This is a genomic window from Mesorhizobium sp. M1365 (assembly GCF_040317865.1).
Taxonomy (GTDB): domain Bacteria; phylum Pseudomonadota; class Alphaproteobacteria; order Rhizobiales; family Rhizobiaceae; genus Mesorhizobium.
Window position 1 is genome coordinate 111,558 of the sequence record NZ_JAMYLG010000010.1, and the last position, 47,505, is coordinate 159,062.

47 protein-coding genes and 1 tRNA gene (1 of these 48 cut by a window edge) are annotated in these 47,505 nt (G+C 63.3%); 29 read left to right on the forward strand and 19 right to left on the reverse strand.

The genetic code is table 11. From position 1 onward, the window contains the following. The 3 genes in view from NKH04_RS14695 to NKH04_RS14705 are tightly spaced (each overlapping or abutting the next) and all read left to right on the forward strand, a layout consistent with a single transcriptional unit that may run on beyond the window. On the forward strand, positions 1 to 299 hold the end of the coding sequence (locus tag NKH04_RS14695) for an ABC transporter ATP-binding protein (RefSeq protein ID WP_502898597.1). Its footprint begins 1,192 nt before the window's first position; only the last 299 of its 1,491 coding nucleotides appear in the window; the start codon falls outside the window, past its left edge; its stop codon occupies positions 297 to 299. Then, entirely contained in the window at positions 299 to 1,354 is a 1,056-nt protein-coding gene (locus NKH04_RS14700) for an ABC transporter permease (RefSeq protein ID WP_352834684.1), read from the forward strand. Before NKH04_RS14695 ends, NKH04_RS14700 begins: the two co-directional genes overlap by 1 nt. Further along, positions 1,351 to 2,295, forward strand: a complete 945-nt coding sequence (locus NKH04_RS14705) for an ABC transporter permease (protein ID WP_352574549.1) — start codon at positions 1,351 to 1,353, stop codon at positions 2,293 to 2,295. The genes NKH04_RS14700 and NKH04_RS14705 overlap by 4 nt, the downstream gene beginning before the upstream one ends. Positions 2,296 to 2,309: 14 nt before the next feature. Here the strand turns inward: NKH04_RS14705 and NKH04_RS14710 are convergent, their stop codons facing one another. After that, positions 2,310 to 3,077 (reverse strand): SDR family NAD(P)-dependent oxidoreductase, encoded by a 768-nt coding sequence (locus NKH04_RS14710; RefSeq protein ID WP_352834681.1) that lies wholly within the window; start codon positions 3,075 to 3,077, stop codon positions 2,310 to 2,312. A gap of 264 nt (positions 3,078 to 3,341) precedes the next feature. On the opposite strand from NKH04_RS14710, the gene NKH04_RS14715 reads away from it, so the two are divergent. Together NKH04_RS14715 and NKH04_RS14720 are read left to right on the forward strand one after the other, a co-directional pair. Next, the gene (locus tag NKH04_RS14715) at positions 3,342 to 3,497 is read left to right on the forward strand and encodes a hypothetical protein (RefSeq protein ID WP_023678176.1); all 156 of its coding nucleotides are present in this window, start codon (positions 3,342 to 3,344) and stop codon (positions 3,495 to 3,497) included. A 130-nt stretch (positions 3,498 to 3,627) separates the two neighbouring features. After that, positions 3,628 to 4,575 (forward strand): LLM class flavin-dependent oxidoreductase, encoded by a 948-nt coding sequence (locus NKH04_RS14720; RefSeq protein ID WP_352834679.1) that lies wholly within the window; start codon positions 3,628 to 3,630, stop codon positions 4,573 to 4,575. 34 nt (positions 4,576 to 4,609) lie between these two features. On the opposite strand, the gene NKH04_RS14725 is transcribed toward NKH04_RS14720, so the two are convergent. From NKH04_RS14725 to NKH04_RS14735, 3 genes are read right to left on the reverse strand one after another with little or no spacing between them, the layout of a single operon-like run. Next, positions 4,610 to 5,560: a dihydrodipicolinate synthase family protein gene (locus NKH04_RS14725; protein ID WP_352834678.1), complete on the reverse strand. Its 951-nt coding sequence runs from the start codon at positions 5,558 to 5,560 to the stop codon at positions 4,610 to 4,612. Further along, positions 5,550 to 6,545 carry a Gfo/Idh/MocA family protein gene (locus tag NKH04_RS14730; protein ID WP_352834676.1) on the reverse strand — a complete coding sequence of 332 codons (996 nt, stop codon included), beginning with the start codon at positions 6,543 to 6,545 and terminating at the stop codon, positions 5,550 to 5,552. The genes NKH04_RS14725 and NKH04_RS14730 overlap by 11 nt, the downstream gene beginning before the upstream one ends. Then, positions 6,542 to 7,513: a Gfo/Idh/MocA family protein gene (locus NKH04_RS14735; RefSeq protein ID WP_352834673.1), complete on the reverse strand. Its 972-nt coding sequence runs from the start codon at positions 7,511 to 7,513 to the stop codon at positions 6,542 to 6,544. Before NKH04_RS14735 ends, NKH04_RS14730 begins: the two co-directional genes overlap by 4 nt. Positions 7,514 to 7,610: 97 nt before the next feature. Here NKH04_RS14735 and NKH04_RS14740 point away from each other — a divergent pair, with 97 nt between their 5' ends. The 7 genes from NKH04_RS14740 to NKH04_RS14770 all read left to right on the forward strand — a co-directional run bounded on the left by NKH04_RS14740 (position 7,611) and on the right by NKH04_RS14770 (position 14,776). Continuing rightward, positions 7,611 to 8,324, forward strand: coding sequence for a FadR/GntR family transcriptional regulator (locus tag NKH04_RS14740; protein WP_352834670.1), 714 nt, complete (start codon positions 7,611 to 7,613; stop codon positions 8,322 to 8,324). Positions 8,325 to 8,356: 32 nt separating this feature from the next. After that, positions 8,357 to 9,937, forward strand: a complete 1,581-nt coding sequence (locus NKH04_RS14745; RefSeq protein WP_352834668.1) for an ABC transporter substrate-binding protein — start codon at positions 8,357 to 8,359, stop codon at positions 9,935 to 9,937. Between the two features lie 66 nt (positions 9,938 to 10,003). Next, the gene (locus NKH04_RS14750; RefSeq protein WP_352681868.1) at positions 10,004 to 10,963 is read left to right on the forward strand and encodes an ABC transporter permease; all 960 of its coding nucleotides are present in this window, start codon (positions 10,004 to 10,006) and stop codon (positions 10,961 to 10,963) included. After that, positions 10,963 to 11,865, forward strand: coding sequence for an ABC transporter permease (locus NKH04_RS14755; RefSeq protein WP_352681866.1), 903 nt, complete (start codon positions 10,963 to 10,965; stop codon positions 11,863 to 11,865). Before NKH04_RS14750 ends, NKH04_RS14755 begins: the two co-directional genes overlap by 1 nt. An 18-nt stretch (positions 11,866 to 11,883) precedes the next feature. After that, positions 11,884 to 12,801 carry a dihydrodipicolinate synthase family protein gene (locus NKH04_RS14760; protein WP_352681864.1) on the forward strand — a complete coding sequence of 306 codons (918 nt, stop codon included), beginning with the start codon at positions 11,884 to 11,886 and terminating at the stop codon, positions 12,799 to 12,801. After that, complete coding sequence (locus tag NKH04_RS14765; protein ID WP_352681929.1) at positions 12,798 to 13,808, forward strand: ABC transporter ATP-binding protein; 1,011 nt, start codon at positions 12,798 to 12,800, stop codon at positions 13,806 to 13,808. Before NKH04_RS14760 ends, NKH04_RS14765 begins: the two co-directional genes overlap by 4 nt. Beyond that, positions 13,808 to 14,776 (forward strand): ABC transporter ATP-binding protein, encoded by a 969-nt coding sequence (locus NKH04_RS14770; RefSeq protein ID WP_352834664.1) that lies wholly within the window; start codon positions 13,808 to 13,810, stop codon positions 14,774 to 14,776. Before NKH04_RS14765 ends, NKH04_RS14770 begins: the two co-directional genes overlap by 1 nt. 16 nt (positions 14,777 to 14,792) lie before the next feature. Here NKH04_RS14770 and NKH04_RS14775 read toward each other — a convergent pair whose 3' ends face one another. From NKH04_RS14775 to NKH04_RS14785, 3 genes are all read right to left on the reverse strand, one after another. After that, positions 14,793 to 15,506 carry a haloacid dehalogenase type II gene (locus NKH04_RS14775; protein ID WP_353044481.1) on the reverse strand — a complete coding sequence of 238 codons (714 nt, stop codon included), beginning with the start codon at positions 15,504 to 15,506 and terminating at the stop codon, positions 14,793 to 14,795. Between the two features lie 172 nt (positions 15,507 to 15,678). Beyond that, positions 15,679 to 15,999, reverse strand: a complete 321-nt coding sequence (locus tag NKH04_RS14780; protein ID WP_352834659.1) for a DUF167 family protein — start codon at positions 15,997 to 15,999, stop codon at positions 15,679 to 15,681. 13 nt (positions 16,000 to 16,012) lie between these two features. Continuing rightward, positions 16,013 to 16,303 (reverse strand): YggT family protein, encoded by a 291-nt coding sequence (locus NKH04_RS14785; protein ID WP_023678162.1) that lies wholly within the window; start codon positions 16,301 to 16,303, stop codon positions 16,013 to 16,015. A gap of 165 nt (positions 16,304 to 16,468) precedes the next feature. Here NKH04_RS14785 and NKH04_RS14790 point away from each other — a divergent pair. The 4 genes from NKH04_RS14790 to NKH04_RS14805 all read left to right on the forward strand — a co-directional run bounded on the left by NKH04_RS14790 (position 16,469) and on the right by NKH04_RS14805 (position 22,141). Further along, a tRNA-Ala gene (locus NKH04_RS14790) sits at positions 16,469 to 16,544 on the forward strand. Positions 16,545 to 16,787: 243 nt separating this feature from the next. Beyond that, positions 16,788 to 17,246: a hypothetical protein gene (locus tag NKH04_RS14795; RefSeq protein ID WP_352683710.1), complete on the forward strand. Its 459-nt coding sequence runs from the start codon at positions 16,788 to 16,790 to the stop codon at positions 17,244 to 17,246. A gap of 120 nt (positions 17,247 to 17,366) precedes the next feature. Further along, positions 17,367 to 20,579, forward strand: a complete 3,213-nt coding sequence (locus tag NKH04_RS14800; protein ID WP_352873163.1) for an AfsR/SARP family transcriptional regulator — start codon at positions 17,367 to 17,369, stop codon at positions 20,577 to 20,579. 224 nt (positions 20,580 to 20,803) lie between these two features. Then, positions 20,804 to 22,141, forward strand: coding sequence for an LGFP repeat-containing protein (locus NKH04_RS14805; RefSeq protein ID WP_352451262.1), 1,338 nt, complete (start codon positions 20,804 to 20,806; stop codon positions 22,139 to 22,141). Between the two features lie 380 nt (positions 22,142 to 22,521). Here the strand turns inward: NKH04_RS14805 and NKH04_RS14810 are convergent, their stop codons facing one another. From NKH04_RS14810 to NKH04_RS14825, 4 genes are all read right to left on the reverse strand, one after another. After that, the gene (locus tag NKH04_RS14810) at positions 22,522 to 24,576 is read right to left on the reverse strand and encodes a M3 family metallopeptidase (protein WP_352817795.1); all 2,055 of its coding nucleotides are present in this window, start codon (positions 24,574 to 24,576) and stop codon (positions 22,522 to 22,524) included. A 90-nt stretch (positions 24,577 to 24,666) separates the two neighbouring features. Next, positions 24,667 to 25,077 carry a nuclear transport factor 2 family protein gene (locus tag NKH04_RS14815; RefSeq protein ID WP_352834649.1) on the reverse strand — a complete coding sequence of 137 codons (411 nt, stop codon included), beginning with the start codon at positions 25,075 to 25,077 and terminating at the stop codon, positions 24,667 to 24,669. Positions 25,078 to 25,087: 10 nt separating this feature from the next. After that, complete coding sequence (locus NKH04_RS14820; RefSeq protein WP_352681849.1) at positions 25,088 to 25,732, reverse strand: carbonic anhydrase; 645 nt, start codon at positions 25,730 to 25,732, stop codon at positions 25,088 to 25,090. 194 nt (positions 25,733 to 25,926) lie between these two features. Beyond that, on the reverse strand, positions 25,927 to 26,463 hold the full coding sequence (locus NKH04_RS14825) for a TetR/AcrR family transcriptional regulator (protein WP_352683701.1): 537 nt from the start codon (positions 26,461 to 26,463) through the stop codon (positions 25,927 to 25,929). 131 nt (positions 26,464 to 26,594) lie between these two features. On the opposite strand from NKH04_RS14825, the gene NKH04_RS14830 reads away from it, so the two are divergent. Then, complete coding sequence (locus NKH04_RS14830) at positions 26,595 to 27,890, forward strand: efflux RND transporter periplasmic adaptor subunit (protein WP_502913394.1); 1,296 nt, start codon at positions 26,595 to 26,597, stop codon at positions 27,888 to 27,890. Beyond that, on the forward strand, positions 27,887 to 30,973 hold the full coding sequence (locus NKH04_RS14835) for an efflux RND transporter permease subunit (protein ID WP_352613219.1): 3,087 nt from the start codon (positions 27,887 to 27,889) through the stop codon (positions 30,971 to 30,973). Before NKH04_RS14830 ends, NKH04_RS14835 begins: the two co-directional genes overlap by 4 nt. A 47-nt stretch (positions 30,974 to 31,020) precedes the next feature. On the opposite strand, the gene NKH04_RS14840 is transcribed toward NKH04_RS14835, so the two are convergent. After that, complete coding sequence (locus NKH04_RS14840; protein ID WP_352834647.1) at positions 31,021 to 31,485, reverse strand: L,D-transpeptidase; 465 nt, start codon at positions 31,483 to 31,485, stop codon at positions 31,021 to 31,023. A gap of 600 nt (positions 31,486 to 32,085) precedes the next feature. On the opposite strand from NKH04_RS14840, the gene NKH04_RS14845 reads away from it, so the two are divergent. Further along, positions 32,086 to 32,253: a hypothetical protein gene (locus NKH04_RS14845; protein WP_023721318.1), complete on the forward strand. Its 168-nt coding sequence runs from the start codon at positions 32,086 to 32,088 to the stop codon at positions 32,251 to 32,253. A gap of 76 nt (positions 32,254 to 32,329) precedes the next feature. On the opposite strand, the gene NKH04_RS14850 is transcribed toward NKH04_RS14845, so the two are convergent. Further along, on the reverse strand, positions 32,330 to 33,016 hold the full coding sequence (locus NKH04_RS14850) for a winged helix-turn-helix domain-containing protein (protein ID WP_352834644.1): 687 nt from the start codon (positions 33,014 to 33,016) through the stop codon (positions 32,330 to 32,332). A 46-nt stretch (positions 33,017 to 33,062) separates the two neighbouring features. Here NKH04_RS14850 and NKH04_RS14855 point away from each other — a divergent pair, with 46 nt between their 5' ends. Continuing rightward, positions 33,063 to 33,842 carry a response regulator gene (locus NKH04_RS14855; RefSeq protein WP_352492215.1) on the forward strand — a complete coding sequence of 260 codons (780 nt, stop codon included), beginning with the start codon at positions 33,063 to 33,065 and terminating at the stop codon, positions 33,840 to 33,842. 39 nt (positions 33,843 to 33,881) lie between these two features. Continuing rightward, positions 33,882 to 35,969 (forward strand): PAS domain S-box protein, encoded by a 2,088-nt coding sequence (locus tag NKH04_RS14860; RefSeq protein WP_352470718.1) that lies wholly within the window; start codon positions 33,882 to 33,884, stop codon positions 35,967 to 35,969. Positions 35,970 to 36,057: 88 nt separating this feature from the next. On the opposite strand, the gene NKH04_RS14865 is transcribed toward NKH04_RS14860, so the two are convergent. Further along, positions 36,058 to 36,462, reverse strand: a complete 405-nt coding sequence (locus tag NKH04_RS14865) for a hypothetical protein (protein ID WP_023678146.1) — start codon at positions 36,460 to 36,462, stop codon at positions 36,058 to 36,060. Positions 36,463 to 36,881: 419 nt separating this feature from the next. Here NKH04_RS14865 and NKH04_RS14870 point away from each other — a divergent pair, with 419 nt between their 5' ends. Further along, positions 36,882 to 38,084, forward strand: a complete 1,203-nt coding sequence (locus NKH04_RS14870) for an aromatic ring-hydroxylating oxygenase subunit alpha (protein WP_352852000.1) — start codon at positions 36,882 to 36,884, stop codon at positions 38,082 to 38,084. Positions 38,085 to 38,095: 11 nt separating this feature from the next. On the opposite strand, the gene NKH04_RS14875 is transcribed toward NKH04_RS14870, so the two are convergent. From NKH04_RS14875 to NKH04_RS14885, 3 genes are all read right to left on the reverse strand, one after another. After that, positions 38,096 to 38,863 (reverse strand): DUF429 domain-containing protein, encoded by a 768-nt coding sequence (locus tag NKH04_RS14875; protein WP_352683763.1) that lies wholly within the window; start codon positions 38,861 to 38,863, stop codon positions 38,096 to 38,098. Between the two features lie 77 nt (positions 38,864 to 38,940). Beyond that, on the reverse strand, positions 38,941 to 39,825 hold the full coding sequence (gene pdxY, locus NKH04_RS14880; RefSeq protein WP_352873158.1) for a pyridoxal kinase PdxY: 885 nt from the start codon (positions 39,823 to 39,825) through the stop codon (positions 38,941 to 38,943). Between the two features lie 9 nt (positions 39,826 to 39,834). Beyond that, the gene (locus tag NKH04_RS14885; protein ID WP_023678142.1) at positions 39,835 to 40,086 is read right to left on the reverse strand and encodes a hypothetical protein; all 252 of its coding nucleotides are present in this window, start codon (positions 40,084 to 40,086) and stop codon (positions 39,835 to 39,837) included. A gap of 162 nt (positions 40,087 to 40,248) precedes the next feature. On the opposite strand from NKH04_RS14885, the gene NKH04_RS14890 reads away from it, so the two are divergent. From NKH04_RS14890 to ppa, 6 genes are all read left to right on the forward strand, one after another. Then, positions 40,249 to 40,887 (forward strand): LemA family protein, encoded by a 639-nt coding sequence (locus NKH04_RS14890; protein ID WP_352834637.1) that lies wholly within the window; start codon positions 40,249 to 40,251, stop codon positions 40,885 to 40,887. A gap of 227 nt (positions 40,888 to 41,114) precedes the next feature. Beyond that, positions 41,115 to 41,909, forward strand: coding sequence for a TPM domain-containing protein (locus tag NKH04_RS14895; protein WP_352852001.1), 795 nt, complete (start codon positions 41,115 to 41,117; stop codon positions 41,907 to 41,909). A 52-nt stretch (positions 41,910 to 41,961) separates the two neighbouring features. Continuing rightward, the gene (locus NKH04_RS14900) at positions 41,962 to 42,804 is read left to right on the forward strand and encodes a TPM domain-containing protein (protein WP_352834701.1); all 843 of its coding nucleotides are present in this window, start codon (positions 41,962 to 41,964) and stop codon (positions 42,802 to 42,804) included. A 10-nt stretch (positions 42,805 to 42,814) separates the two neighbouring features. After that, positions 42,815 to 43,453, forward strand: a complete 639-nt coding sequence (locus NKH04_RS14905) for a TPM domain-containing protein (protein ID WP_352540896.1) — start codon at positions 42,815 to 42,817, stop codon at positions 43,451 to 43,453. Between the two features lie 117 nt (positions 43,454 to 43,570). Beyond that, positions 43,571 to 44,077, forward strand: a complete 507-nt coding sequence (locus NKH04_RS14910) for a GNAT family N-acetyltransferase (RefSeq protein WP_023678138.1) — start codon at positions 43,571 to 43,573, stop codon at positions 44,075 to 44,077. A 116-nt stretch (positions 44,078 to 44,193) separates the two neighbouring features. Further along, on the forward strand, positions 44,194 to 44,724 hold the full coding sequence (ppa, locus tag NKH04_RS14915; RefSeq protein WP_352451245.1) for an inorganic diphosphatase: 531 nt from the start codon (positions 44,194 to 44,196) through the stop codon (positions 44,722 to 44,724). A gap of 17 nt (positions 44,725 to 44,741) precedes the next feature. On the opposite strand, the gene NKH04_RS14920 is transcribed toward ppa, so the two are convergent. Both NKH04_RS14920 and NKH04_RS14925 read right to left on the reverse strand, forming a co-directional pair. Further along, complete coding sequence (locus tag NKH04_RS14920; protein WP_352767490.1) at positions 44,742 to 45,332, reverse strand: hypothetical protein; 591 nt, start codon at positions 45,330 to 45,332, stop codon at positions 44,742 to 44,744. A 98-nt stretch (positions 45,333 to 45,430) separates the two neighbouring features. Beyond that, positions 45,431 to 46,036 carry a TetR/AcrR family transcriptional regulator gene (locus NKH04_RS14925; protein WP_352540898.1) on the reverse strand — a complete coding sequence of 202 codons (606 nt, stop codon included), beginning with the start codon at positions 46,034 to 46,036 and terminating at the stop codon, positions 45,431 to 45,433. Between the two features lie 82 nt (positions 46,037 to 46,118). On the opposite strand from NKH04_RS14925, the gene NKH04_RS14930 reads away from it, so the two are divergent. Further along, entirely contained in the window at positions 46,119 to 47,402 is a 1,284-nt protein-coding gene (locus NKH04_RS14930; RefSeq protein WP_352817462.1) for an MFS transporter, read from the forward strand. The last annotated feature ends 103 nt before the right edge of the window (positions 47,403 to 47,505 follow it).

Below are 47,505 nucleotides of genomic sequence, written 5' to 3' on the forward strand. Positions count from 1 at the left end.
ATCTGCAGAAGGCGCTTTTGGCGCGCGAACTCGCCTTCGATCCGAAGGTGCTGATCGTTTCGCAGCCGACTCGCGGCCTCGACATCGGCGCCGCGCGCTTCATCCACGAAAAATTCCTCGACATGCGCGCCAAGCGCTGCGGCATCATTGTCATCGGCGAGGATCTGGAAGAGTTGCTGATGCTCTCGGATCGTATCGCGGTGATGTATGAAGGCCGCATCGTCGGCACGCTGAACAGCGCCGACGCCAGCATCGCCAGACTCGGGTTGATGATGACCGGAGCGGAGGGCCATGCCTGATGTTCCGTCTCGAGGCCCGCACCTCAACGCCCGCCTGGTTCAATCTGGCGCTGCCGCTGCTCGCTATCGGCGCGACGCTGATCCTGTGCAGCGGCCTCATCGCACTGGCCGGCGCCGGCGTCGTCGAGGCTTATGGCGTTATGTTTTCGGCGTCTTTGGGCGACAGCTACGCCATCACCGAAACGCTGGTGCGTGCCGCGCCGATGATCTTCACCGGACTGGCCGTGGCGGTCGCCTTCCGCGCCAAATTCTGGAACATCGGCGCCGAAGGGCAATTGCTGGCTGGTGCGGCGGCGAGCTGTGCCGTCGGTGCAATCCCGATGCCGGGGCCGCTCGCCATGCTGCTGATGGCGCTGGCGGGCGCTGCCGCCGGCGCGGCCGTCGCCCTGATCCCCGCCACGCTGAGGGTAAAATTCAGGGTCGATGACGTGGTCAGCTCACTGCTGCTCAACTCGGTCATTTTCTATGCACTGATGGCGCTGATCGAGGGGCCATGGAAGGACAGTTTCAGCGGCTACCCGATCTCGCCGCCGATCGAGGATACGGCCAATTTTCCGGTGCTGCTCGAAGGCACACGGCTGCATCTCGGCGTCGTCGCGGCGCTGGTCGCGGCACCGGTCATCTGGTTCGTGGTCGCGCGCACCACGCTCGGCTTCCGCATCAGGGTCACCGGCGAAAACCCCGAGGCGGCGCGCTATGGCGGCATCAATGTCGAGCGGGTGCTGATTTCGACGGCGCTGCTGTCTGGCGCATTGGCCGGCCTTGCCGGCGTCGGCGAGGTCGGCGGCGTGCATTTCCAGGTGATGAGCGACATCTCGCCGGGCTATGGCTATTCCGGCATCGTCGTCGCCATGCTGGCGAGGCTCAATCCGCTCGGCGTCGTGCCGGCGGCGATCTTCCTTGCCGCCGTCATGACCGGCGCCGAGGCGATGTCGCGGGCGACCGGCGTTCCGGCCTTCCTCAGCGATGTCATCCAGGGAACGGCGCTGCTCGCCATGCTGGTGGCGCTGCTGTTCACCGCCTATCGCATCCGTCGCGTGGGAATAGCCAAATGAGCGTGGTGCTGGAACAGATCTTCCAGGTCGGCTTCCTGGCCGCCATCATCCGCATCGCCACGCCGCTGGCCTTCGCGACGCTGGGCGAGATGTTCTCCGAGCGCGCGGGGGTGCTCAATCTCGGCATCGAAGGCATCATGCTTTTGTCGGCGATGACCGGCTTCACCGCGGCGAGCCTCAGCGGCAGCCTCTGGCTTGGCGTGCTAGCGGCGGTGCTGACCGGGGCGCTGATGGGCGCCGTGCACGCGCTGTTCACGGTTGCGCTCGGCCTCAGCCAGCATGTCTGCGGCATCGGCGTGACGCTGTTCTCGTCGGGCCTTGCCTATTTCCTCTACCGGCTGATCTTCGGCCAGCAATCGGTGCCACCGAACATCAAGGGGTTCGAGACGCTGCCGATCCCGATCCTGTCCGGCATTCCGGTGCTCGGGCCGGCGGTGTTCAACCAGTTTTCGCTGGTCTACATGGCGATGCTGGCCATTCCCCTGGCCGCCTTCGTGCTCTACCGCACGCCTTGGGGCCTGTCGGTCCGCATGGTCGGCGAAAACCCGCGCGCCGCCGATTCGGCCGGCGTCAGCGTCATTGCAACACGCTTCCAGGCGGTGATCCTCGGCGGTGCCTTGATGGGACTGGCCGGTGCCTTCCTGTCGATGGCGCAATTCAACGCCTTCACCTTCGGCGTGGTTTCGGGGCGTGGCTGGGTGGCAATCGCGCTCGTCGTTTTCGGCCGCTGGGATCCGTGGCGATCGGCAGGCGCGGCACTGCTGTTTGCCTTCGTCGATGCCCTGCAGTTGCGCATGCAGGCGAGCGGGCTTGGCCATATCCCCTACGAGGCCTTCCTGATGCTGCCGTTCATCTTCACCATCGTCGCTATGGCGGTGATGTCGCGCAATGCGGTGGCCCCGTCGGCGCTGCTCAAGCCGTTCCGGCGCGAAGAGCGGTAGCGGCGCTTCGCCTTTCACATCGCGGTGAAGCCGTTATCGACGAACAGATGGGCGCCGTTGACGAAGCTGGCCTCGTCGCTGGCCAGGAACAGGGCTGCCTTCGCGACCTCTTCCGGCTCGCCGATCCGCCCTTGTTGCGCCGCCATTGCCGCGTCGGAGACATCGACGCCGAGTTTGTCGAGATCGGCGACCTCGCGCAGGCCATGCGGTGTCCTGATGAAGCCTGGACAGACCGCATTGCAGCGGATGTTGCGGTCGCGGAACTCGACGGCGATGGCGCGCGCGAACATGTGGCAGGCGCCCTTGGTGGTGTCGTAAAGCACCTCCATCGGCGTCGCCGCCACCGCCGAGATCGACGAGGTGCAGACGATGGAACCACCGCCGGCGGCGATCATGCCGGGCAGCACGGCGCGCGCCATCAGGAACATCGAACGCACATTGACGGCATGCAGCCAGTCCCATTCCTGCAGCGTGGTCTCCAGGAAGGGTTTGATGACGAGGGTGCCGGCGTGGTTGAACAGAACCGTGACCGGGCCGAATTTTTCCGTCGCGCCCTTCACCGCCGCTTCGACCTGTGCCTCATCCGATACGTCGGCGACCCAGTGTTCGGCGACATGGCCGCGTTGCCTGATTGCCGCTGCGGTGGCCGCCGCCGCTTCGCCGTTGCGGTCGACGATCGCCACCTTGGCGCCCTCGGCCGCGAAAAGCTCCGAGGCCGCACCGCCCATTCCTGTCGCGCCACCCGAAATGATGGCGACCTTGCCGGCCAGTCTTGTCCCCATGGTTTGCTCCCTGCTGCCTTGCCGTGACGTCGCGGCTTTCCGCTGAAGCGATGCTATCCCTCATCCATTGGATGGCCAAGGAGCCACAGACACATGGACCTGACGTTTCCTGCCGTCACCCCGGCATGCCGCAAAAGGCAGCGCTAAGCAGTAAAAGCACTAACTTGTCCGCCGTTTGGAGAAAATTGTTCTAAGGATCGCGCGAAAATAGCACTCGACAAAGTCTACTGATTTTATAGATTAAGCGCCGAGACGGAGGTCGATATGTCCTATAGCCAGAACGCTCAGACTGCCCGCAAAGGCCAAAGGCTGGGTTCCGACCAGGTGTGGCGGCCGGCCTATGCCGGTGCTTTCGCCTATCTCGTCTTTGCCCTTGCGTTTGTATTCACCGGGGCAGTGGTACTGGGGCTGATCCCCTGATTGTCAAGGCTCTGATCATCGAGGCTTCCTCGGGATAGCGGCCTGCCGTTTGCAGAAATTCCGGAGTTGATGAACCGAATGCCGGTGTGCATTTGCGCGCCCTGATTCCAACGTGATGGAGGAGATGGCAATGCCGATCGAGTTCACGCATGTTCCCGGTAAGATCCACGCTGCCGACGCCAGCTTTTTCTATGACTTTGTCGAGACCGCGACGAAGCTGTCACTGATCGAGGATGCTGGATTCCAGAGGATCGTCATCGACGACCAGGCCGGGCTGCTGACCAATATGGACCTTGCCGCCCAGACGCTGGACCGGACCTCGTCCCTGGAGGTCGTGCTCACGCATTGGGCAGGCGTGATCGAACCAACCGTGGCGGCGCGGCAGCTCGCTGCCCTCGACGCGAGAAGCGGTGGCCGGCTGTCGCTCAGGATGCTCAGCGAGCCGCTGAGCGACGACGATGCCGAGGCACGTCCGGCCGGCCACACAGTGGTCTGGCAACGCATTGATGAATATCTGGTGCTGCTGAAGCGGTTGTGGTCGAACGACAGGCCGTTCGACCATGAAGGCACCTTTTACAGCATCAAAGGCGGCTATGTGCCGCGCAAGGGGCCGCATGGTGCCGATGTGACCATCCGCATGGGCGGGCAGTCGGGCACTGCGCTCAGGGTCGCGGGCAGGCATGCGGACGTGTTCGAGCTGGCGCCTGGCTCGCTTGCAGAAATTCACCAGTCAATGGAGCGCGTACGCGGCGCTGCTGCCGAACACGGCCGGGCCGGCAAGCTGCGTTTCGCGCTTCCCGTCCGAATCCGTTCGGAAGACAAATCGGCCGCTTCCTGCCAGAAGGCGCTCGAACTTGCCGGGCCGCCGGCGCAGGTCGCGCTGTCGCTGCTTTCCTACGCCGCTTTGGGGATCAAGGAGTTCATGATCGTCGGCGTCGACAGGCCACGCGAGATTGCGACCGCCGGCCGCGAGGCGATCGCGCTCTTGCGCAATTCACTGGCACGGCGCGAGGCCGATGTCCCTCAGCCGGGGGCGTTTGCGTCACGCGCGACACAGGGAGCACGCGCCGGCTGCTGAAGAGCCACCGTCGTCCCGCGCCTTGGTGACGGGTCTACCACCATTCCGGGAAAGCCGCGTAAGCGGCCTTGGCCAGCGTCGGGATCTCCTCGTCGGGAACCGAGTTGTAGGGCCAGAGCAATCGCGGACCGAGCGGCGCCCAGCCGCCGGCCGCCGCCATCGCCTTGTCGAGTGCTGCATCGCTGACATCGTAACGGGTGCGAAACGGTAGAACATGTGCGGCGAGGAACGCCCATATGCGGGCCTCGACCTCGGCAGCTGCGACCATGTCGGTGCGGATCATCTGCCACCACTGCACCGCGCCCTTCGGGTTGAGGCAGGCAACGTTGGAATAGCTGCCATGGGCACCTCCAGCATAGCCTGTTGCCAGCGTGTGGCCGGGGACGAAGACGGAAAATCCGTCCAGTTTGCGGCGCATGTCGGCATACCAGCCGGCGTCGCCGCCCGGCAGCTTGGCGCCGACCAGCGATGGCACGGCCGCACGCAGACTGGCGATGCCGTCGAGCGTCAGGTGGCGCTTGGCGTGCGGCGGATTGTAGAGCACCAGCGGTGTTTCAGGCGCGGCCTCGCACAGGCCGCCGGCAAAGCGCATGACCTCGTCGTCGCTGGGCGGCCACCAGTCGGGCAGCGTGAACTGCACCGCCGCCGGGCGAAGTCCGGCGACCCGCGTCAGTCGCTCGAGCGCGACGCGCGGATTGGACTGGCTGATGCCGATCTGGAAAGGAAGGCGCGCGCGGCCGGCTATGGTTGCGACCAACTCACAAAGCCGGTCGAATTCGGGCTCGGTCTGGCAATGGAATTCGCAGGCCGTGCCATTGGAATAGACGCCGTCGATGCCTGAGGCGCAGAGCCGGGCGATCGTCTCTTCCGTCGCCTGCCAGTCGATCGCTCCGCGATCGTCGATGGCCAGCATCACCGCGCCCCAGATGCCGCGCGGTGCGTGTGCGGGCAAGCGGGCCAGATGGTCGTCGAGGTCAGCGTCCACCGGCGATCTCGTGTTCGCGGCGGGTTTCGTTCGACGCGAAGGCAGCCTCGATAATGGCGACGATCTTGCGCGCATAGATGCCGTCGACCGGCACCGGCGTGTCATCGGCAATGGCATCGCGCATTGCGCTCCATTCGCGCACCAGCGCGTTATGCATCCAGTTCGGCTCAAAGGAACCGGGCAGCTCGGTCCAGACCGTCTCGCGGCCAAGCATGGTGCCGCGGTCCATGTCGATGCGCAGCGTTCCCCGCTCGCAGACCAGATCCATGGCATAGGTGGTGGCGCCGGTGCGATAGCCGACGCTCTGCACCTGGCCGATGCCGCCGCCGGCGAAGCGCAATCCGAGCAGAGCGCTGTCGTCTGCTTCCTGGTCATGGAACTTGGCGCCGAGCATGCCGCTCACCGACACGACATCGTCATCCATCAGCCAGACCAGGCGATCGACCGCGTGGATGCCGGCCGTCAACAGCATGCCGCCGCCGGTCGCCTTGCGCAGATGCCAGTCGCGGCGATTGTGCTCCATCCACAGCTTGATGATCCAGCTCGATCCGGCGAGCGGCCGGCCGAGCTCGCCTTCCTCCAGAATTTGCCTGGCCGCCATGCAGGGCAGGGCGAAATGCATCAGGTGGGCGACCATCAGCTTGACGCCATCCTTGGCCACGGCGGCGTTGATCGCATCGCAGGCAGCCACCGTCGGCGCCATAGGTTTTTCGAGCAGGATATGCTTGCCGGCCTTTGCCGCGCCGATGGCCATTTCGGCATGGAGATGGTGCGGGCTGGCAATGAGGACCGCATCGACCTCCTTGTCGTCCAGCAGCCTTCGCCAGTCCGCGTAGCCGCGGCCGCCATGTTCAGCGGTGAATTGCTGCAGTGCGTCGGCATTTCCTCGAGAGGCGGCGACGAGGCGAATGCCGCCAACCTCACGGATTGCCCGCGCATGGGCTGCGCCGAAATCGCCGGCGCCGATAATTCCTATTCCAATCATGGTCCTGCCTTTTGATAAGCGGCGTCGATCAGCGACATCGCCGCAACATAATCTTCGATGGACACCGGCGGAGGCGCCTTTCTGGCCAGCCGGTCAAGCGTATCGCGTATGAACAGACGGTAGCGCGTTGCCGGCAGTTCGACCGGCAAGTCGACGATTGCCGCGTCGTCGAGCGTTGCGCAGATAACATGGTCGCCATGATCGATGAGGGTGGCATTGGCACTGACGATGCGCCACTCGAAGTCACCGCCGGGGCGCATCGAAGCAAAGGAGTAACCGGCCTCGACGATGAACAGCGCGCCGGCCTCGTCTTCCAGCACCAGAAGTGCGTGATCCTCGACCGGGCCGGGATGGATGCGGTTCGCGATCGAAACGCTTTTCAGGCCGAGTTTGCCGGTTGCGAGGCTGAGTGCCGCGTCGACGCCGTGTATGCCGAGATTCCTCAACGCACCCCCGCCACCAACCGCCGGGTCGAGCACCCAGGCGACACCGTCGGCGATGTAGCGTTGCGGTGGGCCGTTGACCAGCCGGAACTGGCAATGCGCCACGGGGCCGGCGCGACCTTGCCGGCGCAGCCGTTCAAGGCCGGCAACGGCCGGCCCGAAACGGTTGGGCAGGGGAACAGCGACAAAAGCCTGGTACTGCCTGGCAAGGTCGCGCAGCGCCATCAGTTCCCTCGTATGGCTGGCCGCCGGCTTCTCCAGGATCAGCGGTATCCTTGCCGCGATGATCGCACGTGCCCGCGCCGGCACCATCGAAGGGTGCCCCATCAACAGGATCACATCCGGCGGGCTGGAGAGTATCTCCTTGAAATCTTCGATAAACGGCAGGTCGTGGTGCGCGGCGAACGCATGCGCTTGGCCAGGGTTCTCGTCCCAGATACCGGCGATCTCCGCACCGTGAAAGCGTGCGGCGTCGAGGTGCATTTCGGCGTGCCAGTGGCTCGAGCCGGCGAGGATAATCTTCATTCGGAGGCAGCACGTTTGCTATGGGCTTGCAGGATATCCTACAAGTGGCTATACGACAAGCGGCGGGCAAGCTTCAGCGGATGATGAAAGCAGTGGGATGGCGGAACTGAAGTCGATCGAACCGTTGAGCAGACCACCGCTGCTGCACGTCACCGTGCAGGAAAGCCTCAGGGCCTATATCGAAAGCAACCAGCTCAAGGCCGGCGATCCTTTGCCGCCGGAGACGTTCCTGGCGCAGCGGCTCGGCGTCGGCCGCAACTCCGTGCGCGAAGCCATCAAGGCGCTGGAATCGATCGGCATCCTGGAGACGCGACGCGGCATCGGCGTGTTCGTCAAGGAGTTCTCGTTCAAGCCGCTGCTGGACAACCTGGCCTACGGTTTGCAGGATTCGCTGCGCGACGTCGAAGAGCTGCGCGAAATCCGTCGCGTGCTGGAAACCGGCCTCATCGCCAAGACGATCGAGATGATCAGCGCCGAAGATATCGAAGCGCTGCGCCAGTTGACCGAGCGCATGCGGCAACGTGCCGAGCGCCATGAGAGCTTCGCCGAAGAGGACCAGCAATTCCATCAGCTGCTGTTCCGCTGCCAGAACAATCGCATGCTGAGCGCGCTGATCGACATCTTCTGGATGGCGTTCAACAAGGCCTCGAATTTCACCAATCTCGACAATCCGACGCCGCTGGCGACATGGCGCGACCATCACGAGATCGTCGAGGCTGTCGCCGCCAAGGATGTCGACCAGGCGCGTCGGCGGCTCGATGACCATTACCGGGGGATCCAGCGGGTTATCGCCAAAAACCGAGCAAGCTGAAGAACAACCTGACTATGCCAAGGGAGGAAACCATGCGCATCAGGACCATCGCATTCTCAGTCGCCGGGCTGCTGCTCGCCAGCATTGCCCCATTGACCAGTGTCCAGGCACAAAGCGCCAAGACCATTGCGGGCGGCTTCGACGTCGGCCCCGGCGGTTTTCCCAAGAACTTCAACCCGCTGGTCGCGACCGGCGGCTACACCTGGCTCAGCACCTATTTTGAACCGCTGGTCATCTACAATGCCGGGCTGACCGAGATCGAAGGCGACCTCGCCAAGGACTACAAGATCAGCGACGACCAGCTGAGCTATACGTTCAACCTGGTCAACGAGACCTGGCACGACGGCAAGCCGTTCACCTCGAAGGACGTCAAGTTCACCCTCGAGCTTGCCAGGAACAAGGCCTCCGGCAGCCTGTTTGCCGCCCGCCTCGCCGACATCGCCTCGATCGATGCGCCGGATGACCACACCGCAGTGGTGAAGCTATCGAAACCGAACGGCTCGTTTCTATCCATCCTCTCGCAGCTGATGATCCTGCCGGAGCATGCCCTGGCCGCTCTGCCGCCGGAATCGCTGGCGACAAGCACCTGGTGGTCGACCACACCGGTCGGCACCGGCCCGTTCAAGTTCAAGCGCTACGTGACCGACCAATATGTCGAACTGGCAGCCGATGACGATTATCGCGGCGGCAAGCCGAAGGTAGACGTGCTCATCAACCGCTATTTCGAGTCGCCGGCGGCGGCCGTTGCCGCACTCCGTGCCGGCGAAATCCAGTTCACCTATGTCGAGCCCGACGATGCGGCATCGTTCAAGAGCGACAGCAATTTCAAGGTGATCGAAGGTGCCTCGTACGTGGTCAACTATATCGGCCTGAACCAGAAGGTCGACCTGTTTAGGGATATCCGTGTCCGCCAGGCGATCATGTACGCGATCGATCGCAACGCCATCATCGACAGCCTCTACGGCGGTGCCGCCGAGCCAGCCAATTGCGGCTATGTCGCGCCGCATCTCGTTCCCGCAGGCCTCGAACCCTATGCCTACGATCCGGCAAAGGCCAAGGCGCTGCTGAGCGAGGCCGGCTGGGACAAGATCAACGGCGACAAGCCGATCACCTTGCTGACCTATTACGGCTCGCCGCAAGCGGCCAATGTGATGGCCGCTGTCCAGTCGATGCTGGCCGAGGTCGGCATCAATGTGGTGCCGCGGGTCGTCGATACGCCGACCTACAACGGCATCGTCTACAAGCAAGGCACGCCGGACTGGAACGCCTTTCCGATGGTCTATGCCGGCCTGCAGAACGGCCCCAACCCGGCCGGCCTCAATCCCGGCCTCAACAAGTCGCAGATCCCGCCGGCAGGCTTCAACACCATGCGCATCGAGTTCGACGATCTGAGCACCGCATTGGACGCCGCGCTAGGCCAAACCGATCCGGCCAAGCTCGATCAATCCTGGCAGGGGGTCTGCAAGGTGATGAACAAGGAGCTACCCTGGGCGACGTTGTGGGTGGCCAACCGCTATGGCGTAGCCTCCAACAAGCTGCATGACTTCGTCTGGACGCCGGCGCCGGGCGGCGGCCCCTACGCAGCTCACCCCGAGCGCTGGGACATCCAGTAAGAAACCCGCAAGCAAGCGAGCAGGCGGGACCACTTTGCCGCCGCCTGCCACCGCCACGGAAAGCCCATGTTGAGCTTCATCGCCCGCCGCAGCGCCACAGGATTGCTGATGCTGGTCGCGCTCAGCGTCCTCATCTTCATCCTGTTGCGGCTGGCGCCGGGCGATCCGATCGACGCCTATATCAACCCATCGGTCCCCATGTCGGCTTCCGACCTCGAGGGCCTGCGCGAACGGCTCGGGCTCGATCGGCCGCTTCCCGTGCAATATCTCGCCTGGCTGCGCGCGGCGCTGAGCGGTGACTTCGGCTATTCGATCCAGCGCAGCGGCGTTGCCGTGCTGCCACTGGTCATGGAACGCATCGGCCCGACGGCGCTGCTGATGGGTACGGGCCTGGCGATCGCCATCGTGCTCGGCATTTCCGCCGGCATTTTCAGCGCGGTGCGCCGTAACGAACCATCCGACATCGCGCTGTCGGTGCTGTCGTTTATCGGTATCTCCAGCCCGGCTTTTCTGACAGCGCTGCTCGGTCTCTATTTCTTCTCGGTGCTGCTGCGCTGGGCGCCGTCCGGCGGCATGCAGACCGCGGGTGCGCCGTTCTCGGCGACGGATGTGCTTGCGCACCTCGTCCTGCCCGCCTGCCTGCTGTCCGTCGGCCATGCCGCGGTGATCATGCGTTACATGCGCGCCTCGCTGCTGGAAGTGCTCAACCAGGATTACGTGCGGACGGCGCGTGCCAAGGGCGTGCGCGAGTTCTGGGTGATCATCAAGCACGCGACCCGCAATGCGCTCTTGCCGGTCATTACCTTGATCGGCTCGACTGTCGGCATCGCCATCGGCGGCGCCATCTTCCTGGAAAGCGTGTTCAACTGGCCGGGCATGGGACTGCTTCTGGTCAACGCCGTCGGCACCCGCGATTACCCGGTGATCATGGGCGCTACCCTGGTGATCGGCGTTTGCGTCATCCTGGTCAACCTGTTGACCGACGTCGTCTATGCCGTCGTCGACCCGCGCATTCAGGTGGCATGATGGCAATCACGGCGCCAGATCCTACAGTTGACCCGACAGCCGTGCCGCAAACCAAAGGCCCGCTTCGCCGCGCGCTCGACCGCTTTTTTGAAAACCGCGCGGCGCGTGCCGGGCTTTTGGTCGTCATCCCGATCCTGCTGGCGGTTTCGACGTATCCTTTGTGGTGGGCGTTCGGTCCTAACACCATCGACCTCCGAGCAATGAACAAGGCGCCGTCGGCCATTCATTGGCTGGGCAGCGACGGCGTCGGGCGCGACGTCATGGCCCGGTTGCTGCAAGGCGGGCGGATCTCATTGCTGGTTGCCGTCAGCTCGGTCGCCATCTCCACCGTCATCGGCTTCCTGGTCGGTGCCGTCGCCAGCTTTGGCGGGCGTCTTGTCGACGGCACGGTGATGCGCCTGGTCGACCTGGCGATGACGCTGCCGCCGGTGATCTTCCTGCTGGTGCTGGCTTCGATCGCCGGCACCGGCATCGCCCCGACCATCCTGGTGATCTCGCTGCTCTCCTGGCCGGTGCTGTCGCGCATGGTGCGTGCCCGGCTGCTCGAACTGCGCGAGCGCGACTTTGTCGTCGCCGCCCGCGGCATGGGGGCAGGGCTGCCGCATCTCTTGTTCCGGCACGGCCTGCCCAATTGCATCGATATCCTGGTCGTCTACGCCACCTTACAGATCGCCAACGCCATCCTGCTCGAGGCCGGCCTGTCCTTCCTCGGCCTCGGCATCGCACCGCCCGAAGCCAGCTGGGGCAACATGCTCAATCTCGCCCGCTCCACCGTCGTGCTTGAAAATTACCCCTGGCAATGGATGTTCCCGGGCGCCGCACTGGTGCTCACCGTGCTCGCCATCAACTTCATCGGCGACGGCCTGCGCGATGCATTCGACCCCCGCTCCGATCTCAACTGACCTCAAAGGTTCATCAAAATGCCCCTGTTTACCGGCGTCGTGCCACCTGTCGTCACCCCGCTCAATGCCGATTTCAGCATCGACTTCCCGTCGTTCACCCGCACTATCGAGAACCTGCTCGACGGTGGTGTTCACGGGCTGTTTGTGCTCGGCTCGACCAGCGAGGTGGTCTTCCACGACGAGGCGGGCCGCAGGGCCATCCTCGAGCACGCGGTCAAGGTCAATAACGGCCGGGTTCCGATCTTCGCTGGGGTCATCGACCCGACTACCGACCGCGTCATCAACCACGCCCGGATCGCCAGATCGGCCGGCGCCGACGCCATCGTCGTCACCGCGCCGTTTTATACCCGCACCAGCCAGCCGGAGATCGGCGACCACTTCCGCTATATCAAGGATGCGATCGACATTCCGGTCATCGCCTACGATATCCCGGTCTGCGTTCACATCAAGCTGGAGCGCAAGACCACGGTCGGCCTCGCCAGGGAAGGCGCCATCGCGGGCATCAAGGATTCCAGCGGCGATGACGGCAATCTGCGTTACGTGCTCAAGGACATGGCCGACGATCCCAGTTTTTTCGGCATGACCGGTTCCGAGATCCTGGTCGACAGTGTGCTGGCGATGGGTGCGCATGGCGTCGTGCCGGGCCTCGCCAATGTCGACCCGCATGGTTATGTCAGGCTGTGGAAGCTGACGCAGGCGGGCCAGCATGCCGAAGCCCGCCTGGAGCAGGAGCGGTTGTTGAAACTGTTCGAGATCGTCTGGATCTCGCTCGGCAGGACCAGCGCCGGCTCGGCCGGCGTCGGCGCCTTCAAGGCGGCGATGAAGAGCCTCGGCATCATCGCCTCGAACACCATGGCGCGGCCGCAACGCAGCCTGAACGAGGAGGAAACCGCGAAGGTCGACGCGATCCTTCGCGATGTGGGGCTGCTCCGCTGAGCGTCGCGCCGATCCTCTCGATTTCCGGCCTGCGCTCGGTGTTCCGCATCGCGGGCCGCGACATCGCGGCGGTAAGGGATGTCGACCTGACGATCGGTGCCGGCGAGACGGTGGCGCTCGTCGGCGAATCCGGATCCGGCAAATCCGTCACCAGCCTGTCGATCATCGGCCTGTTGCCGAAAAGGGTCGGACATATCGCAGAGGGGTCGATCGCGCTGCGGCGCAAGAACGGCACGGTCACCGAGCTGACCAGCCTCGATGCCGAGTCGCTGCGCAAGATACGCGGCAACGAGATCGGCATGGTGTTCCAGGAGCCGATGACCAGCCTAAACCCGGTCTACACGATTGGCGAGCAGATCGCCGAACCGATCCGCATCCATCTCGGCAAATCGCACCGCGAGGCAGAAGCAGACGCGGTGCGGCTGCTGGAACAGGTCGGCATTCCCGATCCGAAGCGGCGGGCGCGGCAATATCCACACGAACTTTCGGGCGGGATGCGCCAGCGTGCTACCATAGCCATGGCCCTGTCCTGCGATCCAGGCTTGCTGATCGCCGACGAGCCGACGACCGCGCTGGACGTCACCATACAGGCCCAGATCCTCGATCTTTTGGCCGAACTGCAGGCGCAGCGCGGCATGGGCATCCTGTTCGTCACCCACAATCTCGGAGTCGTCGCCGAAATCGCCGACCGGGTGGCGGTGATGTATGCCGGGCGTATCGTCGAATCGGGTCCGGTGAGCGAGGTGTTCACCCGTCCGCGCCATCCCTATACCGCAGGGTTGATGCGCTCGGTGCCGCGGCTCGGCCAGGCCACGGCGCTGAAGGCGGCGGGAACGCCGCTGCCGACCATTGCCGGAAATGTTCCGTCGCTCGCCTTGCTGCCCAAGGGCTGTTCCTTCGCGCCGCGTTGCCCAATGGCTATCGCTGCCTGCCGCGCCGCGGTCCCGCCATTGTTTGGGGCGACGCCGACCCAGCAAAGCCGCTGCCTGCGTTGGGAGGAGCTCTGATGGCCGACGCCCCTTTCCTCGCTGTCAAAAACCTGACCAAGCATTTTGCGCCGACAGCGTTCTCGCGCGGACCCGTCGTAAGGGCGTTGGAGGATATTTCTTTCGATATCGGGCGTGGCCAGGTGGTCGGTCTGGTCGGCGAATCCGGCTCCGGCAAGACGACGATCGGCCGCTCGGTGCTGCGTCTGATCGAGCCGACATCCGGCCAAATCAGCTATGACGGCACCGACATCACCAGGCTGGGTGCCGCCCAGTTGCGCCGCCAGCGCCGCAAGATGCAGTATATTTTCCAGGATCCCTTCGCCAGCCTGTCGCCGCGCATGACGATCGGGCAGATCCTCACCGAAGGCCTGGACATTCAAGGCATCGGCAAGAAGTCCGAGCGGCGGGTGAAGGCCGAGAAGGCACTTGCCGCGGTCGAGTTGCCGGTCGACGCCTATGACCGCTACGCCCATGAATTTTCGGGCGGCCAGCGCCAGCGCATCGGCATCGCCCGGGCGCTGACGCTCGAGCCGGAATTCATCGTTGCCGACGAGCCGGTCTCGGCACTCGACGTCTCGATCCAGGCGCAAATCATCAATCTGTTGCGCGACCTGCAGCTCCGGCTCGGCCTGACCATGCTGTTCATTTCGCACGATCTGGCTGTCGTCGAGTACATCTGCGACACGGTCATCGTGCTCTATCTCGGGCGCATCATGGAGGTTGCGCCGGCGGCCGAGCTTTATGCCCGTCCCCAGCATCCCTACACGCGCGCGCTGCTGTCAGCCATTCCGTCGCTCGATCCGCTGGCCAGGCAAAGCCGGCAGGTGCTCAAAGGCGATATTCCAAGCCCGGCAAACCCGCCGTCGGGCTGCGTTTTCCGAACCCGTTGCCCGTTCGCGCTGGAAGCTTGCGCCGGGGCTGTACCGCCGCTGAGGGCGACAGCCGAGGGCCATCTGAACGCCTGCATCCGCGACGACATCGCTTAGGTTTTCTGCCCTCGGCCTACGGGAGAACTTGGGCGAGATGGACAAGGTCGTCGGCCACAAAGTCCCAGCTCTCAAGAGGCGAGAGATCGGTCGTCTGCGTCGGGCCATGCTCTTTTGGCCGAGCAACAAAGGCGGTTCCGATACCGCATTTTCGTGCCGCGGCCAGGTCGTCATTGTGCGCGGCGATTAACACGGCCTCCGCAGGTCGCACCCCCAGGATCTCCACTGCGCGGAGATAAGCCTGCGGCGCAGGCTTGTAGGTGCCGAACACATCCGAGCCAAGGACGGTGTCCCAAGGCAGGCCGGCGCGCTTGGCCATATCCAGCAACAGCCGGGTATTGGCCCCTGATAAGGGCACGATGATGAAGCGTTCCTTCAGCCTCGCAAGGCCTTTCAGCGAATCGGGCCACGGCTCCAGCCGGTGCCAGGCGAGGTTGAGTTCCTCAAGTTCGGCGGTCGGCAGCTCGGATGGGGCCAGCCCGAACTGGACGAGGGTGGCGTCCAGATTCTCCCTGTTGATTACGTCAAGTGACACGAAAGGCCGCTGCCCCGTCCGCATCGCCTCGGTCGAGGCGTCATAGCGCGACGCCCACGCATCGGCGAATTCACCGGGATCGACCTGCTCTGCACCAACTCGCGCGAGGAAGGCGCCGGCCTCCCTTGCGATACCGCTGCGCCAATCAACGACGGTTCCCAGAACATCGAAGAATAGGACTCGAGTAGTGGTCATTGAGCTTTCCTCCGACCTCATTGAAACGTCGCCGACGCCAACCCATATGCAATGCGCGTCGGATGTTTCCTCCCATTCGTCCGGCGCGTTCCCCTCTGAAGGTTTTCGACCTTCACATCTGGCCGGGCTTTGCAGCCCGGCCTTTTTTTGCGGGTAAGTGAGCCAGCCGAGATCATGGCGCAGGTGTGCCCAGCGTATCGATGCGTTTCGCCAGCGCCGCGGGATCGCCAAGCACGCGCAGCGCCTTCAGCCGAGCTGTGCCGCCGGCAGCGATCGAGACGCCCGATGCCGGCACCCCAAGCGCCTTGGCTACCAGCCTTTCCAGCGCTCGATTGGCGGCTCCGTTTTCCGGCACGGCGCGGACGCGAGCCTTCAGATGGCTTCGTCCATCCGCCGATGTTTCGATGCCTTCCAGCCTGTCCATCGCTGATTTCGGCGTCAGCCGGACAAACAGGTCGATGCCGTCGGCGCGCGTGCGGAACGGCGCACTCATCGACGCTCTGGGCTCAGACGACCAGCGAAAGCACGGTGGTGAGCAGGAACTGCCGGATGAAGAACAGGATCAGCAGCAGGATGATCGGCGAGATGTCGATGCCGCCGAGGTCGGGCATGAAGCGGCGGATCGGCCGCAGCGCCGGCTCGGTCAGCCGATAGAGCATGTTGCTGATGGTGTCGACGAACTGGTTGCGGGAGTTGACGACGTTGAAGGCGTAGAGCCAGGAAAATATCGCCGAGGCGATGATGATCCACCAGTAAAGGTCAAGCGCCATGACAATGGTCTGAATGAGGGCGATCATGCCGGTCTCCGATTGTTGCCGACATGTAGCCACTGTAGGTGAAAGCGGCAAGAGCCGCCTTCTGCCGCATGGGCGAGGGCGCACGAACGGCCGAGCGGCATTTCGGCAGCAAGCGCAGCCTTGACAGGAAACCGCAGCGGCCGATAAAAGCCCCATCCGCTGGACGGGGCTGTAGCTCAGCTGGGAGAGCGCGTCGTTCGCAATGACGAGGTCAGGAGTTCGATCCTCCTCAGCTCCACCAGCGGATTTTTTCCGACCCTTTGCCTGGATGAATTCCAAGGAAGTCCTCCTTGGATTCACGGCGTCTCTCAGACGAAGCTCGCGAACGCATTGCAGGCCTGCTGGCGGCTTGGCACTATCGTTGCCGGGTGGATTCACATCGGCGACGTAAAGACCCTCTACAGCAGTAGCGTATGCGGCCTATTGCCACTGCGCCTCGTCCTTGCCAGACTTGGTCCGTCTTCAAAACCGAGGGGAATTCACCATGACCAGCACGACAAGGCGTGATTTTGTAGGTCTTACAGGAATGGCAGCGACTGCCCTGGCCGGTGCTGTTGCAACACGAGCTACCGCCGCGGAAAGCGACGTAGCGCCATCGTTCGATGAGGTTCTTCAAGAGTACAACCAAAACAACACAGAAAGGACTAGATCAAAGCTGGCGATCTATGTGGTGCTTTCTCATCTGCACGCCAGTCTCGAGGAGGAATTTAGCGACCTTGGGTTAGAGCTGCCTTTAGGGAAAAAGGCCTTGCCATCGAACCTGCCGGCCAATTTCGCCGACGCGCAGGTTGCACCCCTTCCTTGGCTCTTTAAGCCCTCGGAAGTTACCGACCACGAACGAAACGGCTATGCGGCGATTGCAATGCGAATGAACGCAGTGATGGCAAGACACACCGCCGACGTGAGTGTCGGGGTTTCGCATATCATGTCGCACAAGGGATAACCGCGACCTTGCCGGCGAGAACGGCACGTCAGGCGAGCACAACGCCGGCCGGCGATTTGTTGTTGCGGGCGAACCGATTACCTGTTTTGGCGAGGCGACTGCGCTGCGAGAGTCCTCACAATGGATAAATACTTCCGGGACGCGCCGCGCGAGATAGCAAAGCTCTCGGCACCCCGGCCAGTGGGAATTGTCAGCCGTCCGCGCGTAGTGGCGCTGCTTTCGCAGGCCCTCGACAGCGGTGCATGCTGGCTGGCGGCGCCTGGTGGATACGGCAAGACCACCGCGGTGATCGACTTTCTGGAACACGGCGGGCTGGAACAAGGCGGGCTGAAGCAAGGCGAATCGGCGTACAACTGGTATCGGGTCGACACCGAGGACCAGGACGTTGCGCGCCTTTTCCACTATCTGACGCTGTCGCTCGACGGCAGGCATGCCGGCATGCCGGTCTTTGGTCCGGAATATGCCGACAATTCCGACGATTTCGCGCGGCTGTTCTTCCGCACCTATTTCTCGCGGCTTGATCCGGGCACGATCCTGGTCCTCGACGATCTGCATCGTGCCGATGCGCCAGGCTTTCGCCGGACGCTGGCGATCCTGTTGCGCGAACGCCCCAACACTGTCTGCTGCATCTGCACATCGCGGATGCTGCCCGAGGGCGACGTCGCCGACCTCGTGCTGTCGGGACAGTTGCCGGTGCTCAACCAAACGCTGCTGGAGTTTTCGCCTGGGGAGGCTCGCAACCTCGTCACCGCCCGCTCGCAATCGCCGTCCGAGGTCGGCGACATTTCGGAGGCGCGCGGCTGGGCGGTGGGCCTTCTCCTGCTGGCCAACGCCGGAATGTACTACCCGCTTTCGCAGACCGGCCTTGCCGGGGGCGCCGGCCTTCGGGAGATTGTCGGACGTTATTTCCTGCGCGACATCGCGCCGGAGGACCAGGATCTGCTTATCAGGCTCAACGTTCTGCCGGAGATCAGCACGGAGCTTGCCGATGCGTTCCTGGGCTCGCCGCAGGCTGCTCGCCTGCTGGTGCGGCTGCAGCATCGCCAGCTGCTGATCACGCGCGACGGTCCGGGCGGCGCCGCCTTCCAGCTGCATGACTTGTTGCGCGAATACCTTGCCGGCCTACTGGACCGGCGCGTGACGGAAGCGGACCGTTCCAGGCTGCGCGAGCAGGCAGCAAAGGTCCTGCACGAGGCAGACAAAACCGACGCGGCAATCGTGCTGGCGTTGCAGGCGGGCGCCTGGCCGCTGGCACGCCAGCTCATTCTGGAGTGCGCTAACGGCGTTCTCACGCAAGGGCGCAGGGCCAGCTTCGTCGAATGGTGCAACAGGCTGCCCCCCGACCAGATGGACGGGTGGGTCCATTATTGGCTGGGCGTCGCCTTCGCATCGGACGATGCGAAGGCCGAACCGCACTTCTCCAAGGCATGGCAAGCATTCGAGAACACCGACATGCGCGGCCAATGCCTGACGGTGGCGCGGGCGGTCGTAGTCAAGACCGCCAGCTGGCGTACGCATGAGGGGCTGGCGGATTGGACGCGCCGAGCCTCACAGGTTCTTGCCAAGGGATTGCCGGAGTTGGATCCGGAGGAACTCATGATGGTCAGGCTCGGCATCCTGCGGGCCGTCGATTTCGCCGAACCTGGCGAATTCGACGCCCATGACGCGAAGCGCCTCGTGAATGATATCCAGCAGCGCCTGACACATCTGCCGATCGAGGATTCGGTCGAGTTGCGCCTGCTGGCAAGCGAAGCGCTCATCGACTACGCGACCTCGTCGGGGCAGCGCGACATTTTTGCCAATGCCGTGGACAGCGTTGCCGCCGATCTCGAACATCCGGATATCCCGCCGTTGGTGCTCGGCATGTGGCTGGTGTCCTTTGGCTCGGCCAGCGGCCGTTACTTCCCCTATTCGCGGCGCGGTTTTGTCTATGCCTCGGCCGAGGATGCGTTGCGACGCGCAACGGCGATAGGCGAGCAGCACGCCTTACGGGGCGTCGAGTTCAGCGCGCTCTATCAGCTTCAATTGCTGATGAAGCTTCACAACAGGTTCTCGGAATTCAATGCGCTCGTCTCCCGGCTGGGCGAGATCGCGGACAGCAGGTTCACAACCCAGGTCGCTGTAGTCGCCGACTGCCACGCGGCGATGCACACGCGCAACGGCGACTTCGTCAAGGCTTATCTCGACTGCGATGCCTTCATGGATGCGATCGAGCGGGCGAATGAGCCGATGATCGAACGCTGGCCGCATTACGTCACCAAATACCAGGTCCTGCTGGCCGATCGGCGTCCAGCGGAGGCCATTGCGCTACTCCAGGAGATCGTCGAAAGGCTGAGCGGCGGCCCTCGCCAGCGCGTCGAACTCAACATTCTGGCCGCTCGGGCCCTGGAGCAGAAGTGGAACGGCGGCGCGTCCTATGGCAGTCGTCTGGCTGAATTCATGGAGGCGTTGCGCCAGGTCAACCCCTCCGCAATCCTGCTCAACCTGCCGGACCTATTGGCCGATCTTGTCGCCGATGCGCTGGAGCGAAAGATCGACGTCGATCTCTGCCGCCGTGTCGTTCGGGCGCGATATCTGGTCCCGCCCGCTGGCCGACCCGTCCAGTGGCCTTGGCCGCTCAGGATCCACTTGATGGGAGGCTTCCGCCTCGAAATCGATGGTGCCGAGGTCGCGCCCGGTGCCAAACCTACCCGCGCGCTCGACATATTGCGCATTATCTGCCTGTCGAGGGACCAGGTCTGTTCGGTGGAAACCCTGCAGGATTGGCTCTGGCCCGACCTCGACGGCGACCAGGCCAAAGCGGCCTTGGAGCAGGCGCTGCATCGTCTGCGCAAATTGCTCGGGCAAGGCGAACTCGTAACGCTGAGAGAAGGCCGTTTGCGGCTCGCTGCCGACAAGGTCTGGATCGATCTGCAGGATTGGGAAGACCGGCTGAAACCCGTTCTGTCGGGCCAAAGAGACTGCGCAATCGAGGAGCAGGAGATGCTGCTGGAAGGCTTTGTCGGCCCGCTTTTCTCGAATGCCCCGATGCCCGCCTGGTCGAATGCCGCGGCCGACCGGGTGCGGGATGGGTTTGTGGAGCTTGCCGTGCGGATCGCCAAACACTGGCAGAGTCAAGGCAATGCGGATCGGGCACGCCAGGCGTGCCGGCGTGCGCTCGATTTCTACCCGGAATCGGCCAAACTCCATGGCACGCTCATCCAGGAGAGCCTCTCCAGGAACGATCATGCCGGCGCCATCGAGGATTACCGGCGCTATGAACGCGCGCTCGCTTCGACCGGCGATGACGAGCCCTCGCCTTTGCTGCGTTCGCTCGTGCGCCCGTTTCTCTAGACCGGTTCATCGTTTCACGGAAACGCCGAACCGCTCTATCTCTTTATTTTTGCGCAATTCCGGACGGAAAACCGTTCCACACTTTTCCTGGAATTACTCTGGCGCAGCTCGGAACTCTGTAAGCCGTCCGTAAGTCGCGGTCTGGGAACCTCGGCTCGTCGATCAAAACCGATCGCCGGAGGCCTGAAGCCCCCGATACCAACACTCACAGGAAGGAAAAGGTCATGCCGTATACTGCCAGAGCAACTTCGAGAGTGCGTGCCGGCACCATCCGCGCTGGAGCCACAAGACTTTCCGACCAGCTCAGGATCGGGCCTTGGTCGCTCCTCTCGCCCGAAGCTGTCATACAGCAAAAGTACAACTCCCTTGGAGGCGCCGGCTTCGCCGAGATCGACAGGAAGGACACTGGAAAAGCCTGGTATCTCAAGAACGGCTCATGCATTTGTTACAACGATGCCATGCACGACGCCTTTGAGATCCATGGCGAAATCTACAGGAAGTGGATTGCGCTTGGCGGTCTCGCGTGGGGCATTCCCTGCACCGACGAAACCGGAACTCCCGACGGCGTCGGCCGATACAATCACTTCAACAACAATACCGCTTCGATCTACTGGACACCGAACACCGGTGCTCAAGCGATTTGGGGGGCAATTCGCGGCAAATGGGCAGCAATGGGCTGGGAGCGCTCGGTTCTCGGCTATCCGGTCACCGACGAAACCGGAACTCCCGACGGCGTCGGGCGCTACAACCATTTTGCCAATGCCGGCTCGATCTACTGGACACCGAACACAGGAGCCAACGTGGTGTACGGTGACATCCGCAAGAAGTGGGAGAGCCTGGGCTGGGAACAGTCATATCTGGGATATCCCACGACCGACGAGACCGAATTTGCCGATGGTGGCCGTGCCAATCTGTTTGAAAACGGCGGCATATACTGGTGGCCCGACACCGGCGCGATCGACCTTCGAGACGTCGTCGTCCACTATACCGGCCTCCATTGCTTCGGCGAGACCGACTGGGATCAGGGATCGAGTGCGGACGAACCCTATGTCATCGTCAGCGTGACAACGCCGCAGATCGCCGACACCAGGCGCAGCCAGGTCTATGGCGACGTCGATGCCGGAGATACGAGACCCGACCTTATGGAAATCTATCGAGGCAAGCCCTACGGCATCAATATCGGCACGGTGCTGATGGAAAACGATTTTGGCGACCCCAACAAATACAAGGACGAGGTGCAGAAGATCGTCATGGGCGTCCATACGGCGGGCACGCTGGCTTTGGGCCTCATTCCGGTGGCAGGACCTATCATTGCCGCGATAGCCGGCCCCGCCCTGGGATCCTTGATGCCATCGATCGGCGGCGCCATCAGCGATCTCTTCGATTGGGGCGATGACAGGATCGGGAGCGCGACAGTGACCATCTCCGCAAAGCAGATGGTGTTGCTCGCGGCACGTACGAACAATACCACCTTCAGCGGGATTGGGTTCAAAGTGGAAACGCCCCTGATTTCCGGCGAGGGGGCTTCCTACAAAGCCTATTTTGGCTTTGTGCCTGCCTAGGCCAATCGCCTCGGCAAAAACCTTCGCCGAGACAATCAAACTTACCAGCCCGGCCTTCCATTGGCGGGGCTGCCACTTCGCGACTGAGAGTTTCCGTAGCGGTCGTCGCAAGGCGCGGTCCGGATGCGGCAGCGGCCGATCAGCATAGCGGGCAAGCTGTCGTTGCCTAACCCCGCACAGCCCGTAGCGCCGCCATGAACGCGGCTCCTTCGGCCGGAACGATGGAGACCGCATTAAGTGCGGTCACCTCAACGACGCGGCCGCAGCCAACGAGGCCGAACGGGACCGGCGGAAACCGGATCAGGCGGTGCGCAACCCGCCGCCATGACAGCCGAGATCAATCAGGATGGAAAGAGAACGGTGACAAGAGCGGGCATGCATCACACCAGCCCGCGCTTGGCCATCATCGCTTCCGGGGAAGGCATCTTGCCGCGGAAGGCGGTGTAGAGTTCTTCCGGGTCCTTTGAACCGCCGGCGGCGTAGATGTTCTTGCGCAGCCGCTCGGCCAGCGCCGGATTGAAGGGATCGCCTGTTTCCTCGAAGGCGGCGAACGCGTCGGCGTCGAGCACTTCCGACCACATGTAGGAGTAATAGCCGGCAGAATAGCCATCGCCGGCGAAGATATGGCCGAAATGCGGGGTGCGGTGACGCATGGCAATGGTGTCAGGCATGTCGAGCTTTTCGAGCGTCTCGGCTTCGAAACGAAGCGCCTGTTCCGGTGCATCCGGCCGGGCGTGGTAGGCCATGTCGACCAAGGCCGAGGCGGTGAACTCGACGGTGGCGAAGCCGGCGCCGAAGGTGCGCGCCGCCAGCATCTTGTCGACCAGCGCCTTTGGCATCGGCTTGCCGGTCTTAATATGCAGCGCATGCTTTTCCAGTACCGCCGGCACCGTCAGCCAGTGTTCGTAGAGCTGCGAGGGCAGCTCGACGAAATCGCGGCTGACCGAGGTGCCAGCGACCGATGGCCAGGTAACGTCGGTCAGCATGCCGTGCAGCGCGTGACCGAATTCGTGGAACAGGGTCTTGGCCTCGTCGACCGACAGCAAGGCTGCCTCGCCGGCCGGCGGCTTGGCGAAATTCATGATGTTGTAGATGACCGGCTTGGAGCCATCGCCAAGCTTGTAGCCGGATTTCAGCGCGCTCATCCAGGCGCCGGAGCGCTTCGAAGGCCGCGCGAAATAGTCGGCGAGGAACAGGCCGCGCTCGCTGCCGTCGGCATTCTTCACGACGAAAACGCGAGCGTCCGGATGCCAGGTGGCAATGCCCTTCTTTTCTTCGAAAGAGATGCCGAACAATCGTGTTGCCACGTCGAAACAGGCGTCGATGATGCGGTCTAGCTGCAGATACGGCTTCAGCTCGGCCTCGTCGAAGGCGAATTTCTCTGCACGCAGCTTCTCCTGATAGAAGCGCCAGTCCCAGGCAGCGAATTTCTCGTTGCTGCCGGCCTCGACCGCCAGCCGCTGCAATTCGGCCTGGTCGCTTGCGGCCTTTTCCACCGCCTTTTCCCAGACCGGATCGAGCAGCGCGTGCACCGCCTCCGGCGTCTTGGCCATGGTGTCGTCGAGCTTCAATGCGGCGTAGGAAGCATAGCCGAGCAGCTTCGCCTTCTCGGCGCGCAGGCGCAGCATGTCGCGCACCACTTCCGTGTTGTCGGTAGCGCCGCCATTCTGACCACGCATGATGAAGGCGCGGAACGCCGTCTCGCGCAGGTCGCGGCGTTCTGAGAAGGTCGAGAACGGCTCGTAGATCGAACGCGACAAAGTGACGGCGTAGCGGCCCTTCTGGCCGCGCATCTCGGCGGCTTCCGCCATCGAGCTTTTCAGGAATTCCGGCAGGCCGGCCAGGTCGGCCTCGTCGAGGAACAACGCCCAGTCGCGCTCGTCGGCAAGCACGTTCTGGCCGAAATTGGTGCCGAGCGACGACAATTCCTCGTTGATCGAGGCCAGCCGCTTCTTGCCTTCGGCGTCGAGCCTGGCGCCGGAGCGGACGAAGTTTTTCCAGGTCTTTTCCAGCACCCGCAGCGTTTCGGCATCGAGCTTCAAAGCCTCGCGGCGCTGATAGAGATCGTCGATGCGGGCAAACAGTCGCTCGTTCATCGAAATCGCCGAGTAATGCCGCGACATCTTTGGCGAGATGTCGCGCTCCAGCGCCTGGATCGCCTCATTGGTGTGGGCGCCGGCGCGGCACCAGAAGATCGAGGAGACATGGTCGAGCGCCTCGCCGGCAAGCTCGAGCGAGGCAAGCGTGTTTTCGATCGTCGGCGTCCCGGTGTTGCCGGCAATCGCCTCGATCTCGGCCTCATGCGCCTTCAGGGCCGCGTCGAAGACCGGAGAAAAATCGCCGTCGCCGATGCGCGTGAAATCGGGCAGGCCGAACGGCCCTTGCCATGCGGTCAGCGGATGGGCGGCGAGGTCGACGGTTGACGGCATGGGCAAACTTTCGCTGGGTGGGCGGGAGAAGCGGATCGTCACCGATGTAAGGCGCCGGCCCGTTGCGCGCAACAGCGGGTCCCGTTCATGGTTCCGTCAGTAGCCGTCGCAATTTTCGGCGATCGCGGCTTGCGAACTGGCGGTGATCTGGTCGTTGGCGACCGCAAAGGTCTCCTGCATCAGCATGTCGTTGCTGGGAAAATCATAGCAGGCGATGACAGTGGTGACGCCGCCCTCCGATTTCTCGATCCGATGGCGGATTTCGGCCCCGGCGACGGCGCCTTGCCACTCGGCGATCGAGGCGATGAATTCCTGCTTGCTTTGCACGACGCCGAGGTCGTCGAGCTTGATGCGGACGTTGTCGGCAAGCAGGTCCGACAATTCGCCGCGGTCGGCGACGAGGAGTGCCGAATACCAGCGATCGATGATCGCGCTATCGTCGGCACGGGCGAAATCTGCCGAGCACAGCAGTGCCGCAGCCGCGAACGCGTCCCGAAGTCGCGTCATGCCTTGTCTCCTACTCCATCTCCGGCCGCTCGAAATCGCCGGTGTCCTTGTTCATCACCCAAAGCTCGCCGGTCGAAATATCGAACCAGGCACCGTGCAGCGACAGCCGCCCCTTGCCTTCGAGGATCGAGACGCAAGGGAAGGTACGCAGATTGGCGATGGAATAGCGGATCGAGATGCGCTCCAGCGCCGTCTGGCGCTCGGTCGCGGTCATGAAGGTGCTGGACGATACGGTCTCGGCCGCGGGCGCGATCAGGCTCATCCACTTGCCGATGAAATCGCCCGGCGACAAGGGTGCGGCCGTGGTGTCGAGTGCCGCGCGGATGCCGCCGCAGCGGCCGTGGCCCATCACCACGATGTTCTTGACCTTGAGGCTCTGCACCGCAAATTCGAGCGCCGCCGATGTCGAGTGGAACTGATCGTCTGGCGCATAGGGTGGCACCAGATTGCCGACATTGCGCAGCACGAACAGCTCGCCCGGCCCGGCATCGAAGATCGCTTCGGGCGCGGCCCGCGAATCGCAGCAGGCGACGATCATCGTTTCCGGTGCCTGGCCCTCCCGCGCCAGCGAGCGATAACGGCCGCTTTCGGTGAGATAGCGGCCGCTCATGAAACTGCGGTAGCCGGTGAGAAGATGCTCGGGAAGATGGGGCATGGGCAGCGGTGGGAGCCTTTCCGGGTTGAAGGCAGCTCGGTTCAATCCCGAAAGGCTCTAGCGCATCGGCCCGAAAATCGGAACCGATTTTCGGAAAGCGGGATGGCGTGGTTTCGACGTGCTAGCCCGTATTTTGACACAGGTGAACGAACGCCGCCATTAATCGGGTTCAGAACCGCAGATTGGCGGTTCGACTATTCCGCGATGTCCAGCAGGGTCGATATCAGCAGCCGGCGCTCTTCGGCGGAGAGAATGTCCGAATCGAACAGGTTCATGCTGCGAAGCCCTTCGATGGCGAGATAGCAGACCAGCAGCGCCTTGAGGTTCGGCGTCTCCTGCTTCAGCCGCTCGAATAGCTGCCGCCTGAACGATTTTATCGGCGTCAGGAAATCGGGATCCTCGGCAATCGCCGAAAATATCCAGGATGCCGACGGTTTCGATTCCTCGGCATGCTCGGCCGACAGCTTGATGTAAGTTGCAAGCGGGCTTTCGCCGTTGACGCCGGCCGTGCGGGCGGACTCCAGGGCCTGCTCGAAGGCGCGCAGGTAATCCTCCACCAGCGCCTGCATCAATTTCGCCTTGGTCGGGAAATTGTAGAGAAGACCGCCCTTCGACACGCCGGCACGGCTGGCGACCGCATCCAGCGACAGGCTGCCAGGACCCGTCTCGCGCGCCACGGCGGCGGCGGCGGCGAGGATCTTCTCGCGCGAATTTGCTCTGCGGGCCTTCATCAAGCGTTCCCCATTCATTAGCTTAGGCGGAATTGACAAGACCGTCCAGACGGTACAGTAAGATCGCCGTCATTTGAAATTGGGACCAGGCACAGGTATGTGTTCCGGTCATCCGACCGTTATGCTGGGCCGTGGCCGAGGGACTGTTCGTGATCAAGCGCTTCATCATCGCCTTCATTCTGCTCGTGCTGGTGTGCGGCGGCATCGTCGGCTTCAACCTGTTTCGCGACAATGCGATCAAACAGTTCTTCGCCACCATGAAGCCGCCGGCCGCGACCGTGTCGACGGTCATCGTCAAACCGATGTCATGGACGCCCGGCATCGAGGCGATCGGCACTGTCAGTGCCGTACGCGGCGTCGACCTGACGGTCGAAACCGCGGGCATCGTCAAGGACATCCTGTTCCATGCCAATCAGAAGGTCGCCGCCAACGCCGTGCTGCTGCAGCTCGACGATGAAGTCGAGCGAGCCGACCTCGTGGCATCGAAGGCGCAAGCCACCTCCGACCAGACGACGCTGATGCGCGCTCTTGAGCTGCAGAAGCGCGGGGTGGGCACCGATGCCACGCTCGACACGGCGCAGGCAGCAGCATCGGTCTCCGCCGCGCAGGTAAACAAGCTGCAAGCGGTGCTCGACCAAAAGCAGTTGACGGCCCCTTTCAAGGGTACCGTCGGTATTCCGAAAATCGACCTTGGCCAGTATCTCACACCCGGCACCGCCGTGGTGACCTTGCAGGACATGGATACGATGCGTGTCGATTTCACCGTGCCGGAGCAGCAGCTTCCGCAGCTGAAGATCGGACAGACGGTGCGGTTGGGCGTCGGCGGCGGCGACATGCCGTTCACCGGCAGCATCCGCGGCATCGATCCGAAGATCGACCCGACCAGCCGGCTGGTGACCGTGAGGGCGGAGGTCGGCAATCCCGAAGGCAAGCTGACGCCCGGCCAGTTCGTCCAGGTGCGCGTCGAACTGCCCGAGGAGAACGACGTGCTGGCGCTGCCGCAGACGGCGCTGACTTCCAGCCTGTACGGCGACTTCGTCTTCGTGGTGCGCCCGGCCAAATCCGCCGAAGCCAACGGCGCGGCGCCCGAGGCAAAGCCGGAAGAAAAGCCGGCTGCAGATGCTGCCAAGCCCGCGGCCGAAGCACCCGCGGCAAAACCCGACGAAAAGCCGGCTGCTACCCCAGCCAAACCGGCAGAGGAAGCCAAGCCGGCAGCGGAAAAACAGAAGCCGCAGCTCGTGCTAGCCCAGGTGTTCGTCAAGCCAGGCCGCCGCAACGCCGGCCTGGTCGAGATTCTGGAGGGCATCGCGCCCGGCGACGAAGTCGTTACCGCCGGCCAGAACCGGCTCTCCAACGGAATGTCCGTTGCCGTCGACAACACGATCGATCCGAGCAAGCCAGGGAACCAGCAGGCAGCCCAGCAATGAGCTTTTCCGACCTCTTCATCCGCCGCCCGGTCCTTTCGACCGTGCTTGCCTGCATGATCCTGCTTCTGGGTTTTCAGGGAATCTTCAACCTTTCGATCCGGCAGTATCCAGAGGTTGAAGAAACGGCCATCACCATCACCACGGCCTATCCCGGCGCCAGTGCCGACCTGATCCAGGGGTTCATTTCCGCGCCGATCGCGCGTGCCGTCGCTTCGACCGAAAACATCGATTATGTCACGTCGTCGAGCCGGCCGTCCTCCAGCACCGTGACAGTGCAGATGAAGCTCGGCTCCGACCCCGACGTCGCGCTGAACGAAGTCTTGTCGAAGGTTCAGAGCGTTCGCGGCGATCTACCGGACGAAACCAAAGACCCGGTGATCGTCAAGGGCACCGGCCAGCAGTTCGCGATGATGTACATCTCGATGCAGAACCCGAACATGACGCCGGAACAGCTCACCGAATATATCGAGCGCGTCGTGCGGCCGCGTATCTCGACGGTCGAAGGCGTCGCCGACGTGCAGATCTTCGGCGCAGCCGAATATTCGATGCGGGTCTGGATCGACCCGATCAAACTGGCGGCGCGCGGCGTGACCGCGGCGGAAGTGCTGGCCGCCATCAACGAATCGAATTTCCTTTCCGCGCCCGGCGACACCGAAAACGAATATGTGGTTTCTTCGATCACCGTTCGCTCTACGCTGCAGACCCCGGAGGCTTTCGCCGCCCTTCCACTCCGGTCGAAGGACGGCAATGTGGTGAGATTGCGCGACGTGGCCCGCGTCGAACTCGCCGCGGCGAACACCGACACCAGGGTCAGCTTCAACGGCAAGCCCGGCATCTTTCTCGCTATCTTTCCGACGCCGGCCGCCAATCCGCTGACCACCGCGGCGGCAATCCACAAGATTGTGCCGACCATCCAGGAGACGCTGCCGCTCGGCATGACGATGGAGATCGTCTACGATTCAACCGAGCAGATCAGTGCGTCGATCGAGGAGGTGTTCAAGACCATCGGCGAGGCGGTCGCCATCGTCATCGTTGTTATCCTGCTCTTCCTCGGCTCGTTCCGCTCGGTGCTGATGCCGATCGTGACCATTCCGCTGTCGCTGATCGGCGTCTGTTTCCTGCTGTTTTCGGTGGGCTATTCGATCAATCTTTTGTCGCTGCTGGCCATGGTGCTGGCGATCGGACTTGTCGTCGACGATGCCATCGTGGTGGTGGAAAACATCCACCGCCACATGGAGGAAGACGGCTTGTCGCCGATGCAGGCGGCGTTCAACGGCATGCGCGAGATCTCGTCCGCCGTCGTCGCCATGACGATAACATTGGCCGCCGTGTTCGCGCCGCTGGCCTTCACCGGCGGCCTGACAGGCGCACTATTTCGCGAATTCGCGGTGACGCTTGCCGGCTCGGTGGTGCTTTCGGGTGTCGTCGCCCTCACCATCACACCGATGATGTCGGCACGTATCCTGAGGTCCGGCTCGCACAGCCGCTTCCAGCGCATTGTCGACAATACGTTCGGGCGCGTCGAACACATCTATGAGCGGCTCGTCACCGGTTCGTTGAACTATCGCCCGGTGACGCTGATGATCGTCCTCGCGCTGGTCGCCACGACCGGTTTCATGTTCACCAAGACCGCGAGCGAACTGGCGCCGGAAGAGGACCAGGGTTTCCTGCTTTCGCTGGTGACCGCGCCGCGGTACGCGACGTCGGACTATACCGAAACCTACGTCAATCAGATACTCGGCCTGGTCAAGGATCTGCCTGAGACGCGGGCACAGTTCTCGGCGGTCGCCTTCGGTGGTGGCCAGACGAACAGCGCTTTCGTCGGCTTTGCGTTCAAGGACTGGGCTGACCGCACGCGCAACTCGAAGGAAATCCAGCAAGACATTACGGGCCGCCTGAGCAAGGTGGCGGGCGTCGAAGCTTTCGTCTTCGCGCCGCCGACGCTGCCCGGCTCCGGCGGCGGCCTGCCGATAACGATGGTCGTGCGCTCGACCGGCGACGCCTCGCAGGTGTACGAGGCGGCCGAAGACATCAAGAACAAGGCGCAGGCCTCCGGCCGCTTCATCGTCGTGCAGAATTCGATGACCTTCGACGCGCCGCAAGTGACGGTGACGATCGACCGCGACCGCGCCGCCGCGCTCAACCTGCCGATAGCCGACATCGGCCGGACGCTGACGCTCCTGGTCGGTGGCGCCGAAGTGGCGCAATTCGACCGCGAATCCAACAGCTACGACATCATCCCGCAGGTGCCGCAGAGCTTTCGCGACAACCCTGAAAAACTGGGCGAGTATTTCGTGCGCAGCGTATCGGGCGAGATGGTGCCGCTCTCGGCGGTGGTGAAGATCTCGACCAACGCGTCGCCGGCCGCCATCGAGCAGTTCAACCAGCTCAACTCGGCGACGATCTCTGCCTTGCCGCGGCCCGGCATCACCACCGGGGATGGGCTACAGGCGATCGAGGACATTGCCAAGCAAAGCCTGCCCGACACCTTCTTCATCGACTATACCGGTCAATCGCGGCAGGAGAAGGAACAGGGCTACACGATCATCATCGCCTTCGCGGCGGCGGTGCTCGTCATCTATCTGGTGCTGGCGGCGCAATTCGAAAGTTTCCGCGATCCGCTGATCATCATGATGGCGGTGCCGCTGTCGATCTTCGGCGCGATCGTGCCGCTTAATGTCGGGCTTGGCACGCTCAACATCTACACCCAGGTCGGCTTGATCACGCTGATCGGCCTGATCACCAAGCACGGCATCCTTCTGGTCGAGTTCGCCAACCAGCAGCGTGAAATGCACGGCATGCGGCGGCGCGATGCGATCATCGCGTCGGCCAGGGTGCGGCTGCGGCCGATCCTGATGACGACGGCGGCGATGGCGCTCGGCGTGGTGCCGCTGATCATCTCCAGCGGCGCTGGTGCCGCGGCACGCTATTCGATGGGCCTGGTGATCTTCACCGGCATCCTGGTCGGAACCATGTTCACGCTGTTCGTGGTGCCGATGTTCTACACCTTTGTCGCCAGCAAGGACCTGCCGCATCACGCCGAAAAGCCGGATCCGAAGCTGATGCCGGTAATGCCGGATTAGATTGCGCTAATATCCGGCCCTTGCCTGGGAGCGACGAGAAGCATCGCTCATTTAACGATGACGATGCTGGTGTTGGCCGGGCCGAAGACCTCGACGAGCTGGTAGAAATCGGCGGCGTTGTCCGGATGCAGACGCACGCAGCCATGCGAGGCTGGCTGGCCGAGGCGCTTGATGGCGCTTGTCGCATGTACGGCGTAGCCGCCGCTGAAGAACACCGAATGCGGCATCGGGGCGTTGTCGTATTTCTTCGAATACCAAATTTCATGCATGCGGGTCGGCTTGAACGAACCGGTCGGCGTGACGTGCGTCCTGTCGCCGGTCGAGACTTTCCAGGCGAATGTCGGCCGGCCGTCGACCAGGATTTCCATGGTCTGCTGCGATAGCGACACACGCGCGACGATCTTGTTGGCGGCGGCGTGGGCTGCGCCGTTGCCGGCACTGACAAGCAAGGCAGTACCGGTGATGACGGCGGCGGCGATGTTGATGAGCTTGGCGGAAATGGCAGTGCACATGATGTCTCCCCTATTCTGCCGGTCGGGACCGGCTCAATTCGATGACCGGCTTATCGGGGCGTCATGTTTCAAGCCGATTTCGCTAGATGCTCGTTTGTGTTTCGATTCTGTTTCCCCTGGTTAACAGAAAAGGTCCGCGCAAAGCAGCTTGCAGTTGCACGACGTCGTCATGACGGTGGCGTGTTTGCCTAGGCGGATCGGCCAAACCGCGGCGCGAATACGCGATTGCCTTTCGTTTGATAGGAAGTCACCTGACTCCGAAACCGAGCTGCAACAAAGCGCAGCCTCGGCGGCATGATCCGGATACAGCGAACAGGCAAAGTTGACCTGACGAAAACAGCGGTCAACGAACGATCGGAAGCCAACACTGTTTTCGCTACGGTCTGGATTGGTCTGGACAGTTTCCAGCCTGCGCGTCGACCGGCTCAAGCCCCTCTGGCGGGGGCGGCTTAGGGCCGTTGAGGATGCGCGGCGCCTCCGGCAACTTGCAGCCGAGAGGACCGAAGGCCCGCGCCGCAACGGGGGGCTCCGCGGGCGGCGCGGGCGCTTCGGGGGTTCCCCTGAAGTGCCCGTAAATTCCAATTTTGAGGAACGAACAGGATGAAAACGAAATTCGCCGCTTCGGTGCTTTCCGCGCTGCTTTACGTCCAGGGGCTGCTCGGCATTGCCGGCCTCGCCACCGTGCTGCTGAAGGAACGTGCCCATGCCGGCGAGGTCAGCACGAACAGTGACATGCCGTCCGGCCCGTCGCTTCTCGTGGTGCGCTGAAGAGCATCGGACCCCAAGGTGGAAACCGGTTGTGGGAAAATCCGATGCTCAAGACAAAAGGGTGGCCGTCCTGCCTTCAATCGGCGAATTGCGTCGGCGGATCGAACCGGTAGCCCGCACCCCGTATGGTGGTGATGGTTTCGGTATCGAGCTTGCGGCGCAGCCGCACGATGCGCGAATCGATCGACCGATCGAAGGCTTCGGCATTTTCGGCGGGCGCGGCGGCGATGATGTCGTCCCGCGTCAGCACCTTGCGCGGGCTGGCCAGGAACAGCCTGAGCAGCGCCACCTGCCCGGGGGACAGCTGTTCTTCCGTGCCCGAGCGGTGCATGACGATGGCCGATCGGAGATCGACGGTCGCGTTCTCCAGCACGATCAGTTCCCCGGCGCTCCTGCCGCGCCGAGCCAGAAGGCCGCCTACGCGAGCGGCAAGCTCCCTGACATTGAGCGGGCTTTCGACGACGTCGGCGGCGCCGAGTTCGAGCGCCAGAACCTTGTCGACCAGATCGGCCGGGCGGCAGATCAGGATGAAATCCGGTCCACCTTCGCCGCCATGTCGCCTGAGCAGGTCGCGCCCCTCTGCCTGGCTGACGCTGTCGCCGACAACCACGACATCGATACCCTTTGCCGAAAGCAGCGATTCGGCCTCCCACGGCTGTCGCGCCGCGCGGACTTCATGACCGCGCCGCTCGAGATGATCGGCGAGATCGGTCGCAATTACTTCAGCGACGGAAACAAGCGCGATAACGGATCGTGCAGCCATGTTTTTCTACCCCGCATACGGCAACCCAAGAAGAGTGCTGGACATCATGTTTATACCCAATCTACTTTCCGCTGAAAGCGGGAGCGAAAGCATCGTGCGGGCACGAATTGTCATTGTCGAGGACGAGCCCGACCTGAGGGATGCGGTCGCCGAGTATCTCGGCGCCAGCGGCTATGATGTGGCCACGGCCGAAAGTGCGGCGGCGGCGCGCGACCTTTTGGAAACCCAGTCCTTCCATCTGGCCATTCTCGACATCGCCATGCCGGGCGAGGACGGCCTGTCGCTCGGCCGCTGGATGCGGTCGAAAATGCCGATCGGCATCATCTATGCGACGGCCGCCGGTACCGCGCTCGACCGCATCGTCGGACTGGAGCTCGGCGCTGACGATTACATCGTCAAGCCTTACGAATTGCGCGAAGTGCTGGCCAGGGTGCGCAGCGTGCTGCGTCGCGTTCCTGAGCCGACCGAGCCACAAAAGGCCAAGGCTGAAACATCCGGCGGCCGCCGGTCCGTGAGCTTCGGACCCTTTCACGCAGATCTCGACGGCAGGCTCGTCACCGGCGCCAACGGCGCGGTCATCGACATGGCCAAGAGCGAGTTCGACGTGCTGGAGGTGTTCCTGACGCGCGCCAACCGGCTGTTGACGCGGGCGGCGATCTCCGAGGCGATCGGTTTCGTCGAGGACCCGGAATCGTCCCGCGCGGTCGACATCCGCATCATGCGGCTGAGAAAGAAGATCGAAGCGGACCCGGCCAACCCGAAATTCCTGCGCACGGTGCGCGGCGAAGGCTATATCTTCTCGCTGCCGGCCGGTGAAAATAACTGAGGCCTGGCGGCTTGAGCAAGCCAAGGCCAGGAAATGACCATGACGGCTGAAACAGCACGCGCGGACACGCAGGGCGCCAGGCAGGGCGCGGCGATGGTGGCCGTGCATGTGGTTCGCCGGCTGCGCGAAGCCGGCGATTGGCAGCGCGAGATGGAAGGTATCCTCCAGACGCTTTGCGAAGCCATGGATTGTCACCGCGGCATCCTGTTTCGCCTGCGCGAACTGCCCGGCCAGGGTTTCGCCCAGTCGGTCGCCGCTTATTGGATCGCCCCCCGGTTTGGCGGTGAGCTGGCGTCACCTACCGTCATCGTGCAGTCGGTCGTCGATTCGGACCCATTGCTGGAACGGCTGGCAGAGGACGAGCGTCAAGGCAAGATCTTCGCCGGGCACACACGCGATCTCGAAGGCTTTCTGCGGACCGATTTCGAAAAGCAGAACATCAAGTCGTTCCTGTCGGTGTCGGTCTTTTCGCACGGCAATTTGTGGGGCACGCTGGCGGTCAACGATTGCGTCAACGAACGCGAATGGACCGACCAGGAAGAGGCGGCGCTGCACATGGTGGCACTCGCCATCGGCGATGCCATCGAACGATCGCCCTCCGACGCGCATGCCAGCGACGTCATTCGCCGCACCATGCTGCAGGCCTCGCTCGACGCCATCATCGTCATCGACGAGACCGGCTCGATCATCGAATTCAATCCGGCCGCCGAGAAGATGTTCGGCTATCGGCGCAGCGATATCCTCGGCAAGGACCTGCTCGACACGGTCGTGCCGGAATATTACCGCAAGGGCTATGCGTCCGGCGCCGAATATATGTCGGGCCGCGGCGCGCCGATGGTCGGCCAGCGGCTCGAAACGGTCACCCAGAACGCCGCCGGCGAGGTTTTTCCGATCGAGCTGACGGCAACCGAGATGCGGGTCGCCGATCGCCAGCTGATCTTCGGCTCTATCCGCGACCTGCGCGACAGATTGCGCGCCGAGGAGGAAATCAACCGCCAGCGCGAAAAACTGCACCAGAACGAGAAAATGGCGGCGATGGGCTCGCTGCTTGCCGGCGTTTCGCACGAGCTCAACAACCCGCTGGCCGTGGTCGTCGCCCAGTCGACGCTGCTGCATGAATTCGCCGCCGATCCGCAGACCAAGGTGCGCGCCGAAAAGGTGCGCGCCGCTGCCGAGCGCTGCGGCCGTATCGTCAAGAGCTTCCTGTCGATGGTCCGCCTGCACCCGGCCGCACAGGCCGAAACCGACCTCAACCAGGTGATCCGCGCCGCACTCGAAGTGACCGCCTATGGCGCACGGTCGAGCGGCATCATCATCGACACCGATTTCGCCAGCGGCCCGTTGCTGGCCATGGCAGATGCCGACCACGTGACGCAAGTGGCCGCCAACTTCCTCATCAACAGTCAGCACGCCTTGGCCGGCGTTGCCGGCGACCGCCGGATCAAGGTCCGGACGTTTCGCAGCGACCGCGGCAATCCCGGATTCTCGGTCGAGGACAACGGACCAGGCGTGCCGGAAGCGATACGCTCACGCATATTCGAATCCTATTTCACCACCAAGCCGGTCGGTGTCGGTACCGGCATCGGCCTGTCGATCTCGAAATCGATCATCGAGCGGCACAATGGCAATATCTGGTTCGAGGAGGTTTCGCCGAGAGGTGTGCGTTTTGTCGTGCAGCTGCCGGCGATCGCTGCTGGCGCGGCCGCCGCTAGCGACAGTCCGTCGCGGTCGAGCGGCTTGCGTCACGCGCTGATCATAGACGATGAGCCGGATGTCGCGGCGTCGCTGTCCGACATTCTGGAGTTGATGGGCATCAAGTCGCGGATCGTGCCGGCCTGGGTCTCGGCCGCCGCGACGCTGAGCGGCCATGTCCCGCCGGACATCGTGTTTTCCGATTTGCGCATGCCCGGCACCAGCGGCATAGCCGCCTATCGCGAGCTACTCGCCGAAATGCCGGGTCTGGCGCGGCGCTTCGTGCTTGTCACCGGCGATCTGATCGGCGCGAAAGGCGAGATCGAGGCGCTGCCGGCGCCGCAGCGGCCGCCAATCCTCGAAAAACCGTTCAGCACGCTGGATGTGCGCGGCGTGCTCTCGGCCATTGCCGAGCAGGCCGGTCTGGGCGGCTAACTCCGCGATCTCTCCCGGAAGAAAAAGGCTCCCGGCCGACATTGCGGCGGGAGCCTGACTGGAGTGCTGGAGGGCGCTCGCAAAAAAATCAAAAAACGTTCGGCGTATCAGCCAGCGGGGCGGCATTGGCGATCATGCGGACCGGTCGTGCCTTGCCCGACTGGGCAGCGATGACGCGCAGGCAATCCAGGCTCTCGGCGCCCCAGGCCTGCCCCTTGCAGGCAAAATCGATCTCCGGCATCGGCAGGCGCGCCGTCTTGGTGGTGGTTGTCGCGCCGTCGATGAGGTTGGCCGGCGGGTTCAGTGAGGCGAAGGCCGGACCGACGGTAGGCGTCAACGCCATGCCGGCAAATGCGGCAGCCGCCAGCAGCATGAACATCGCCATCGGATGATCACTGGCGCGCTGGCGCAGCGCCAGCTTCGGGCGCCGGTCGTTACGCTGGGGACCCTGCTGGCGAAGGTCGGTATCGGTGATCTGGATTTTCGTACGCATCGTCGTTTCCTTCGGTCTTCTTCTTTTCTCTGTTGAAACGAACCTAATCGCACCTTGTAACCGGCCAACGATGATGAATTAACGATTGTGTAACCGGCATGAAACCAAGCCCGCGGCCATTCCTGGGCAAACCGATCCGGCGTAGCTGGCAGCACCGGTGGCATTCTCTGCTCGTTTTGCGCTACCCACGGCACCAGATCCGCGTCGCCTTTCCAGGCCCACGGAGCGTCGGGCGCTCAACAAGTGTAAGGGGATTAACGTCTGGAATTCCCGGGATTTTCCCGGCTTCGATCGTTCGGACTGGGCTCTCGAATCCCGTTCGATTTCCCGTCAAGACTTAGCCCCATTTTTCCAAGCCATTGCATTTCAATGGAAAATATGCTTTTATTGAACGACCATTCAATAAATAAAGAGCCTTTATGAACCCGCATCTGCGTGACGTGGCAATCCCCAACGATTGGGATCGGCGGGGGCTGCCGGGCTGGAGCTATCATTCCGACGCCTTGCTCGAACTCGAGAAAGAGCACGTCTTCCGCAACCATTGGCAGATCGCCGGCCATGTCTGCGACGTGCCGAACGCCGGCGACTATCTGACGATGGATGTGGTCGGCGAGCGGGCGCTGATCGTGCGCGGCAAGGATGGCGTTGTGCGCGCCTTCAACAATATGTGCCGCCACCGCGGCAGTCGCGTCGTTGCCGACAGCCAGGGCACTTGCAAGAATGCGCTGGTCTGCCCCTTTCATGGCTGGGTCTACAATCTCGACGGCACGCTGCGCGGTGCTGCCCGCCCCCGTTCATTCCCCGACCTCGACAAGACCGATTTCGGCCTGATGCCGCTCGAGCTCGAAATCTGGATGGGCTTCATCTTCATCCGTTTCCGCAAGGGTGGGCCGCAGCCATCGGTGGCCGAGCTGTTGAAGCCGATCGAAGCCGAGATTGCCCATTACGGCGTCGCCGAGATGGTGCCGTCCTGGGGCATCTGGACCCAAAGGACGCCGGTCAACTGGAAGTCGGTGCGCGATGTCGACAATGAAGGCTACCACGTCGCCATGGCGCATCCGGCGCTGCAGGACCTTTACGGTGCGACCTATTTCGACGAGCCGTTCGTCAACGGCGTGTCGCGCTCGTTCGCCACCTACAATCCGCATGCCGGACGGCGCTGGAGCGTCGCGCAGTACATCAAGCTCGCACCCGAGGCGAAGCACCTGCCGGAACACCTGCGCAAGGCCTGGATCTACTACGGCATCTTCCCGAACAACGTGCTGTCGCTCATGCCGGAATCGGTGCAGTTCTATCAGGAATTTCCGCTGTCGACGGGTGAGACGCTGCTGCGCGGCGCCATCTACCGCTATCGCGACGAGACCAGGGAACAGGCGGCAGCCCGCTACCTATCCTACCGCATCGACCGCGACACGCTGGCCGAGGATGTACAGCTTTCGATATGGTCCAACGAATCCATGCTGTCCGAAGCCTTCGGAGGTTTTTACCTCTCCGATCTCGAATATGGCGTGCGCACCCACCACGACCATTTGCGTAAGCAAGTTCCCGTGCTCGGATTGGAGACCGCGCCCGAGGAGAAGGATATGTGGGCACTCAACGAGGCGCTCAGATCACGCTCCTGACGCCCCGGTCCTCAGGCCCAAATGGCGACCGGAATGCCGAAACGATCGGCGAGCGGCGGATCCGGAAACGGCATTGCCTCGCCTCTGACGATGCGTCCGGCAACCACCATCATCGCCGCGGCGTCGAGGAAATCGTCGGCGGCCGCGCCGCGCGGCGGCGTCTGGTCGAGAAAATCCTGGCTATAACCATGCTGGGCAAGCAGCGCCTTGCGTTCGGCCATGCCGGCCGGATTGATGTTGCCCCTGATCTTCTTCGGCAAGCGCATAGCGCGGTCGCCGTTTAGTTTGCAGAAGGCAACTTCCGGATGCGATTCGAAGACGCGGCTGCGCAGTTCGGGCCGCGCGATCAGCAGCGAATCGATCTCGCGGATCTTGGCGAAGATACCGAAGGCCTGGATCGAGACACCGCGCGGCGGATCTGATGTCGTCCTGGCCACCTCGCTTGCCTTGCGATGTGCGGCGTACCAGGCATCGACCGTGGTGAAGGCTTCGACCTCGGCGTAAAGCGCGGCGCGGGAGGGGATGGCAAAGACACTGGACTGCCGGGCCCCGAGCAGCGGCCGCACCAGCGCCTCCGGGCCGCGACCGCCTCTTTGCGAGAAATCGGGCAGGCCGATTGGCATATCGACCGCTACCAACGAGTCGGCGGGCAGTCGGTCGAGCAACGCCGCGAAGCTCGGGAAAACGGCTGTCGACGGTGCCGCACCGGGATCGCGGCGGACGGCTATCCAGCCGGCCTTGCAACCGTCGACGCCGACAAGCACAACACCCCAGGGCATAACATCGTCGGGCGCAACGTCGTCGGGCGCAACATCCTCGGGCGCATCATCCTGGGGCACGGCGTCTTCGGCCTGCGTCACGCCCGGCGGTCCCGTTCCGGATGCAGGAGATGGCGAAGTTGCACCATCGCCATCGGGTGCGACAGGCTCTGGGCATCGGTCTCGAGCTGCAACTCGTCGCCGCCGCGCTTGGCGGTCCGCGCCAGGATCTCGTAGACCGCCGCCGTGGTCGATTGCAGCGCCTTGGCGGCCGGCTGGCCGGACAGGATCCGCGCCAGGTAGACGGCAGCCGTCAGGTCGCCGAGCCCATTCGGCGGCTTGTCGATGAGCCGGTGTTCGGCAAGCAGTGCCTCTCTGCCGGCGAGCAGTAAATTGCCGGTGCCGCCGGCCATCATCGCCGGCGCCGATGTGACCAGCATGGCCGGTGGGCCGGCCTGCAGGGCTGCAGCCATTGCCGATTTAAGGTCTGGCAGCGGCGCTCCGGCCATCCATTCCAGCTCGTAGCGGTTGGGCGTGGCGATATCGGCGATCGGCATCAGCCGGTCGCGCATGGCGATTGCGGTCGGCTCAGGTACGTAGAGCCCGCCCGAATCGCCCATCACCGGATCGCAGATATAGAGGGCGTCCGGCGTCTTCGCCTTGACCGCGCCGACCAGCGAAGCGACGGCTTCGGCCTGGCCAGCCTCGCCGAGATAGCCGGACAGCACGGCGCCGACCTCGCCCAGCCACGGCGCGCCCTCGAGGTCGGCCATCAGCGCCTTGAACTGGTCCAGCGGCGGCACAATGCGGGTGGCCCGGCCATGGCCCGGATGCCAGGGCAGGATGACGGTCGGTACCGCCCAAACCGGAAAGCCGAGCGTCTCCAGCGCAAAGACAGCGGCACGGTTGCCGACTGAGCCACGGGCGACATGACTGGAGACGACGATGACCGCGCGGGGCGCGTCGGTTTTTTCGGCACTCATTGATTTTTCCTAACTGCCCCTGGTGACGAAAAGCACGAGCCAGATCAACAGGCCGATGGCAATAAGCAAGCCCGCTGCCCGACCGATGCGGGTGCCCCAATATTCGATCGGGTCCGACCGGTCGGCATCGGCCGCGGTGACGTGGTCGCGCGCGCCTTTGGTGGTTCGTGCAAGGAACGAGGTGCCCCCCGGGTCGGTCTCGCGCGCCACCCGTTCGATGATGCGGCGCGATTCCGCGTCGCTGTCGTGGCGTTTCGCCATGGTGATGTCCCGTTCTATGCCAGAGCTTAACCCGTTCGCCTCGTCTGTCACAGGGCCCGACGGCGAATGGCAGAAACCAGTAACACTTCTCGGCCGAAGTCATTTTCTTACGCAAGGATTGTGCTAATGCTTCGCCTGCCAATGCTATTGAGGGGACTTATCATGCTTGCCCAGCGCCTTTCTTCGCCGCCAACCTTCCGTAATTTAGCTGCGTTCCTGGTTATGGCCGTCATGCTGCCGCTGCTTGCCGGCTGCGGCTACAACACCATTCCGACGGCTGAGGAAAACGCCAAGGCCGCATGGAGCGAGGTGTTGAATCAATACCAGCGCCGCGCCGATCTCATCCCCAATCTGGTCAACACGGTCAAGGGCTACGCCGCGCACGAGAAGGACACGCTCGATGCCGTGGTCGAAGCGCGCGCCAAGGCGACGCAGGTGACCGTGACGCCGGAAACGCTGAACAATCCGGAAGCCTTCAAGAAATTCCAGGACAGCCAGGCCGGCCTGACCAGCGCGCTGTCGCGCCTGCTGGCGGTGGTGGAGAACTATCCCGATCTCAAGGCCAACCAGAACTTTCTGGCGCTGCAAGCACAACTCGAAGGCACCGAGAACCGGATCACGGTCGCCCGCCGCGACTATATCCAGGCAGTGAGAGAGTACAATCTGACGCTGAGGACCTTCCCGTCGGTGATCTGGGCGACCTTGTGGTTCCGCGGCAACCAGCCGTTTGCGAATTTCACCATCGAGGAGGATAAGATGCAGCCGCCGAAGGTCGATTTCGGCACGCAGCAGGGCGGGTGAAGAACAGCCGGTGAGCGTGGTCCCTATTGGCCTTGCACTCCGTAGCGCCCCCCTCTGCCCTACCGGGCATCTCCCCCTCAAGGGGGGAGATTGGCAGCTTTGGCCTCACCGCCCATCCTGCAACGTTGGAGATTGGCGAAAGCGGTCGCGATAGTCGATCTTCCCCCAAGTGGGGGAGATGTCCGGCAGGACAGAGGGGGGCGCGACGAAGTGCAAACCACACGCTTCTGAGCGTCACTTTGCTTCTTCTTTGCCTTGGTCTGTTCCTCCCGCTCACCGCCCTTGCCGCCGCACTGCCGGCGCTGACCGGACGGGTCGTCGACAACGCCGGCATCATCGACGCCGCGACCGAGGCGGCGCTGACGCAGAAGCTTGCCGAGTTCGAGACCAAAGGGTCCGACCAGATCGTCGTCGCGACCATCCCCAGCCTCGACGGCGAGGAGATCGAGCCTTACGCCAACCGGCTGTTCCGCGCCTGGAAACTGGGCCAGGCGAAGGAGAACAACGGCGTGCTTTTGCTGGTGGCGCCGAACGACCGCAAGATGCGCATCGAGGTCGGCTATGGGCTTGAAGGCACGCTGACCGACCTGCACACCAAGCTGATCATCGAAAACGACATGGTGCCGGCCTTCCGTGCCGGCGATTTCTCAGGCGGCATCAGCAAGGCCGTCGACGACATGATCATGGTGCTGGAAGGCAATCCCGAAGAGCTGGAGGCGCGCGGCGAACGCAACCAGCAGCCGCCGTTCAACAGCGACGATCTGTTCTTCACGATCTTCATAGCCATCTGGGCAATCATCTTTTTCGGCGGCCTCGCAGCCTCCATCCTGCCGCCGATCTTCGGCCAGAAGATCGGTCCCGGCCGCTATCGCTGGCTGGGCATGACCTTCGAGCCAAACCGGCGGTCCTCCGGCGGCTGGTCGGGAGGTTCCGGCGGGGGATGGTCGTCGGGTTCAAGCGGTGGCGGGTTTTCCGGCGGCGGCGGTTCGTCCGGCGGCGGCGGCTCCTCGGGAAGTTGGTGACGAGATGACAAGACACGCCATCAGCCCGGTGGAATCCGGCCGTTTCACCAAAATGATCGGCACCGCGCTGTTGGCCATGGCGGTGCTGCTGGTCGGCTTCGCGGCCTTCGCCGCCGCACTGCCGGCGCTGACCGGACGGGTCGTCGACAATGCCGGCATCATCGATGCCGCGACCGAGGCGGCGCTGACGCAGAAGCTTGCCGAGTTCGAGACCAAAGGGTCCGACCAGATCGTCGTCGCGACCATTCCCAGCCTCGACGGCGAGGAGATCGAGCCTTACGCCAACCGGCTGTTCCGCGCCTGGAAACTGGGCCAGGCGAAGGAGAACAACGGCGTCCTGCTTCTGGTGGCGCCGAACGACCGCAAGATGCGCATCGAAGTCGGCTATGGGCTGGAAGGCACGCTGACCGACCTGCACACCAAGCTGATCATCGAAAACGACATGGTGCCGGCCTTCCGTGCCGGCGATTTCTCAGGCGGCATCAGCAAGGCCGTCGACGACATGATCATGGTGCTGGAAGGCAATCCCGAAGAACTGGAGGCGCGCGGCAAGCGCAATCCGGCGAATGACAATCCTGTCGATCCCATCTTCATGCTGTTCATCGTCCTGTGGGCGACGATGTTCTTCGGCGGCTTGGCAATGGCGTTCCTGCCGCCGATCTTCGGCACGAAGCTGTCGCCGGGCGTGTACAAGTGGCTGGGCATGACGTTCCGCTACGGCCGTGGGCCAGCTTCGTCATCTTCCGGCGGCGGTAGCTGGACATCCGGGACCTCGTCAGGCAGTGGCTGGTCGTCTGGAAGTTCCGGCAGCGGTTGGTCGTCCGGAAGTTCGGGCGGCGGGTTTTCAGGCGGCGGCGGCTCGTCCGGCGGCGGCGGTTCTTCAGGAAGCTGGTGAGACATCAATCATGGCAACACGACCGATCAGCCCCGAGGATCATGAGCGCATCGCCGATGCGATCCGCGCTGCCGAATCAAAGACCGACGGCGAGATCTACTGCGTCGTGGCGCATGCCAGCGACAGCTATTTCTTCCCGGCCGCTTTCATGGCGATGCTCAGCATGCTCGTCGTCAGCCTCGCCGTCGGTTACGGGCTGGAAGCCTGGTGGCTGTCGATCCGCTTGCCGCATTTCGTCATCGCCGAGCTTCTGGCGCTTGCCAGTGTGCTCATCCTGTTGTGGGCATTGCCGGCACTGCGCATCCATTTGGTGCCGAGGCGGCTGCGCTACCAGGCCGCCCACGCCAATGCGATGAAGCAGTTCCTCGCCCGCAACGTCCACCGCACCACGGCGCGCACTGGCGTGCTGGTGTTCGTCTCGATTGCCGAGCGCTACGCCGAGGTGGTCGCCGACAGCGGCATCGATTCTCGTGTCGGCCAGCATGTCTGGGACGGTGTCGTCCGCGACCTTACGGCGCATGCCGGCGACGATCGGCTTGCCGAGGGGTTCGTCAAGGCGATCCAAGCAGTCGGTGGGGTACTGGCCGAGCATTTTCCGGTCTCGACCGGCGACAGCAACGAACTGGACGACCATCTGGTCGAGATTTGATCTCGCCAAAAGCGGTTTCGCAGCGTCTCAAGGACGCACCGTCCGGCTGTGTGAAAGCATCGCGGCGGTTGACCGGACTCTTGCAATCGGGCGCGGCGGGTTTATGGTTAACCAATCATGAATACGCTGAGCATCGACATCAGGAAAGCCGAACCGCGCGATGCAGCCGCCATCGCCGACGTGCATCTCGAGGCCTGGCGCGGCGCCTATTCAGGCATCATCCCGCACCGCACGCTGACATCGATGATCAACCGCCGCGGCGCCGACTGGTGGGCGAATGCCATTCGCCGCGCTGCCACCGTCCTGGTCGTCGAAATCGGCGGCAAAATTGCCGGCTATGCGACGATCGGCAAGAACCGCGCCCGCGAACTCAGGCAGCAGGGCGAGATCTACGAACTTTACCTGCGGCCGGAATATCAAGGCATCGGGCTCGGCAGCCGGCTGTTCTCGGCCGCGCGGGCACGGCTGGCCGACCATGGCCTGAAAGGCATGGTGGTCTGGGCGCTGGAAGACAATCAGAACGCACTTGCCTTCTATGCCGGCGCCGGTGGCCGCGATGTTGCCGAAGGCGTCGAGATCTTCGAGCAGAAGGCGCTGAAGAAGGTCGCTTTCGTCTGGGAATGACGGCCAGCGCATGATCCGGCCGGTTTTCGGTTAGGACGGTCTCCCCGTACCATTCGCCGCATTGCACCATTCGCCGTCGCCCGCTATCGATCTGCAATCGAGAGAGGGATAAAGCGATGCGTATCGAAGCGATTGCCAGCGGAAAGAACCCGCCCGAGGACGTCAACGTCATAATCGAGGTGCCGATCGGCGGCGAGCCGATCAAGTACGAGATGGACAAGGAGGCCGGCACGCTGTTCGTCGACCGCTTCCTGCACACTTCGATGCGCTATCCCGGCAATTACGGTTTCGTACCACACACGCTGTCGGGCGACGGTGACCCGATCGACGTATTGGTCTGCAACACGCGCGCGCTGGTGCCAGGCTGCGTCATCAATGTGCGGCCGATCGGCGTGCTGGTGATGGAGGACAATGCGGGCCAGGACGAGAAGGTCATCGCTGTGCCTTCGCCCAAGCTGACCTTGCGCTACGAGGACGTCCACGAATACACGCAATTGCCCGACATCACCCGCCAGCAAGTGCAGCACTTTTTCGAGCACTACAAGGATCTCGAACCCGGCAAATGGGTCAAGATCGAAGGCTGGTACGATGCGGCCTATGCCAAGAAGATGATCGTCGAGGCAATCGAGCGGGCCAGGCGCAAGTAATTATCGGGCGCAAATAATCAGTTGTCGACGCGGCCGAAAGCGGGCGCGTCGCCCAGCACCTCACGCTTGTCCTTGCCGCAGGCGAAGGTGCGTGCCTTCTCGTCGGCAAGCTTGCGCGCCTGATCGTTGGCGGCGGGATTGCCGGTGGCGAGCACAAGGCCGATCGTGCAGCCTTCGTGGGCGTCAGGCTGGGCAACCTTGGCCACAATCAGCACTTCCGTCGACTTGTTCTCGCCCTCGGTATCGCTGATCGAGCGACGATGAATGACGGCGAACGGAATGGCAGTTTTGCCGTTGGTTTCGATCCGCCACTCGACCTTGGGTCCAGCCGAATTGAGGCCGGAAAAGCTTTCCCAGACCGTGGTCATATCGCCAGGTGGAAAGCCGTAGAACAGCGATTCCCGCGCATCGTCGTAGGAAACCAGCACCGGGTAGCCGCGGTAGCCCGAACAGGCGAGATCGGCCCAGTCGCCGTTGCCTTCTTCCGCTTGGGCATAGGTGACGCAGTCCTTCTCCCAATCGAGATCGGTATAGACGCTGGATATGTCGCCGGCCCGGGCCGCCTGGCAGAAACCGGCGAGGGCAAGCGGGATCAAGAGAGCGCGCATGGCGGAACAACTCAGTTCAGGGGGCGCAGCGTACCGTCAAATTTAGCAGCAGCCTAGAGGAAGTCAGGCTGCGCACAGTGGTCTGGCAAAACGGAACACTATTTCTTCAAACTTGCCTCTATCAGAAGATCGGCGTTGCGGGCCACCGACTGCGCCGGTCCGCCGGCACCGAACAGCTGGCCGCTAATATAGGCGCCCTCGATCAGCAGCAGCAGCCCGTCGCCCAGCGTCTCGGCGTCGCCGGCGCCCATCGCCGCCGCCATGGCGCGCAGGCGGCGGCGCAGTTCCTGCTTATTGGCCTCACTCACGACGCGGGCCGGATGGCCATGTTCGGGATATTCGACCGCGGCATTGGTCATGCCGCAGCCGCGATAGTCGGGCCTTTGCGTACGCTTGCCGACACGCGTCAGGAAGGCGACGATCTGCGCGCGCGGATCGCCGGGATGGGCATCCACCGCCTCGTCGAAACGCTCCCAGAATTCGAGGTCATAGTGCCGGAGGTAGGATGCGGCCAGCTCGTCCTTGGACGGAAAGCTGCGGTAGAGGCTGGGCTTGGTGACGCCGGCACGCCGCACGATCTCGTCGACGCCGATCGCCCTGATGCCTTGCCGGTAGAACAGATCGCGCGCCACCTGGAGAATCCGTTCGGCGGCGCGAGGCGGCGGTGCGTCATTCGCCTTGATCGTTGGTTCAATGCTTTTCATGCCTGGTCTGCCGATTAGCTGGTTGACAATGTTACAGGTCGGTACGTATGTTTCGCGCTCCTGCAACGTACCGGTCAGTAACATGATAGCTCAATCCCGCCCGTTTGGCCAGCGCTACGCTTTCGTCGTGGTCGCCGTCATCTTCCTTTGCCTGCTGATCGCAGCGGGCCTGCGTTCGGCGCCGGCAGTCATGATGCTGCCGCTGGAGAACAGTTTCGGCTGGCGGCGCGACGTGGTGTCGCTGGCGGCGGCCACCGGCATCTTCCTCTATGGCCTGACCGGGCCGTTTGCCGCGGCGCTGATGGAGCGGATCGGGCTGCGCCGCACCTTGCTTGCCGCGCTGCTGTTGATGTCGGGATCGACCGCGCTCAGCCTGTTGATGACCAAACCGTGGCATCTGCTCCTCACCTGGGGCGTGTTTTCCGGCGTCAGCTCGGGCGCCGTCGCCACCGTGCTCGGCGCGACCATCGTCAACCGCTGGTTCAAGACCAATCGCGGCTTGGTGATGGGACTGATGTCGGCGTCCAGTGCCACCGGGCTGCTGGTCTTCCTGCCGCTGCTCGCCTCGCTCGCCCAGTCGGGCGGCTGGAAGCCGGTCGCCATCGCCATTGCCGTGGCCACCGCCTGCCTGGTGCCGCTGGTCTATATGCTGGTGCCGGAGCGCCCGGCGTCGATCGGCATGGTCCGCTATGGCGCCGATGCCGACGACGTGCCGCCGGTGCCGCCAGCCTCGCAAGGCAATTTCCTTTCGCATACATTGAGCACGCTGCGCCGCGCCGCCGGCACGCGCGTCTTCTGGTATCTGTTCGCCACCTTCTTCGTTTGCGGCTTCACCACCAACGGGTTGGTCGGCACGCATCTGATCGCCTTTTGCGGCGATATGGGCATCGGCGAAGTGCAGGCCGCAGGCCTGCTCTCGATGATGGGCATCTTCGACCTTATCGGCACGACGCTGTCGGGCTGGCTCACCGACCGTTTCGACCCGCGCAAGCTGCTCGGCGTCTATTATGGCATTCGCGGCCTGTCGCTGATCTATCTGCCCTATTCCGGCTTCTCGGCGACCAGCCTGATCATCTTCGCGGTGCTTTACGGACTGGACTGGATCGCCACCGTGCCGCCGACGCTCAGGCTTTCCAACGAGGCGTTCGGCGACCGCAGCGGGCCGATCGTCTTCGGCTGGATCGTCGCCGGCCATCAGGTGGGTGCGGCAACGGCGGCCTTTTTCGGCGGCACCATGCGCGAGCTGCAAGGCAATTACGAGCTTGCCTTTCTGATTGCCGGCATGACGGCAATAGCCGCTGCCTGCATCTCGCTGCTGATCAACACCACCCGCCCGGCCTTTGATCCGGAACCGCAGGCGGCGTAGGGCGCAATCGGCCGTGCTAATCTCCCCCCTGTTTGGACCGGAGACATCGCGAACAGGTGTGCGAGGACATCGCGAACAGTGCTCCATGCTATCTCTCGACGAG

Coding starts and splice junctions, on each gene's coding strand:
- NKH04_RS14700 (WP_352834684.1), top strand. CDS start 299: ATGTTCCGTCTCGAGGCCCGCACCTCAACGCCCGCCTGGTTCAATCTG.
- NKH04_RS14705 (WP_352574549.1), top strand. CDS start 1,351: ATGAGCGTGGTGCTGGAACAGATCTTCCAGGTCGGCTTCCTGGCCGCC.
- NKH04_RS14710 (WP_352834681.1), bottom strand. CDS start 3,077: ATGGGGACAAGACTGGCCGGCAAGGTCGCCATCATTTCGGGTGGCGCG.
- NKH04_RS14715 (WP_023678176.1), top strand. CDS start 3,342: ATGTCCTATAGCCAGAACGCTCAGACTGCCCGCAAAGGCCAAAGGCTG.
- NKH04_RS14720 (WP_352834679.1), top strand. CDS start 3,628: ATGCCGATCGAGTTCACGCATGTTCCCGGTAAGATCCACGCTGCCGAC.
- NKH04_RS14730 (WP_352834676.1), bottom strand. CDS start 6,545: ATGATTGGAATAGGAATTATCGGCGCCGGCGATTTCGGCGCAGCCCAT.
- NKH04_RS14735 (WP_352834673.1), bottom strand. CDS start 7,513: ATGAAGATTATCCTCGCCGGCTCGAGCCACTGGCACGCCGAAATGCAC.
- NKH04_RS14740 (WP_352834670.1), top strand. CDS start 7,611: ATGGCGGAACTGAAGTCGATCGAACCGTTGAGCAGACCACCGCTGCTG.
- NKH04_RS14745 (WP_352834668.1), top strand. CDS start 8,357: ATGCGCATCAGGACCATCGCATTCTCAGTCGCCGGGCTGCTGCTCGCC.
- NKH04_RS14750 (WP_352681868.1), top strand. CDS start 10,004: ATGTTGAGCTTCATCGCCCGCCGCAGCGCCACAGGATTGCTGATGCTG.
- NKH04_RS14755 (WP_352681866.1), top strand. CDS start 10,963: ATGGCAATCACGGCGCCAGATCCTACAGTTGACCCGACAGCCGTGCCG.
- NKH04_RS14760 (WP_352681864.1), top strand. CDS start 11,884: ATGCCCCTGTTTACCGGCGTCGTGCCACCTGTCGTCACCCCGCTCAAT.
- NKH04_RS14770 (WP_352834664.1), top strand. CDS start 13,808: ATGGCCGACGCCCCTTTCCTCGCTGTCAAAAACCTGACCAAGCATTTT.
- NKH04_RS14775 (WP_353044481.1), bottom strand. CDS start 15,506: ATGACCACTACTCGAGTCCTATTCTTCGATGTTCTGGGAACCGTCGTT.
- NKH04_RS14780 (WP_352834659.1), bottom strand. CDS start 15,999: ATGAGTGCGCCGTTCCGCACGCGCGCCGACGGCATCGACCTGTTTGTC.
- NKH04_RS14785 (WP_023678162.1), bottom strand. CDS start 16,303: ATGATCGCCCTCATTCAGACCATTGTCATGGCGCTTGACCTTTACTGG.
- NKH04_RS14795 (WP_352683710.1), top strand. CDS start 16,788: ATGACCAGCACGACAAGGCGTGATTTTGTAGGTCTTACAGGAATGGCA.
- NKH04_RS14800 (WP_352873163.1), top strand. CDS start 17,367: ATGGATAAATACTTCCGGGACGCGCCGCGCGAGATAGCAAAGCTCTCG.
- NKH04_RS14805 (WP_352451262.1), top strand. CDS start 20,804: ATGCCGTATACTGCCAGAGCAACTTCGAGAGTGCGTGCCGGCACCATC.
- NKH04_RS14815 (WP_352834649.1), bottom strand. CDS start 25,077: ATGACGCGACTTCGGGACGCGTTCGCGGCTGCGGCACTGCTGTGCTCG.
- NKH04_RS14820 (WP_352681849.1), bottom strand. CDS start 25,732: ATGCCCCATCTTCCCGAGCATCTTCTCACCGGCTACCGCAGTTTCATG.
- NKH04_RS14825 (WP_352683701.1), bottom strand. CDS start 26,463: ATGAAGGCCCGCAGAGCAAATTCGCGCGAGAAGATCCTCGCCGCCGCC.
- NKH04_RS14835 (WP_352613219.1), top strand. CDS start 27,887: ATGAGCTTTTCCGACCTCTTCATCCGCCGCCCGGTCCTTTCGACCGTG.
- NKH04_RS14840 (WP_352834647.1), bottom strand. CDS start 31,485: ATGTGCACTGCCATTTCCGCCAAGCTCATCAACATCGCCGCCGCCGTC.
- NKH04_RS14845 (WP_023721318.1), top strand. CDS start 32,086: ATGAAAACGAAATTCGCCGCTTCGGTGCTTTCCGCGCTGCTTTACGTC.
- NKH04_RS14850 (WP_352834644.1), bottom strand. CDS start 33,016: ATGGCTGCACGATCCGTTATCGCGCTTGTTTCCGTCGCTGAAGTAATT.
- NKH04_RS14855 (WP_352492215.1), top strand. CDS start 33,063: ATGTTTATACCCAATCTACTTTCCGCTGAAAGCGGGAGCGAAAGCATC.
- NKH04_RS14860 (WP_352470718.1), top strand. CDS start 33,882: ATGACGGCTGAAACAGCACGCGCGGACACGCAGGGCGCCAGGCAGGGC.
- NKH04_RS14865 (WP_023678146.1), bottom strand. CDS start 36,462: ATGCGTACGAAAATCCAGATCACCGATACCGACCTTCGCCAGCAGGGT.
- NKH04_RS14870 (WP_352852000.1), top strand. CDS start 36,882: ATGAACCCGCATCTGCGTGACGTGGCAATCCCCAACGATTGGGATCGG.
- NKH04_RS14875 (WP_352683763.1), bottom strand. CDS start 38,863: ATGCCCTGGGGTGTTGTGCTTGTCGGCGTCGACGGTTGCAAGGCCGGC.
- pdxY (WP_352873158.1), bottom strand. CDS start 39,825: ATGAGTGCCGAAAAAACCGACGCGCCCCGCGCGGTCATCGTCGTCTCC.
- NKH04_RS14885 (WP_023678142.1), bottom strand. CDS start 40,086: ATGGCGAAACGCCACGACAGCGACGCGGAATCGCGCCGCATCATCGAA.
- NKH04_RS14890 (WP_352834637.1), top strand. CDS start 40,249: ATGCTTGCCCAGCGCCTTTCTTCGCCGCCAACCTTCCGTAATTTAGCT.
- NKH04_RS14900 (WP_352834701.1), top strand. CDS start 41,962: ATGATCGGCACCGCGCTGTTGGCCATGGCGGTGCTGCTGGTCGGCTTC.
- NKH04_RS14905 (WP_352540896.1), top strand. CDS start 42,815: ATGGCAACACGACCGATCAGCCCCGAGGATCATGAGCGCATCGCCGAT.
- NKH04_RS14910 (WP_023678138.1), top strand. CDS start 43,571: ATGAATACGCTGAGCATCGACATCAGGAAAGCCGAACCGCGCGATGCA.
- ppa (WP_352451245.1), top strand. CDS start 44,194: ATGCGTATCGAAGCGATTGCCAGCGGAAAGAACCCGCCCGAGGACGTC.
- NKH04_RS14920 (WP_352767490.1), bottom strand. CDS start 45,332: ATGCGCGCTCTCTTGATCCCGCTTGCCCTCGCCGGTTTCTGCCAGGCG.
- NKH04_RS14925 (WP_352540898.1), bottom strand. CDS start 46,036: ATGAAAAGCATTGAACCAACGATCAAGGCGAATGACGCACCGCCGCCT.
- NKH04_RS14930 (WP_352817462.1), top strand. CDS start 46,119: ATGATAGCTCAATCCCGCCCGTTTGGCCAGCGCTACGCTTTCGTCGTG.